Genomic DNA, 55,457 nt, shown 5'->3' with positions numbered 1-55,457 from the left:
TCACGTACTGATACGACAGCCAGTACGTCGAAATGACGGCCATGTTGGTGGCGATGACTTCGATCTCGGCGGGCGTCGCGACCATCTCGGCGTCGGACACGAGCAGCTCGCACATCTCGCGCGCGAAGCGCACCTTGTGGCTGATGATCTGCTTGAAGTGCGTCTCGAGCGTGCGGTTGCGGGCGAGCAGGTCGTTGAGGTCGCGATACAGGAACCGGTAGGTCCACATGAAATCGGCCATGTACTGCAGGTACGACCAGGTTTCGTCGATCGTCGGACGATGATCTTCGGGAAAGCGCAGCCGCCGTTCGATCTGCTGCTCGAACTGCGCGAAGATGCTGTTGATGATGTCGTCCTTGTTGCGGAAATGGTAGTACAGGTTGCCTGGACTGATTTCCATTTCCTCGGCGATCGTCGTGGTCGTGACGTTCGGCTCGCCGATCTCGTTGAAGAGTTTCAACGACAACTCGAGAATCCGTTCGCGGGTGCGGCGGGGAGGTTTCGCTTCCATGTCGTCCGGCCCTGTGTGTGCCGGACTGGCGGGCGCTGCAATCGATGCTGCGGGATTCGTCCGGCGCGGGTTGCTGTTCTATGTCTGGCGGACGATTATAAACCGGGGTTTCGCCACATCGGGCGCATTTCGTGATCGCGGCCCCGTGCGACGGATGGTGCAGCGCCGCACGCGGGCGATGCGCAACGCGCGCGGCGGGCAGCCGGCTAGAAGCCGAGCCAGTGCGCGACGACCGGGCCGAGCACGAAGCCCCAGGTCGTCACGCACGCGAACAGCGCGACCGTCACGGCCGCGCTGCCGAGGTCCTTCGCGCGCTTGGAGAGTTCGTGGCGTTCGAGCGAGATGCGGTCGATCGCGGCCTCGACGCTCGAGTTCAGCAGTTCGACGATCAGCACCAGCAGCACCGAGGCGATCAGCAGCGCGCGCGATGCGGCCGGCACCGGCGCGAACGCGCCGATCGGGAGCATCAGCGCGGCGAGCGTGAGCTCCTGGCGAAACGCGCTCTCCTCGCGGATCGCGACACGAAAGCCGTTCAGCGAATGCTTGAGTGCGTACCATGCGCGCGTGATGCCGCGGTGGCGCTTGTACGGATTCGGCGGCAGCGGCGTCAGTTGATCGTCGGGGCCGAGCGGCTCGGACGCGTGCGCGTCCGTGTCGCCATGCGGCTCCTCCTCGTCGAACGGGCGGTGCCGTTGCTGCGTTGCGGCGGGGGGCGGGGTCTTGTCGTTCAGGTCTCGTTTCAAACGGCGGCACCTTCGGCTGGCGAGTACGCGGTTTTCGGCAGCGGCTTCAGATGCGATGCGAACTGCTCGGACGCCGCGCGCCACGAGAAGCGTTCCGCCCATGCGCGCGCGGTCGTGCGTTCGATCTTCAGCGCTTCGAGGCAGGCTTCCTGCAGGTCCTCGTGCATCGCGCCGGCGTCGCCGCCGCTGAGCACGTCGATCGGGCCCGTGACGGGATACGCGGCAACCGGCGTGCCGCACGCGAGCGCCTCGAGCAGCACGAGGCCGAACGTGTCGGTGCGACTCGGGAACACGAACACGTCGGCCGCAGCATACACCTTCGCGAGTTCGGCCTGTGACAGCACGCCGAGATAGTTCGCCTCCGGATAGCGCGACTTCAGTTCCGCGAGCGCGGGGCCTTCGCCCGCGACCCACTTCGAGCCGGGCAGGTCGAGACGCAGGAACGCCTCGACGTTCTTTTCGATCGCGACACGACCCACGTACAGGAAGATCGGCCGCGCGGTGTTGAGCACCTTCGACTCCATCGGGCGGAAGATGTCGAGATCGACGCCGCGGGTCCACAGCACGACGTTCGTGAAGCCGAACTTCTCGAGGTCTTCCTTGACGACCGGCGTCGGCGCCATCACCGCGAGCGACGGGCCGTGGAACCAGTGCAGGAAGCGGTAGGTCGCGGCCAGCGGAATGCCGAAGCGCGCCTGCACGTATTCCGGAAAGCGCGTGTGATACGCGGTCGTGTACGGCAGTTTGCGCGAGCGCGCATAGCGTCGCGCGGCGAGGCCGAGCGGGCCTTCGGTCGCGATGTGCAGCGCGTCGGGCGCGAACGCGTCGATCCGTGCGCGCAGCTTGCGGTACGGCAGGATCGACAGGCGGATCTCGGGGTAGGTCGGGCAGGGTACCGTGCGGAATTCCAGCGGCGTCAGCAGTTCGACGCGGTGGCCGAGCGCAGTGAGTTCGCGCGAGGTGCTCTTCAGCGTGCGCACGACGCCGTTGACCTGCGGTTCCCACGCGTCGGTGACGATCATGATCTTCATCGCGGCATTGTCCTGTAAGTAGGGTTGTGTCAGGCAGTGGCCTTGGCCTTGCGCGACGTGGTCTCCGACGGTGCGGTGCGCATCACCGTCCAGTAGACGATCTTCAGTTCGCCTTCCATCGTTTCGACGAGCGCGGACAGGCTTTCGACCCAGTCGCCGTCGTTGCAGTACAGCACGCCGTCGATATCGCGGATCTCCGCCTTGTGGATGTGACCGCACACGACGCCGTCGCAGCCGCGGCGGCGCGCCTCGTCGGTCATCACGGTCTCGAATTGCGAGATGAAGTTGACCGCGTTCTTGACCTGGTGCTTCAGGTACTGCGACAGCGACCAGTACTGGAATCCGAGCCGGCTGCGGATCCGGTTGAACCAGCGGTTCAGCACGAGGATCAGCGTGTAGAGCGTGTCGCCGAGATACGCGAGCCATTTCGCGTGCTGGATCACGCCGTCGAACAGGTCGCCGTGCACGATCCACAAACGTTTGCCCGCGAGCGTCGTGTGGAACGCCTCGCCGCGCACCTGGATATCGCCGAACGCGAGGTCGCAGAACTGCCGCGCGCCTTCGTCGTGGTTGCCGGGGATGTAGACGACCTGCGTGCCCTTGCGCGCCTTGCGCAGGATCTTCTGCACGACGTCGTTGTGCGCCTGCGGCCAGTACCAGCCTTTCTTCAACTGCCAGCCGTCGATGATGTCGCCGACGAGGTACAGGTATTCCGAGTCGTTGTGACGCAGGAAGTCGAGCAGGTACGGCGCCTGGCATCCGCTCGAGCCGAGGTGGATGTCGGACAGCCAGATGGTGCGGTAGCGATGCGCGGACGGGTCGGGGTCGTCGTGCCGCGTGGCGTGTACGGCAGGTGGTTCTTGCGACGCCAGGCCATCGGTTGCGCCTGAGCCGGACAGGAAAGCGGTGGCGGCGCGAGCGCCGAGCGGGTGACGGAACAGGGAGGTCGCGGACGGTTTCTGGCCCATGCATGACTCGCGCCGGTTGACATTACCGGCATTCCGCCATGCGGGCGTGACTGTGCCATGACAGTCACGAGACGTTCTTATTACGACCTATGCAGGGTGTTTAGCAGTGAATGAAAGGCATTGTGTAATCTGCCGCACCGAACGGTCGGCGGTTGTCCGGCAGGCGCGTCGGGCGACGCGGGAAAGGCTTGGGCGAACTGATTTCGTCTGGCGAATGCGGCGCGTCAGCGCGGCATGGCGACGACGCGCGTGCGCGCGATCCGGTCGTGCGGAAACTGGCGGCCGGCATGCAGCCGGGCGGCGCCGGCCCACGCGACGATCCACGCGGCGGTGAGCGCCAGCGTGACCGGCACCGACAGGCCGAGGAGCGGATGCAGCGCGAGCGGCGGCAGGAACCACAGCCAGCCGAGCGCATAGCGCACGAGCGCATGGCCGGCGCTCAGCGGCCGGCCGCTCGACGATTCGAGCCGCAGCCGCCAGGTCTTCATCGGCAGCGTCTGGCCGCCGTGGGTCCAGAACCAGACGAAATACGCGCCGACGACGAGCGCGATCCACGCGGCGAGCAGGTTGTGATGGACGAGGCCGTTGCGCTGCTGCGTCGCGAGACTGAACGCGAGCCCCGCGAAGAACACGACGCCGAACAGCAGCACGCCTTCGTAGAGCAGCGCGGCGAGGCGCCGCCGCACCGACGGCGCGGCGGCCGGAGTCTCGGGTGCGCGGGCGTTCGCCACGGCCGCTCAGGAGCCCCTGAACAGCGAAGGCGCGTCGGCGGGCGACACCGGTGCCACCGCAGCGGGCACCGACGCGGCGCCGGCCGTCGACGACGCGGGCACCGGCGGCACGGAGGCGCTGGCCGAGGCGGGCGCCGGTGCGGGGGCTGCACCGCTTGCCGGGTGCTCGTGCGAATTGACGAGGCGGCGAACGTCACGGTCGGCGACGGTCGGCGGCGCACTGACGACGCTCGGCCGGCGGCGGCGCTCGGCAGCCGCGAGACGTTCCTTCTGTTCCTCGGGGAGTTGCTGGTAGGCCTTCCACGCGCGCTCGCGCGCCTGCGCGGAAAGCTCCTTCGCGCTCTGGTAGTTCTCGCGCGCGACGCGGCGCTGCTCGGGCGTCATTCGCGCCCATTCGGACATCCGGTCCTGCAGGCGTTTTTGGTCATCCGGCGTCAATTTCGCGAAACGCGACGCGATCTTCAGCCATTTTCGCTTGCGGGCGTCGCTGAAGCCGTCCCACTGGTCGGCGAACGGCGCGAGTGCCGCGTGCTGCGCCGGCGTGAGGCGCGCCCACGACAGCGGACCGGTGGCGGCCGGCAGCGGCAGTGGCAGCGGCGGGAGGTCGGCGGTCAGCCCGGTCGCGGCCGATGCGGGCGCGGCAGGGCTGGCAGCCGCGACGGTAGTCGTCGCGGGGGGCGGGTGGAATCGCGAATACGTGGCGACGTAGGAAACGGCGATCGCGATCACGCATCCGAAAAATACGGCCAGGCCGCGCTTCTGACTCACCCGTGCGATCCCCTCGTTATTGTCTGTTAGCGAGCGTGCGAAAGATACGCGTTGAACCCGTGATCGAGATACGCGTTGAGCGGCAGGTCGTCGCTGAGCATCGCCGCGTCGATGTCGGCGAGTTCGGCGGTGCGCTGCATGTCTTCCCAGTAGGCGATGCCGATGAGCCCCGCGAGCAGCAGTGCGAGCGGCCACGCGCGCAGCAGGCGGCGCGCGAACGACGCGTACGGGCGGCCGGCCTGCGGGCGGCTCGTGGGCGCCGGGCCGTAGGCGCCGGCCGCGCCGGCGAAGGCCGGCACGAACACCGGTGCGGTCGCGGGCTCGGGCTTCTTGCGCGCGAGCGCAGCCCGGCGGGCGACGGCCAGCCGATCGGTGGTCGCGGCAGGCAGTGCGGCCGCGCGCTCGTCCAGCGCGCGGCGCACCTTCAGCGCGAATTCGTGTTCTCGGTTTGCGGGAGCGGAGCTCATAGCGTGATTCCTTTGGCCTTGAGCGCTTGCGCCAGGGTGTGGGTGGCTCGTGAGCAGTGCGTCTTGACGCTGCCTTCGGAGCACCCCATTGCGGCGGCAGTCTCGGCGACATCCATATCTTCCCAATAACGCATCAGGAACGCTTCCCGTTGACGCGCCGGAAGTTTCTGGATTTCTTCGTCGATCAGGGCCAGAACCTGCTCTCTTTCGAGGCGGTGCTCGCTGCTCTCGACGCCCGCGTTGTCGTTCGCGGATTCGAGCGTTTCGAGGGGGTCGAAGTCTTCGTCGTCGGTGTTGTTCAGCGACGAGAAGAGCGTGACCCAGGTGTTGCGGACCTTCTGCCGGCGGAACCAGTCGTGGATCGCGTTCTGCAGGATCCGCTGAAAAAGCAGCGGCAGTTCGGCCGCCGGCCGGTCGCCGTATTTTTCGGCCAGCTTGATCATCGCGTCTTGCACGATGTCGAGCGACGCATCGTCGTCACGCACCGCGTACGCAGCCTGCTTGAACGCGCGCCTTTCGACGCCCGCCAGAAAGTCGGCGAGTTCCTTGTCTGATGCCATTCCGTGAAGGTATGCGCTGCGGGCCGCTGCGTGGTGTAAAAGGTCGAAAAATTTCGTAAAACCCGCGGATGCTAACAAATTTTCGCTCTGGTTGGCACCGGGTTGGGCGCCGCGCGTTGCGCGCGAGCCGCGGCGGTGGGGTGCCGGGCGGCGCGCATGATGCGGTGCGGGATATTTTGCTTGACGACCTAATCACGACCCGCTATCGTCAGCGATTCGCAACATGAAGTGATGGTCTCATTTGAGGCTGGCCCAAGAAGCCCGCCCTTCAAACTGGACGCGCCGCTTGAACCCGAGCCACAAGCCCGGCAGAGAGCACCCGATCAATTTTTTGCCGAAAATTCGAAAGGTCAAAATGAACATGCCCAGCGCGGAATTCTCCACGTCGGAACCCCTTTCCCCTCCCGATAGCGACTCCATCGGCGCCACCGTGCTCATGAAGGCACTGGCCGACGAGAACGTCGAATTCATCTGGGGCTACCCCGGCGGCTCGGTTCTCTATATCTACGACGAGCTTTACAAGCAGGACAAGATTCAGCACGTGCTGGTGCGCCATGAACAGGCGGCCGTGCACGCAGCCGATGCGTATGCGCGTTCCACCGGCAATGTCGGCGTCTGCCTCGTGACGTCGGGCCCGGGCGTCACCAACGCGGTGACCGGCATCGCGACGGCTTACATGGATTCGATCCCGATGGTCGTGATCAGCGGCCAGGTGCCGACTGCCGCGATCGGCCAGGACGCATTCCAGGAGTGCGACACGGTCGGCATCACGCGCCCGTGCGTGAAGCACAACTTCCTCGTGAAGGACGTGCGCGACCTCGCGGAAACCGTCAAGAAGGCGTTCTATATCGCCCGCACCGGCCGTCCGGGCCCGGTGCTGATCGACATTCCGAAGGACATCTCGAAGACGCCGTGCCAGTACGAGCCGGTCAAGAGCGTGTCGCTGCGTTCGTACAACCCCGTTACGAAAGGCCATTCGGGCCAGATCCGCAAGGCCGTGTCGCTGCTGCTGACGGCGAAGCGTCCCTATATCTACACGGGCGGCGGCATCATCCTCGCCGACGCGTCGCGCGAACTGAACCAGTTCGCGGACCTGCTCGGCTACCCGGTCACGAACACGCTGATGGGCCTCGGCGGTTATCGCGCGTCGGACAAGAAATTCCTCGGCATGCTCGGCATGCACGGCACCTACGAAGCGAACATGGCGATGCAGCACTGCGATGTGCTGATCGCGATCGGTGCCCGCTTCGACGACCGCGTGATCGGCGACCCGGCGCACTTCGCGTCGCGTCCGCGCAAGATCATCCACATCGACATCGACCCGTCGTCGATCTCGAAGCGCGTGAAGGTCGACATCCCGATCGTCGGCGACGTGAAGGAAGTGCTGAAGGAGTTGATCGAGCAACTGCAGACGGCCGAGCATGGCCCCGACACCGAGGCGCTCGCGCAATGGTGGAAGGACATCGAGGGCTGGCGCGCGAAGGACTGCCTGAAGTTCGACCGCGAAAGCGAGATCATCAAGCCGCAGTATGTGGTCGAGAAGGCGTGGGAGCTGACGGACGGCAATGCGTTCGTGTGCTCGGACGTCGGCCAGCACCAGATGTGGGCCGCGCAGTTCTACCGCTTCAACAAGCCGCGTCGCTGGATCAACTCCGGCGGCCTCGGCACGATGGGCTTCGGCCTGCCGGCGGCGATGGGCGTCAAGATGGCGCACCCGGACGACGACGTGCTGTGCATCACGGGCGAAGGCTCGATCCAGATGTGCATCCAGGAATTGTCGACCTGCCTGCAGTACGACACGCCCGTGAAGATCATTTCGCTGAACAACCGCTACCTCGGCATGGTTCGCCAGTGGCAGCAGATCGAATACAGCAAGCGCTATTCGCATTCGTACATGGATGCGCTGCCCGATTTCGTGAAGCTCGCCGAAGCGTACGGCCATGTCGGCATGCGGATCGAAAAGACCTCGGATGTGGAGCCGGCGCTGAAGGAAGCGCTGCGCCTGAAGGATCGCACCGTGTTTCTCGACTTCCAGACCGATCCGACCGAAAACGTCTGGCCGATGGTACAGGCCGGCAAGGGCATCACCGAGATGCTGCTCGGATCGGAAGATCTGTAACGGCGCGACGCGCGCTTGAGCCCGATGCGGCCGCCTTCACGAAGGGCGGTGCGGCACGCGGCGGCGCGCGGCGCGAGTGAATCGACACGGACACATTCTGGAAGAAGCGAACATGAGACACATCATTTCCGTCCTGCTGGAGAACGAACCGGGCGCGCTGTCGCGCGTGGTCGGTCTGTTTTCCGCACGCGGCTACAACATCGAAACCTTGACGGTGGCGCCGACCGAAGACCAATCGCTGTCGCGGCTCACCATCGTTTCCATTGGCTCCGACGACGTGATCGAACAGATCACGAAGCATCTGAACCGCCTGATCGAGGTGGTGAAAGTGGTGGACCTGACCGACGGTGCACACATCGAACGCGAGCTGATGCTGATCAAGGTACGTGCAGTGGGCAAGGAGCGCGAAGAAATGAAGCGGATGTCGGACATTTTCCGCGGCCGCATCATCGACGTGACCGAAAAGACCTACACGATCGAATTGACGGGCGCGAGCGACAAGCTCGACGCATTCATCCAGGGGCTGGACGCGAGCGCGATCCTCGAGACCGTGCGTACCGGCAGCTCCGGCATCGGACGCGGCGAGCGCATCCTGAAGGTTTGATGCCGAAAATGCCGAAGAGGCACGCCGGGTGCGCCGTCATGTCCCGGCTCGCAGTACTCCATCCGAACGAATTGTTGAATTTTTGAATTAGCGAAGGAACCATCATGAACGTTTTCTACGACAAAGACGCCGACCTCTCCCTCATCAAGGGCAAGCAAGTCACGATCATCGGCTACGGCTCGCAAGGCCATGCACACGCGCTGAACCTGAAGGAAAGCGGCGTGAACGTGACGGTCGGCCTGCGCAAGGGCGGCGCGTCGTGGAGCAAGGCCGAAAACGCCGGCCTGTCGGTCAAGGAAGTCGCGGAAGCGGTGAAGGGCGCGGACGTCGTCATGATGCTGCTGCCGGACGAGCAGATCGCCGACGTGTACGCGAAGGAAGTGCACGCGAACATCAAGCAGGGCGCGGCGCTCGCGTTCGCGCACGGTTTCAACGTCCACTACGGCCAGGTGATCCCGCGCGCCGACCTCGACGTGATCATGATCGCGCCGAAGGCACCGGGCCACACCGTGCGCGGCACGTACTCGCAAGGTGGCGGCGTGCCGCACCTGATCGCGGTTGCGCAGAACAAGTCGGGCGCGGCACGCGACATCGCGCTGTCGTACGCGGCGGCGAACGGCGGCGGCCGTGCAGGCATCATCGAGACGAACTTCCGTGAAGAAACCGAAACCGACCTGTTCGGCGAGCAGGCCGTGCTGTGCGGCGGTACCGTCGAGCTGATCAAGGCAGGTTTCGAGACGCTGGTCGAAGCAGGCTACGCGCCGGAAATGGCGTACTTCGAGTGCCTGCACGAACTGAAGCTGATCGTCGACCTGATCTACGAAGGCGGCATCGCGAACATGAACTACTCGATCTCGAACAACGCCGAGTACGGCGAGTACGTGACGGGCCCGCGCGTCGTCACGGAAGAGACGAAGAAGGCGATGAAGCAGTGCCTGACCGACATCCAGACGGGCGAGTACGCGAAGAGCTTCATTCTCGAGAACAAGGCAGGCGCTCCGACGCTGCAATCGCGCCGCCGCCTGACGGCCGAGCACCAGATCGAGCAGGTCGGCGCGAAGCTGCGCGCGATGATGCCGTGGATCGCGAAGAACAAGCTCGTCGACCAGACGAAGAACTAAGCACCGCGTGCTGTTCCGGCCCTTCGAGTGGAGGGTCGGCATCAAAAAGCCGTCCGAAGGCAGCAGTGCCCCGGGCGGCTTTTGTTATGCTACGGGCTTTGCAATTCACCGAACACAGAACGAATCCATGAACTATCCTCATCCGATCATCGCGCGCGAAGGCTGGCCGTTCATCGCGATTGCTGCCGTCATCGCGCTGTTGATCCACGCCGTCGGGGGCTTCGGCTTCGCGTGGCCGTTCTGGCTGCTGCTCGCCTTTGTCGTCCAGTTCTTCCGCGATCCGCAGCGCCCGATCCCGGCGCAGCCGAACGCGGTGCTGTGCCCGGCGGACGGCCGCATCGTCGCGGTCGAGACCTCGCAGGATCCGTACGCGAACCGCGAAGCGCTGAAGATCAGCGTGTTCATGAATGTATTCAACGTCCATTCGCAGCGTTCGCCGGTCGATGGCGCGATCACGAAGGTCGAGTACTTCCCGGGTGCGTTCCTGAACGCGGCGATCGACAAGGCGTCGACCGAGAACGAGCGCAACGCGGTCGTGATCCAGACGGCGAGCGGCAAGACCGTCACCGCCGTGCAGATCGCGGGTCTCGTCGCCCGCCGGATTCTCTGCTACGTGCGCGCCGGCGAGCCGCTGTCGCGCGGCCAGCGCTACGGTTTCATCCGCTTCGGTTCGCGCGTCGACGTGTACCTGCCGATCGGCAGCCGCGCGAAGGTGTCGATCGGCGAGAAGGTCTACGCGTCGTCGACGATCCTCGCCGAGCTCGAACAGTAAGCGGCGGGGCGCACGATGGCCGCATTCAAACCGCGCCGGCCGCGCAACGGCACCAGCCAGACGCCACGCCCGTTCCGCCGCAACAAGGGGATGGCGCCCGATCCGGTGCCCATCGAGAGCCGCCGCGCTTCGCGCCAGCGGTTCCTGAAGACGCGCGGCATCTACCTGCTGCCGAACGCGTTCACGACCGCCGCGCTGTTCTGCGGCTTCTTCGCGGTTGTGCAGGCGATGAACGTGCGTTTCGAGATCGCCGCGATCGCGATTTTCGTCGCGATGGTGCTCGACGGGATGGACGGGCGCGTCGCGCGCATGACGCATACGCAGAGCGCGTTCGGCGAGCAGTTCGACAGCCTGTCGGACATGGTGTCGTTCGGCGTCGCGCCCGCGCTCGTGATGTACGAGTGGGTGCTGAAGGATCTCGGCCGCTGGGGCTGGCTCGCCGCGTTCGTCTACTGCTCGGGCGCCGCGCTGCGCCTCGCCCGCTTCAATACGAACATCGGCGTCGTCGACAAGCGCTTCTTCCAGGGGCTGCCGAGTCCGGCCGCCGCCGCGCTGATCGCGGGCTTCGTATGGCTCGCGACCGACAACCGCGTGCCGATGAAGCTCGGCTGGCTGCCGTGGGTCGCGTTCGTGCTGACGATCTATGCGGGCGTGACGATGGTGTCGAACGCGCCGTTCTACAGCGGCAAGGCGCTCGACGTGCGGCACCGCGTGCCGTTCGCGGCGATCCTGCTCGTCGTCGTCGCGTTCGTGCTCGTGTCGTCCGACCCGCCGCTGATGCTGTTCTGCCTGTTCGTGCTGTACGGGTTGTCCGGCTACGTGTTCTGGGCCTACATGGCGATCCGCGGGCGTGCGAATCCGGCGCGCTCGTCGCAGCGCGATCACTGACGCACGATTTGTCCGGAAACGGCGACCGCGAGGCCGCCGTTTTCATTTGCCCCTTTTTCAAGCCGGGCCGCCGGACCCCGGGGTGCCGTCCGATTGCGCGCCCAGCGGAATGTCGCTATAGTCTTCGGCATGACTGCATTTTCCCGCCTCTCCCTCCTTCTAGCCGGTGCGCCGCTACGCGCGCTAGCTTTGGCGCGCCTGCCGCGCTGACCGTTCCCGCCCTCCGTCAAGCCTCGTCTGTTGTTGAGCGTCGCCAGCGGTGGCGCGATCTCATTACGTTTGACTTCCGTATAAAAAGCCCTGGAGCCCCCCATGACAGACAAGCTGATCATTTTCGATACGACGTTGCGTGACGGCGAGCAATCGCCCGGCGCGTCGATGACGAAGGAAGAGAAAATCCGCATCGCGAAGAACCTCGAGCGGATGAAGGTCGACGTGATCGAGGCCGGCTTCGCGGCCAGCTCGAACGGCGATTTCGACGCGATCCACACGATCGCCGGTCTCGTGAAGGACAGCACGATCTGCTCGCTGGCGCGGGCCAACGACAAGGACATCCAGCGCGCGGCCGACGCACTGAAGCCGGCCAATAGCTTCCGGATCCACACGTTCATCGCGACGTCGCCGCTGCACATGGAGAAGAAGCTGCGGATGACGCCCGACCAGGTGTTCGAGCAGGCACGCCTCGCGGTGCGTTTCGCACGCAAGTTCACCGACAACATCGAATTCTCGCCGGAAGACGGCAGCCGCTCCGACCTGGATTTCCTGTGCCGCGTGCTGGAAGCCGTGATCGCCGAAGGCGCGACGACGATCAACATCGCCGATACGGTCGGCTACGGCGTGCCGGAGCTCTACGGCAACCTCGTGAAGACGCTGCGCGAGCGCATTCCGAACTCGGACAAGGCGATCTTCTCGGTGCACTGTCATAACGACCTCGGGATGGCCGTCGCGAACTCGCTCGCCGGCGTGAAGATCGGCGGCGCGCGTCAGGTCGAGTGCACGATCAACGGTCTCGGCGAGCGCGCGGGCAACACGTCGCTCGAAGAGATCGTGATGGCCGTGAAGACGCGCAGGGATTACTTCGGCCTCGATGTCGGCATCGACACCACGCAGATCGTGCCGACGTCGAAGCTCGTGTCGCAGATCACCGGTTTCGTCGTGCAGCCGAACAAGGCGGTGGTCGGCGCGAACGCATTCGCGCACGCGTCGGGCATCCACCAGGACGGCGTGCTGAAGGCACGCGACACTTACGAGATCATGCGCGCGGAAGACGTGGGCTGGTCCGCGAACAAGATCGTGCTCGGCAAGCTGTCGGGCCGCAACGCGTTCAAGCAGCGCCTGCAGGAGCTCGGCGTGTCGCTCGACAGCGAAGCGGAACTGAACGCCGCGTTCATGCGCTTCAAGGATCTGGCCGACCGCAAGGCCGAGATCTTCGACGAGGACATCATCGCGATCGTGTCCGAGGAATCGGCATTCGCGCACGAGCAGGAACACTACAAGTTCGTGTCGCTGTCGCAGCGTTCGGAAACGGGCGAGCAGCCGCAGGCGAAGATCGTGTTCGCGGTCGAAGGCAAGGAGGTGACCGGCGAGGCGCGCGGCAACGGTCCGGTCGATGCGACGTTCAACGCGATCGAGGGCGAAGTCGGCAGCGGTTCCGAACTGCTGCTGTACTCGGTGAATGCAATCACGACCGGCACGCAGGCGCAGGGCGAAGTGACCGTCCGGCTGTCGAAGAGCGGGCGGATCGTCAACGGCGTCGGCACCGATCCGGACATCGTTGCCGCGTCCGCCAAGGCGTACATCTCCGCGCTGAACAAGCTGCATTCGAAGGACGACAAGCTCAACCCGCAGCGCTCGTAAGCGCCGCGCGCTGCGCATCACCGAAACGCCCCGTGCGGCCTTGCGTCGCCGGGGCGTTTTTTCATCTGCCGCTCATTCGGCGGCCGGTGCGCGGAACAGCCAGCGGCGCGCGGCCGGGCGGGGCGCCGGGCTGCGTCGGCGGAACTCGACCGCGATCCCGCGCCGCGGCGCATCGGCGACGAACGCGTCGAGCAGTTCGAGCACGTCGTGATCGATGTAGTCGGCGCGCGTCGCGTCGATGATGACCGCTGCCCGGTCCGGAATGTGCCGCAGGTGGTGTTTGACCTGGACCTTGCCGAGAAACGACACGTCCTTGCGGAACGACAGCAGGAAGTGATCGTCGTGTTGCGCGAGCGTGACGGGGCTCTTCAGGTTCGCGGCGGCGACCGCCAGCACGCTGCATGCGAGGCCGAGCGCGATGCCGAACAGCAGGTCGACCGCGAGCACGCCGGCGATCGTCGCGGCGAACGGCACGAACGCGGCCGGCCCCTGCTTCATCACCGAGCGGAACAGCGCCGGTTTCGCGAGCTTGAAGCCCGTGTGGATCAGGATCGCGGCGAGGCTCGCGAGCGGGATCAGGTTGATCAGGCCGGTGAGTGCGAACACGCTCGCGAGCAGCAGCATCCCGTGGACGATTGCCGACATCCGGCTTTGCGCGCCTGCATTGACGTTGACCGAGCTGCGCACGATCACCGAGGTGATCGGCAGGCCGCCGAACGCGCCCGCGACGAGATTGCCGACGCCCTGGGCCTTCAGTTCGCGGTCGGGCTGGGTCGGCCGGCGCTTCGGGTCGATCTGCTCGACCGCTTCGAGGCTCAGCAGCGTCTCGAGGCTCGCGACGACCGCGAGCGTGATCGCGACGCGCCACACGTCAGGATTGACGAGCTGCGCGAAGTTCGGGCCAAGCTCCGCGTGCTTGAGCGATGCCGCGAAAGCCGCGAACGATCCGAGCTCGGGCAGCGTCACGCGATGGGCGGCGCCCGGCGCGACCGACGGCGCGACGAGGCCCAGCACGAGCGTCGCGCCGATGCCCAGCACGACGACCGCGAGCGGTGCGGGCACCGAACGCACCAGCGCGAAGCGGCGCAGCGCGGGCGTGTCCCACGCGACCAGCAGTGCGAGCGATGCGAGCGCGATGGCCGTGGCGGCCCACGCGACCGGCAGGCCAGGCCAGTTCGCAAACGATTGCGCGCCCGAGCCGCCGATGCCGAACGCGAACGGAATCTGCTTCACGATCAGCAGCAGGCCGATTGCGGCGAGCATACCCTTGATGACGGGCGACGGCACGTAGGCGGCGAAGCGGCCGGCGCGCAGCATGCCGAATCCGAACTGCAGCACGCCGGACAGCAGCACCGCGAGCAGGAATGCGGAGAAGCTGCCGAGTTGCGCGATCCCTTCGACGACGATCACGACGAGGCCGGCGGCCGGCCCGCTGACGGACAACGACGAGCCGCTCAGCAGCGCGACGACGATGCCGCCGACGATGCCGGATACGAGCCCGGCGAACGGCTCGACGCCGGATGCATTGGCGATGCCGAGACAGAGCGGCAGTGCGACGAGGAAAACGACGATGCCGGCGACGACGTCGCGCGGCAGGGTGGACAGGCGCTCGTTCAGTTTCATGATTGGGGCGATTTCGTTGGCATAGGGGACGGGGGAATCAGCCGAGCGCGGCGGCCGTAGCGGCCTGCGCGGGCTCGACATTGGCAGGCGGCGTCGCGTAGCCGGAATCGAGTTCCTGCAGGCGGCCGTCGGCGAGCGAAAAGATCCAGCCGTGCACGAGCGGCGGCCGTTCCCGGCCGCGCACGATCGGCGACGCGCGCAGCAGCCGTACCTGTTCGAGCACGTTCAGCTCGGCGAGGCGGTCGGCGGCGGCCGTGTCGTCGAGCCCGTCGAGCGTGTCGCGATGGCGCCGCGCGAGCGCGCAGAGCGGTGCGATGCGGCGCGCGACGTGCGGCAGCTCGGACGGCGGCGGCAGCAGAGACGCGCGCACGCCGCCGCACCCGTAGTGCCCGCACACGATCACATGGTCGACCTGCAGCACGCGCACCGCGTACTCGAGCACGCTGGCGGAATTGTCGTCGTCGGGATGGAACAGGTTTGCGATGTTGCGATGGACGAACAGCTCGCCGGGCGCGCTATGCGTGATGGTTTCGGCGGGCACGCGGCTGTCCGAGCATCCGATCCACAGCACGCGCGGATTCTGGCCGCGCGCGAGCGCGTCGAAAAAGCCGGGCGTGTGTTCGCGCGTCTCGCGGGCCCAGGCAATGTTGGCAACCAGCATGCTCTTGGGGCGGTTCATGAGGACTCCTTTATGACAAAGGCAAATAAATATCGGCCGAAATGGCGCAATAGGATTCTTTCTGAATTGAAAGGTTGAATTTCGACTGATATTAGGGGTATGCCCTAGCACTTCGGGTGTGTTGAAACAAATTGTTTCAAATTGGATTGGTGTAGTGCATTGCGTGCACCAACCCAACGCATGACATGCATTGCGCATGCCTGTTTCCGCGCAGAGGCCCTCATGACGGGGATTTCAGCTTATTGGCATCGGAATGTCATCGATCGGAAAAGATTTCCGTCGTATTTCCTGAATTAATTGGATGGCGGAAAAAAGGAATGGCCGTTCACGCAATAATTCGTGAATGGCCATTGTGAAAATTGCGCGTAAATGCGTAATCGGTCAGAACAGGTTGCGGCGATCGGGATCGTGCAGCGGGTCCGGCGTTTTCTGCGTGATGCGCAGGATGCCCTGCGGATCGAAGTAGAAGCTGTACATCATGTACCAGACGTTGTCCTCGAGATACCGGTACGTCCACACCTCGCGCTTCATCAGCGGGAAGTAGGACGTCTCGACGGGGCGCCCGAAATTGACGAGGACATCGGTCTTCGTCCACTTGCCGATCTCCGCACGATAGAACTCGCTCGGCTGCAGCACCTGGCGCACGTTGACGATCTTGTGGGACGCGTCGACGTCGGCCGCGATCGTGACCTCGCCCATCGGCTGTGTCGGCCACATCAGGCGCTTGCCGCCGCCGGGCAGGTCGTAGATCTCGCGCGGCGGACCCATGCGCGCGACGATCGCCGACTCGTCCTGGCCCGCCTGGTATTGCTGCCACGGTTGCGCACAACCGGCCAGCAGCGCGGCGGCACAGGCGAGCAGCACCGGCAGGCGCGCGGGAATGCGTATGCGCATGGGGATTCTCCAGAATACGGAAACAGGTTCCGTTTTATCACGGACGGCGCGCCACGGCACATCGCGTCGAAAAAATCGGTACGGATCGCGGGCGCTGCCGCGCTTGCGGCCGGCGGGGGCGCCGGCCTATGATCCGCGCTTCTCGGGCAGATCGAAGGGCAGGTAGCCGATGCAGGGGTGGAAGCGGTGCGCGCTCGCGTTGAGCGCGGGGTGGATGCTGGTGTCGTCCGCGTTTGCCGGCGGCGAGCCGGTGCGGATCGTGCTGATCGAAGGGATGTCGGGCCCGTTCGCGAACGCCGGCGCGGCGGTCGAGCGCAACCTGCGCTTCGGCGTCGAGCAGGTCAACGCGTCGGGCGGCGTGAAGCTGCGCGACGGCGCGCATCCGCTCGAACTCGTCGTGCTCGACAGCAAGGGCAGCCCGGAGGAGGCGCTCGTGCAGTTGCGCGCGGCCGCGGACCGGCATATCGGTTTCGTCGCGCAGGGCAACAGTTCGGCCGTCGCGGCCGTACTCGTCGCGGCGCTCGACAAGCTGAACGCACGCGACCCGGACAACCGGATGCTGTTCCTCAACTATTCGGCCGACGATCCGGCGCTGACCGGCGCGCGCTGCAGTTTCTGGCATTTCCGCTTCGACGCGCACGCGGGGATGCGGATGGCCGCGCTCGCGGACGTGATGGCGCGCGACCGCGCGCTGCGCAAGGTCTATCTGCTGAACCAGGACTACAGTTTCGGCCGCGACGTCAGCACGCTCGCGCGGCAGACGCTGGCCGCGCGGCGCCCGGACGTGACGATCGCCGGCGACGAATTCCACCCGATCGGCCGGATCAAGGATTTCTCGCCGTATATCGCGAAGATCCGCGCGAGCGGCGCGGACGCCGTCGTGACCGGCAACTGGGGCAACGACCTCACGCTGCTCGTGAAGGCGGCGCGCGAGCAGGGGCTGAATGCGAAGTTCTACACGTTCTACGGCAACAGCCTCGGCGCGCCGGCCGCGCTCGGCGATGCGGGCGTCGGGCGGGTCGTCGCCGTGGCGGACTGGCACCCGAACGCGGGCGTCGCGAAATCCGACGCGTTCTACCGCGCGTTCCGGACCCGTTTCCCGGCCGCGCAGGACGACTATCCGGTACGGCGAATGAGCGTGATGGTCGAAATGCTGGCCGCCGCGATGAACCGCGCGGGGTCGGCCGATCCTGTCGCGGTCGCGCGTGCGTTCGAGGGCTTGTCGTTCGACGACGGCTTCCACGCGTCGCGGATGCGCGCGCAGGATCACCAGTTGATCCAGCCCCTTTACGTGATGGAGATGGACAAGGCCGGCACGCCGGGCGTGCGCTTCGACAACGAGGGTTCCGGCTACGGTTTCCGGACGGTGCTGGCGGTACCGGCGCAGCGCACGGAAATGCCGTCTGCCTGTTCGATGACGCGCCCGTGACAGGGGCGGTGGGAACGGTGTGGAGTTGTGTTACAATGCCCGCCGGTTGTAAGTCACGGCACGGCCATTCTTCCGTGTCCGCCTGTTCAGTTAGAAAGGAAATCACATGTCTGTTGCAGATATCAAGAAGTCGGAAGTCGTTGCTCAGTTCGCCCGCGGTACCAACGACACGGGGTCGCCCGAAGTCCAGGTCGCACTGCTGACCGCACGTATCGTCGAACTGACGGGTCACTTCAAGACCCACGCGAAGGATCACCACAGCCGCCGCGGCCTGCTGCGCATGGTTAGCCGCCGCCGCAAGCTGCTCGACTACCTCAAGGGCAAGGATGCCGACCGTTACCGCGCACTGATCGAGAAGCTGGGTCTGCGCAAGTAATCGAGGCGATTGCCGCCAGCAAGATGCCTGTGTCAGTCCGCTGATACAGGCATTTTGTTTTTGCGCGGTGCGTAGCGTCACACGCACCGCAGGCTGTCAGGCACGTTGGTGCCGGGCTGCCGGAACGGCTGATACCGGGGTCGGGATTTGTGTCATTCCAGCGCGTCGCTGCCTGAGCGCCGCGCTGGAATGGCATAAAAAACACACCTTGCTCCGGGTGATTCGGTCGGGACGCCGCCGCGCGGGATGGCCCGTACGGCGAATGAAATGCATGAATTCAAAGGAGCAACCATGTCCATGTTCAACAAGGTCGTGAAGGAATTCCAGTGGGGCCAGCACAAGGTGCGCCTCGAAACCGGTGAAGTCGCTCGCCAGGCAAGCGGCGCCGTGATCGTCGACGTCGAAGACACCGTCGTGCTGGCAACTGTCGTCGGCGCGAAGTCGGCGAAGCCGGGTCAGGATTTCTTCCCGCTGACCGTCGACTACCTCGAAAAGACCTACTCCGCCGGCAAGATCCCGGGCGGCTTCTTCCGCCGGGAAGGCCGTCCGTCGGAGCACGAGACGCTGACGTCGCGCCTGATCGATCGTCCGCTGCGCCCGCTGTTCCCGGAAGGCTTCTACAACGAAGTCCAGGTCGTGATCCACGTGCTGTCCGTGAACCCGGAAATCCCGGCGGACATCCCCGCGCTGATCGGCGCATCGGCTGCGCTCGCCGTATCGGGCCTGCCGTTCAACGGCCCTGTCGGTGCCGCGCGCGTCGCGTACATCGACAACGCCTACGTGCTGAACCCGACACGCGACCAGATCAAGGCGTCGAGCCTCGACCTCGTCGTCGCGGGTACGGAACGCGCGGTGCTGATGGTCGAATCGGAAGCCGACCAACTGTCGGAAGACGTGATGCTGGGCGCCGTGGTGTTCGGCCACGAGCAGATGCAAGTGGCGATCGACGCGATCCACGAACTGGTGCGCGAAGGCGGCAAGCCCGAGTGGGACTGGCAGCCGGCGCCGAAGAACGAGGCGCTGATCGCGCGCGTGACCGAGTTGGCGCAGAACGACCTGCTCGCCGCTTACCAGCTCCGCGACAAGCAGGCTCGCTCGACGAAGCTGAAGGAAGTCTATTCGGCGACTTCGGCGAAGCTCGAGGAAGACGCGCTGGCGGCCGGCACGGTTGCAGCCGACAAGGCCACCGTCGGCAACGTCCTGTTCGACATCGAGGCAAGGATCGTCCGTTCGCAGATCCTGAACGGCGAGCCGCGCATCGACGGCCGCGACACGCGCACCGTGCGCCCGATCGAGATCCGCACCGGCGTGCTGCCGCGCACCCACGGCTCGGCGCTGTTCACGCGCGGCGAGACGCAGGCGCTGGTCGTCGCGACGCTCGGCACGAAGGGTGACGAGCAGATCATCGACGCGCTCGAAGGCGAGTACCGCGAGCGCTTCATGCTCCACTACAACATGCCTCCGTTCGCGACCGGCGAAACGGGTCGCGTCGGCTCGCCGAAGCGCCGTGAAATCGGTCACGGCCGCCTCGCGAAGCGTGCGCTGGTCAAGTGCCTGCCGAGCGCCGACGAATTCGGCTACTCGATCCGCGTCGTGTCGGAAATCACCGAGTCGAACGGTTCGTCGTCGATGGCATCGGTGTGCGGCGGCTGCCTCGCGCTGATGGACGCCGGCGTGCCGATGAAGGCGCACGTCGCGGGCATCGCGATGGGCCTGATCCTCGAAGGCAACAAGTTCGCGGTGCTGACCGACATCCTCGGCGACGAAGATCACCTCGGCGACATGGACTTCAAGGTGGCCGGCACGGAGCAAGGCGTTACGGCGCTGCAGATGGACATCAAGATCCAGGGCATCACGAAGGAAATCATGCAGGTCGCGCTCGCGCAGGCGAAGGAAGGCCGCATGCACATCCTCGGCAAGATGACGTCGGCGGTTTCGGGCGCGAACACGCAACTGTCGGAATTCGCACCGCGCATGATCACGATCAAGATCAACCCGGAAAAGATCCGCGACGTGATCGGCAAGGGCGGTTCGGTGATCCGCGCGCTGACGGAAGAAACGGGCACGACCATCGACATCTCGGACGACGGCGTCGTGACGATCGCGAGCACGAACAGCGACGGCATGGCCGAAGCGAAGAAGCGCATCGAGAACATCACGGCGGAGATCGAAGTCGGCCAGGTGTACGAAGGCACGGTGCTGAAGCTGCTCGATTTCGGCGCGATCGTGAACCTGCTGCCGGGCAAGGACGGCCTGCTGCACATCTCGGAAATCGTCAACGAGCGTGTGAAGGACATCAACGACTACCTGAAGGAAGGCCAGCAGGTCAAGGTCAAGGTGATCCAGACGGACGAGAAGGGTCGCGTGCGTCTGTCGGCAAAGGCGCTGCTGAATGAAGCAGCGGCTGCGTCGCAGTCGGACGCGCCGCCGCAGCAGTAAGCGGGCAGGCGGACCAACGGCCGGCTGTGCGAAAGCGCGCCGGCCGTTTTTTCTGTAGCATCGTTGTGCGGCGCAACAGCGCCGGCGAGGCGCCCGTGCCGCGCGCACGGCGAGCCATCCGATTCCGATCCTGGAGCCACCGTCACCATGAAAGCCATCGAAATCACCGAATTCGGCGCCCCCGACGTGCTGAAGCTTGCGGAGCGTCCGCGCCCCGAACCGAAGCGCGGCGAGGTGCTGATCAAGGTGGCGGCTTCCGGCGTGAACCGGCCCGACGTATTCCAGCGCAAGGGCGCCTATGCGCCGCCGCCGGGCGCGTCGGATCTGCCGGGCCTCGAGGTCGCGGGCGAGATCGTCGGCGGCGACCTGTCCGATGCCGCGCTGAACCCGTTCGGCCTGAAGCTTGGTGATCGCGTGTGTGCGCTGCTCGCGGGCGGCGGTTATGCCGAGTATGCGGTTGCACCGCTGCCGCAATGCCTGCCGGTGCCCGACGGGCTCACCGATATCGAGGCCGCGTCGCTGCCCGAAACGTTCTTCACCGTATGGAGCAACGTGTTCGACCGTGCGCAGCTCGGCGCGGGCGAGGGGGGCGAGCAGGAAACGCTGCTCGTGCAGGGCGGCTCGAGCGGCATCGGCGTGACGGCGATCCAGATCGCGCATGCGCTCGGTTTTCGCGTGTTCGCGACGGCCGGCACTGCCGACAAGTGCCGTGCGTGCGAGGCGCTCGGCGCGGAGCGCGCAATCAACTACAAGACCGAAGACTTCGTCGAGGTCGTGAAGTCGCTGACGCATGATCGCGGCGTCGACGTGATCCTCGACATGGTGGCGGGCTCGTACGTGCCGCGCGAGCTGTCCGCGCTCGCGGACGGCGGCCGTCTCGTGCTGATCGCGCTGCTCGGCGGCGCGAAGGCCGACGTCAACCTGAGCGAGATCCTGCGGCGCCGGCTGACGGTCACGGGTTCCACGCTGCGGCCGCGCCCGGTCGAGTTCAAGGCGCGCATCGCCGCGCAACTGAAGGCGCGCGTGTGGCCGCTGATCGCAGACGGCCGCATCAAGCCGGTGATCTATCGTGTGCTGCCGGCCGCGGACGCCGCGCAGGCGCACGCGCTGATGGAAAGCAGCGAGCACACCGGCAAGATCGTGCTCGATTGGGGTACGAACGCCTGACGGCCCGTGCGGGCGGGCTTGACATGCGCGGTTTGACCGGTTCAAGCCGTGCGCAGTAAAATCGCGGGTTTGCTTCGCCAGATCAAACCTGACGGCCGGTTTCCGGTGCGTCAATGACACAGTAGTGACGAGACAGACACGATGTCGAAACAGAGAACTAAGCGGGTGATCGGCAACTGGAAGATGCACGGCCGGTTGGCCAGCAACCAGGCGTTGCTGAACGAAGTGGTGCAGAGCGCGGGCGCGGTGGCGGCCGAAACGTCGGTCGGCGTGTGCGTGCCGTTCCCCTATCTCGCGCAGGTTCAGGCGCAGCTCGACGGCGGCCGTGTCGCCTGGGGTGCACAGGACGTGTCCGCGCACGAGCAGGGTGCGTTCACCGGCGAAGTGGCGGCCGCGATGGTTGCGGAATTCGGCGCACGCTATGCGATCGTCGGCCACTCGGAGCGTCGCGCGTATCACGGCGAGCGCAACGAGACGGTCGCGGCGAAGGCGCAGCGCGCGCTCGCGGCCGGTCTCACGCCGGTCGTGTGCGTCGGCGAGACGCTCGACGAGCGCGAGTCGGGCGCGACCGAGCAGGTCGTCGGTGCGCAGCTCGACGCGGTGCTGGCCGTGCTGACGGCCGACGAGGCTGCGCGCATCGTCGTCGCGTACGAGCCGGTCTGGGCGATCGGCACGGGCAAGAGCGCGACGTCGGCGCAGGCACAGGACGTGCACGCGTTCCTGCGTGCGCGTCTCGCGGCAAAGGGTGCGGCGGACGTATCCGTGCTGTACGGCGGCAGCGTGAAGCCGGACAACGCGGAAGAGCTGTTCGCGCAGCCGGACATCGACGGCGGCCTGATCGGCGGCGCGTCGCTGAAGGCGGAAGATTTCCTGGCGATCTGCCGGGCCGCGCGTTGAGCGGTCCGCGATCGAATTGAACCATGACGGCGGCCGGTCGATCCGGTCGCCCGATCCAATCGGGTGGGTGTGATGCTGTTATTCAAGACGCTGATTATTGTGGTGCAGGTGCTGTCTGCACTCGGTGTGATTGGTCTCGTGCTGCTGCAGCACGGCAAGGGTGCCGACATGGGCGCTGCATTCGGCAGCGGCGCGTCGGGCAGCCTGTTCGGTGCGACGGGCTCGGCGAACTTCCTGTCGCGCACGACGGGCATTCTCGCGACGATCTTTTTTATCGCGACGCTCGCGCTGACGTACCTCGGCTCGTACAAGTCGACGCCGTCGGCAGGCGTGCTCGGCGCGGCTGCGACCGCGCCGGCATCGGCGCCTGCGGCGTCGGCGCCGGCCGTTGCGGCATCCGCTGCCGCGGGTTCGGCTGCAAGCGCGCCGGGCCAGGACGTCCCGAAATAAAGAGTTAAATTTTTTGCGTTTGTGCGTTGAACAATTCTAGAAGTCAGGTTAGAATTTAAGTCTTGAAGCGATTCGCGGGAAACAAGCAGCACAACCCGAGTTGCATGCAGTGCCGACGTGGTGAAATTGGTAGACACGCTATCTTGAGGGGGTAGTGGCGAAAGCTGTGCGAGTTCGAGTCTCGCCGTCGGCACCAAAGTTACTCAATGCCAGCCGCTTCCAGTGGCTGGCATTTTTCATTTCTGGGGTGTGCTTGCGGTTGTCTTGCGATCGCCTGCACTCCGAAATGATTCCTTCCGCCGGAAGTGGTATTCTCCGGACGCTCAGAACCAACCGATAGAGGATTGCCTTGAACCTCGCAGCCTATTACCCCGTCTTGTTGTTCCTCCTCGTGGGCACTGGTTTAGGTATAGCGCTGGTCAGCATCGGCAAGCTCCTGGGTCCCAACAAGCCGGACGTCGAGAAGAACGCACCATACGAGTGCGGCTTCGAAGCCTTTGAAGACGCCCGGATGAAATTCGACGTCCGGTATTACCTCGTCGCCATCCTGTTCATCATCTTCGATCTCGAAACCGCATTCCTGTTTCCGTGGGGCGTCGCGCTCCGGGACATCGGCTGGCCGGGTTTCATCGCAATGATGATTTTTCTGCTCGAATTCCTGCTGGGCTTTGCCTATATCTGGAAGAAAGGCGGGCTCGACTGGGAGTGATGGGTTAATCGCCGGTTTGCATGGGCGGCCACGCTCGGTCGCTCGTCTGGAGTGGAAAGCAAATGAGTATCGAAGGGGTCTTGAAGGAAGGGTTTGTCACCACGACGGCTGACAAGCTGATCAACTGGACGCGTACCGGCTCGCTGTGGCCGATGACGTTCGGGCTCGCGTGTTGCGCCGTCGAGATGATGCATGCGGGCGCAGCCCGTTACGATCTGGACCGGTTCGGCGTCGTGTTTCGTCCGAGCCCGCGTCAGTCGGACGTGATGATCGTTGCCGGCACGCTCTGCAACAAGATGGCGCCCGCGCTGCGCCGCGTGTACGACCAGATGGCCGAGCCGCGCTGGGTGATCTCGATGGGGTCGTGCGCGAACGGCGGTGGTTACTACCACTACTCGTACTCGGTGGTCCGCGGCTGCGACCGGATCGTGCCGGTCGACGTCTACGTGCCGGGCTGCCCGCCCACGGCCGAGGCGCTGGTCTACGGCGTGATCCAGCTTCAGGCGAAGATCCGCCGCACCAATACCATCGCCCGTCAATAAAGCCCCGAGCGTCCCCTCAATATGGCAAGCAAAATCGAGACCCTCAAGGCAAACCTCGCAGCCGCGCTCGGCGCGCGCGTGGTGAGCCTCACCGAAGCGATCGGTGAACTGACGCTCGTCGTGAAGGCGAGCGATTACCTCGAAGTCGCAAAAACGCTGCGCGACGATCCGAAGCTCCGTTTCGAGCAACTGATCGATCTCTGCGGCGTCGACTACCAGACCTTCGGCGACGGCGCCTACGACGGCCCGCGCTTCGCGGCCGTGTCGCACCTGCTGTCGGTCACGAACAACTGGCGCCTGCGCCTGCGCGCGTTCGCGCCGGACGACGACCTGCCGATCGTGGCATCGCTGGTCGACATCTGGACCTCCGCGAACTGGTACGAGCGTGAAGCGTTCGACCTGTATGGCATCGTGTTCGAAGGCCACCCCGACCTGCGCCGCATCCTCACCGACTACGGCTTCATCGGCCACCCGTTCCGCAAGGACTTCCCGGTGTCGGGTTATGTCGAAATGCGTTACGACCCGGAAGAGAAGCGGGTCGTGTACCAGCCGGTGACGATCGAGCCGCGCGAAATCACGCCGCGCGTGATCCGCGAGGATCGCTATGGCGGTCTGAAACATTAAGGGGGCGTCATGGCAGAAATCAAGAACTACACGCTCAACTTCGGCCCGCAGCACCCGGCAGCGCACGGCGTGCTGCGCCTCGTGCTCGAGCTCGACGGCGAAGTCATCCAGCGTGCCGATCCGCACATCGGCCTGCTGCACCGCGCGACCGAAAAGCTCGCGGAATCCAAGACCTTCATCCAGTCCGTGCCGTACATGGATCGTCTCGACTACGTGTCGATGATGGTCAACGAGCACGGCTACGTGCTCGCGATCGAAAAGCTGCTCGGCATCGACGTGCCGGAGCGCGCGCAGTACATCCGCGTGCTGTTCGACGAGATCACGCGCGTGCTGAACCACCTGATGTGGATCGGCGCGCACGCACTCGACGTCGGCGCGATGGCCGTGTTCCTGTATGCATTCCGCGAACGCGAAGACCTGATGGACGTGTACGAAGCGGTGTCCGGCGCGCGGATGCACGCGGCGTATTATCGTCCGGGCGGCGTCTACCGCGACCTGCCTGACGCAATGCCGCAATACAAGGCGTCGAAGATTCGCAACGAGAAGGCGCTCGCGAAGATGAACGAAGCGCGCAGCGGCTCGGTGCTCGACTTCATCGACGACTTCTTCACGCGCTTCCCGAAGTGCGTCGACGAATACGAAACGCTGCTCACCGACAACCGGATCTGGAAGCAGCGTCTGGTCGGGATCGGCGTGGTCAGCCCCGAACGTGCGCTGCAGATGGGCATGACGGGCCCGATGCTGCGCGGCTCGGGCATCGCGTGGGACCTGCGCAAGAAGCAGCCGTACGAAGTGTACGATCGCATGGATTTCGACGTGCCGGTCGGCGTGAACGGCGATTGCTACGACCGCTATCTGGTGCGCGTCGAAGAAATGCGCCAGTCGATCCGCATCGCGAAACAGTGTATTGAGTGGCTCCGCAAGAATCCGGGCCCGGTGATGACGGACAATCACAAGGTTGCACCGCCGTCGCGCGTCGGCATGAAGACCAACATGGAAGACTTGATTCACCACTTCAAGCTCTTCACCGAAGGTTTCCATGTGCCGGAAGGCGAAGCGTACGCGGCGGTCGAGCATCCGAAGGGCGAGTTCGGCATCTACCTCGTGTCGGACGGTGCCAACAAGCCGTATCGCCTCAAGATTCGCGCACCGGGTTTCGCGCACCTGGCGTCGCTCGACGAAATGGCGCGCGGTCACATGATCGCCGACGCCGTCACGATCATCGGTACGCAGGACATCGTGTTCGGCGAGATCGATCGCTAATGGTTGCGCCGCCCGTTTGCTCCGGGCGGCGAGCGGTAAGTCACACGCGATGCGCGCTGAACCGGCGCGACTTCGCAAGCTGTCAACAGAGTGAGCGCCAGGTCTGCCGTCCATGCACCCCAAGTGTGCGGCAGGTTCTTCGTTCGGTAGGAATTGAAAGAGTCGTGTCTGAAAATGATCTCAGCTGAAGGCCTGAAGGAAATCGATCGAGCGTTGACGAAGTATCCCGCCGATCAGAAACAGTCCGCCGTGATGTCGGCGTTGGCCGTTGCTCAGGAAGAGCACGGCTGGCTGTCGCCCGAACTGATGCAGTTCGTTGCGGACTATCTCGGCATGCCGGCCGTCGCCGTGCAGGAAGTCGCGACGTTCTACACGATGTACGAGCTCAACCCGGTCGGCAAGCACAAGATCACGCTCTGCACGAACCTGCCGTGTCAGCTTGGCCCGCACGGCGGCGCGGAAGCGACTGCCGACTACCTGAAACAGAAGCTGGGCATCGGCTTCGGCGAAACCACGCCCGACGGCAAGTTCACGCTGAAGGAAGGCGAATGCATGGGCTCGTGCGGCGATGCGCCGGTGCTGCTGGTGAACAATCACAGAATGTGCAGCTTCATGAGCCGCGAGAAGATCGACCAGCTGCTTGAGGAGCTCTCGAAATGACGTCCCTCCACGACCGTCACATCAAACCGCTGATCCTCGCCGGTCTGAACGGCGAGAACTGGCATCTCGAAGACTACGTCGCGCGCGGCGGCTACAAGCAGCTGCGCCGCATTCTCGAAGAAAAGATTCCGCCCGAGCAGGTGATCGCCGACGTCAAGGCGTCGGGCCTGCGCGGCCGTGGCGGTGCGGGCTTCCCGACCGGCCTGAAGTGGAGCTTCATGCCGCGCCAGTTCCCGGGGCAGAAATACCTCGTCTGCAACTCGGACGAAGGCGAGCCGGGCACGTTCAAGGATCGCGACATCCTGCGCTGGAACCCGCACGCGTTGATCGAAGGCATGGCCATCGGCGCATACGCGATGGGCATCACCGTCGGCTACAACTACATCCACGGCGAAATCTTCGAAGTGTATCGACGCTTCGAGGCCGCGCTCGATGAAGCGCGCGCCGCAGGCTTCCTCGGCGACCACATCATGGGCTCCGAATTCTCGTTCCAGCTGCACGCGCACCACGGTTACGGCGCGTACATCTGCGGCGAGGAAACGGCGCTGCTCGAGTCGCTCGAAGGCAAGAAGGGCCAGCCGCGCTTCAAGCCGCCGTTCCCGGCGAGCTTCGGCGTGTACGGCAAGCCGACCACGATCAACAACACCGAGACGTTCGCCGCGGTGCCGTTCCTGCTGTCCATCGGGCCGCAGAATTATCTCGAGATCGGCAAGCCGAACAACGGCGGCACGAAGATTTTCTCGGTGTCGGGCGACGTCGAGCGTCCGGGCAACTACGAAGTGCCGCTCGGCACGCCGTTCGCGACGCTGATGGAGCTCGCCGGCGGAATGCGCGGCGGCAAGAAGATCAAGGCCGTGATTCCGGGCGGTTCGTCGGCGCCGGTGATCCCGGGCGACATCATGATGCAGACCGATCTCGACTACGATTCGATCGCGAAGGCGGGCTCGATGCTCGGCTCCGGCGCGGTGATCGTGATGGACGAGACGCGTTGCATGGTGCGCTCGCTGCTGCGCCTGTCGTACTTCTACTACGAGGAATCGTGCGGCCAGTGCACGCCGTGCCGCGAAGGCACCGGCTGGCTGTATCGCGTCGTGAACCGTATCGAGCACGGCGAAGGCCGCCAGGAAGATCTGGACCTGCTGAACTCGGTTGCCGAGAACATCATGGGCCGCACGATCTGTGCGCTCGGCGATGCGGCGGCGATGCCGGTACGCGGGATGCTCAAGCACTACTGGGACGAATTCGCGTACCACGTCGAGCACAAGCACTGCATGGTCGGCGGCCACGCGCACGCGGCTGCGGCCTGAAGCGAACCGGTTGCGGAATTTGAGCGCACGGTCGGGCGAAGGCGCGAACGGGCGGAAATAGGTTAAGGACCATTCACCATCATGGTTGAACTTGAAATAGACGGCAAGAAGGTCGAGGTGCCCGAAGGCAGCATGGTGATCCAGGCTGCGCACAAGGCGGATACGTACATTCCTCACTTCTGCTATCACAAGAAACTGTCGGTAGCGGCCAACTGCCGGATGTGTCTCGTCGAAGTCGAGAAGATGCCGAAGGCCGTGCCTGCCTGCGCGACTCCCGTATCGGCCGGCATGATCGTCCACACGCAGTCCGACAAGGCCGTGAAGGCGCAGCAGTCGGTGATGGAATTCCTCCTCATCAATCACCCGCTCGATTGCCCGATCTGCGATCAGGGCGGCGAATGCCAGCTGCAGGATCTGGCGGTCGGCTACGGCAAGTCGTCGTCGCGCTACTCGGAAGAAAAGCGCGTGGTGTTCCACAAGAACGTGGGCCCGCTGATCTCGATGGAAGAAATGTCGCGCTGCATTCACTGCACGCGCTGCGTCCGCTTCGGCCAGGAAATCGCCGGCGTGATGGAGTTCGGCATGCTGGGCCGCGGCGAGCATTCGGAAATCACGACGTTCGTCGGCAAGACGGTCGACTCCGAGATGTCGGGCAACATGATCGACCTGTGCCCGGTCGGCGCGCTGACCAGCAAGCCGTTCCGCTACAGCGCCCGGACGTGGGAACTGTCGCGCCGCAAGTCGGTGAGCCCGCACGATTCCGTCGGCGCGAACCTCGTCGTGCAGGTGAAGAACAACCGCGTGATGCGCGTGCTGCCGTTCGAGAACGAAGCGATCAACGAATGCTGGATCTCGGACAAGGACCGCTTCTCGTACGAAGGCCTCAACAGCGAAGAGCGCCTGACGAAGCCGATGCTGAAGCAGGGTGGCCAGTGGATCGAAACGGACTGGCAGACCGCGCTCGAATATGTCGCGAAGGGCCTGAAGGGCATCGCCGCGGATCACGGCGCGAACGCGCTGGCGATGCTCGCGAGCGCGCACAGCACCGCCGAAGAGCTGTTCCTCGTGAAGCAGCTCGCACACGAACTGAAGACGCCGAACGTCGATTTCCGTCTGCGTCAGCAGGATTTCTCGGCGCCGGTCCAGGGCGCGCCGTGGCTCGGCATGCCGATCGCCGACCTGTCGAACGTGGACGCCGCGTTCGTCGTCGGTTCGTTCCTGCGCCGCGACCACCCGCTGTTCGCCGCCCGCCTGCGCCAGGCCGCGAAGAACGGCGCGAAGCTGCACTTCCTGCACGCAACGGGTGACGACGCACTGATCCCGACCGCGCAGCGCATCGTTGCCGCGCCGTCGGCATGGCTCGACGAGCTGGCCGGCATCGCCGCGGCCGTCGCGCAACTGCGCGGCGTCGCGCTGCCCGACACGCTCGCCGGCGTCACCGCATCGCCGGCCGCCCAGGCGGTCGCGCAGTCGCTCGCGAACGGCGAGCGCCGCGCGGTGCTGCTCGGCAACGTCGCGGTCCGCCATCCGGAATTCGCGAAGCTGCACGCGGTCGCCCAGTGGATCGCCGACAATACCGGCGCCACGTTCGGCTTCCTGACGGAAGCGGCGAACACGGTCGGCGCGCACGTCGTCGGCGCGCTGCCGGGCGAAGGCGGCCTGAATGCACGCGAAGCGTTCGCGCAGCCGCGCAAGGGCTACGTGCTGCTGAACGTCGAACCGGAATTCGACACCGCCGACCCGGCGCAGGCGCTTGCCGCGCTGAACCAGGCGGAGATGGTCGTCGTGATGTCGCCGTTCAAGCACGGCCTCGACTACGCCGACGTGCTGCTGCCGGTTGCGCCGTTCACGGAAACGGCAGGCACGTTCGTCAACGCGGAAGGCACCGTGCAGAGCTTCAACGGCGTCGTGCGCCCGCTCGGCGATACGCGTCCGGCCTGGAAGGTGCTGCGCGTGCTCGGCAGCCTGCTCGGCCTGCCGAACTTCGAATACGAGACGGCGGAAGAAGTGCGTCTCGCGGCGCTCGGCGATGAAGGCGTCGCGGGCCGTCTGTCGAACCAGACGTCGGTCGCGCCGGCACGCGTCGCGGCGAATGCCGCGAACGGCGGCTTCGAGCGCCTGGCCGATGTGCCGATCTATCACGCCGACGCGCTCGTGCGCCGCGCAGGTGCACTGCACCTGACGGCCGCCGCGAAGGCGGCGAATGCCGCAGCCCTGCCGGCCGCGCTGTTCGACAAGCTGGGCTTGAAGGAAGGCGACGCCGTGCGCGTGCGCCAGGGCGAGCGTGCGGTGCAGTTGCCGGCCGTGCGCGACGCGAATCTTGCGGAGACGGTCGTTCGCGTGTCGGCGGCGACGCCTGCCGGCGCAGCGCTCGGCAGCCTGTCCGGTGAACTGGTGGTGGAGAAGGCGTAAATGAGCTTGTTCGATACGATCAACGCGGGCGGAGCCCAGCTTCTCGGCTTCGCGTGGCCGACGGTGTGGGCAATCGTGCGCATCCTCGTCGTCTCCGTCGTCATCCTGCTGTGCGTCGCGTACCTGATTCTGTGGGAACGCAAGCTGATCGGCTGGATGCACGTGCGTCTCGGCCCGAACCGCGTCGGCCCCGGCGGCCTGCTGCAGCCGATCGCCGACGTGCTGAAGCTGCTGCTGAAGGAAGTCATTCAGCCGAGCGCCGCCAGCCGCTGGCTGTACCTGATCGCGCCGGTCATGACCGTCGTGCCGGCATTCGCCGTGTGGGCCGTGATCCCGTTCCAGGCTCAGGCCGTGCTCGCGAACATCAACGCGGGCCTGCTGTACGCGATGGCGATCTCGTCGATCGGCGTGTACGCGGTGATTCTCGCGGGCTGGGCGTCGAACTCCAAGTACGCATTCCTCGGCGCGATGCGCGCCGCGGCGCAGATGGTCTCGTACGAAATCTCGATGGGCTTCGCGCTGGTGCTCGTGCTGATGACGGCCGGCAGCCTGAACATGTCGGAAATCGTCGGTTCGCAACAGCACGGCTTCTTCGCGGGCCACGGCGTGAACTTCCTGTCGTGGAACTGGCTGCCGCTCCTGCCGGCGTTCGTCGTCTACTTCATCTCGGGCATCGCCGAAACGAACCGTCACCCGTTCGACGTGGTGGAAGGTGAATCGGAAATCGTTGCCGGTCACATGATCGATTACTCGGGCATGGCGTTCGCGCTGTTCTTCCTCGCCGAGTACATCAACATGATCGTGATCTCGGCGCTGGCTGCGACGCTGTTCCTCGGCGGCTGGGATGCACCGTTCGAGTTCCTGTCGTTCATTCCTGGCATCTTCTGGCTGGTGCTGAAGGTCTTCGCACTGCTGTCGGTGTTCATCTGGGTTCGCGCGACGTTCCCGCGCTACCGTTACGACCAGATCATGCGTCTGGGCTGGAAGGTGTTCCTGCCCGTCACGGTGATCTGGGTGGTCGTGGTCGGCTTCTGGATGATGTCGCCGCTCAACATCTGGGTGAAGTAATCGGACGAAATCATGACGGCAATCCAACACTTCTTTAAGACCTTCTTCCTGACTGAGCTGCTGAAGGGGCTCGCGCTGACTGGTCGTTACACGTTCAAGCGCAAGTTCACCGTGCAGTTCCCGGAAGAGAAGACCCCGATCTCGCCGCGTTTTCGCGGGCTGCATGCACTGCGCCGCTACGAGAACGGCGAAGAGCGCTGCATCGCGTGCAAGCTGTGCGAGGCCGTGTGCCCCGCCTTGGCGATCACGATCGAATCGGAAACGCGCGCGGACAACACGCGCCGCACGACGCGCTACGACATCGACCTGACGAAGTGCATCTTCTGCGGTTTCTGCGAAGAGAGCTGCCCGGTCGATTCGATCGTCGAGACGCAGATTCTCGAGTACCACGGCGAGAAGCGCGGCGACCTGTATTTCACGAAGGAAATGCTGCTCGCGGTGGGCGATCGCTACGAGAGGGACATCGCTGAGGCGAAGGCCGCCGACGCGCCGTATCGTTGATTGTGTTTGCAGTGCCGGCCCGCAGCACGGGCCGAGCCGCCGCGACGGGTGCGGGCGTCCCGCAAGCCGCGCCTGACTATGGCCTAACGATGAACCGGTAATCATGGAATTCACGACCGTACTGTTCTACATCTTCGCGCTGCTCCTGGTGGTATCAGGGCTGAAGGTGATCACTTCGCGCAACCCGGTGGCGTCTGCGCTTTTCCTTGTGCTGGCGTTCTTCAACGCCGCCGCGATCTGGATGCTGCTGGAAGCGGAGTTCCTCGCGATCCTGCTGGTGCTGGTCTACGTGGGCGCCGTGATGGTGCTGTTCCTGTTCGTCGTGATGATGCTGGACATCAACATCGACTACCTGCGCCGCGACTTCAAGCGCTTCGTACCGATGGCGACCGTGGTCGGCGCGATCATCGTGATCGAGACCGCGCTGATCCTGTGGCGCGGCTACGGCGACACGCATACGGTACACGCGATGGCGACGGGCGAGATGGCCAACTGGTCGAACACGCGACTGATCGGCAAGGTGATCTACACCGACTACATCTTCGCGTTTGAAATCGCCGGCCTCGTGCTGCTGGTCGCGATCATTGCCGCGATCGGGCTGACCGAGCGCAAGGGCAAGGACAGCAAGCGCCAGCGCGTGTCGGATCAGGTCAAGGTGCGTCGCAACGACCGCGTGCGCCTCGTGAAGATGGAAGCGGACAAGCCGGAGCCGGAAACGGCGCAAAGCGAAGCCGGTACGAGCACCAACGGCTAAGCGGAGGAAAGAAAACCATGTTGACTCTTGCTCACTACCTCGTGCTCGGCGCGATCCTGTTTGCGATCGCGATCGTCGGGATCTTCCTGAACCGCCGCAACATCATCATCATCCTGATGGCGATCGAACTGATGCTGCTGGCGGTGAATACCAACTTCGTCGCGTTCTCGCACTACCTCGGCGATGTGCACGGCCAGATCTTCGTGTTCTTCGTGCTGACGGTCGCCGCAGCGGAAGCCGCGATCGGCCTCGCGATTCTGGTGACCCTGTTCCGTAAGCTCGACACGATCAATGTCGAGGATCTCGATCAGCTCAAAGGTTAATTTCAGGCAACGCTGTTATGTCAACGACACTCAATGAAAACCTGCTGCTGGCGATTCCGCTCGCTCCGCTGGCCGGCTCGCTGATTGCGGGGCTGTTCGGGAACGCAGTCGGGCGCAAGGGCGCACACCGGATCACGATCCTCGGCGTGATGATCGCGTTCCTCCTGTCGGCGAAAGTCTTCGTCGACGTGATGGGCGGCGCGAGCTTCAACGCGACCATCTACGAATGGATGCGGGTCGGCTCGCTGAAGCTCGAAGTCGGCTTCCTGGTCGATTCGATGACCGCGATGATGATGGTCGTCGTGACCTTCGTGTCGCTGATGGTGCACATCTACACGATCGGCTACATGTCGGAAGAAGACGGCTACCAGCGCTTCTTCTCGTACATCTCGCTGTTCACGTTCTCGATGCTGATGCTCGTGATGAGCAACAACTTCCTGCAGCTGTTCTTCGGCTGGGAAGCGGTGGGTCTGGTGTCGTACCTGCTGATCGGCTTCTACTTCACGCGTGAGAGCGCGATCTACGCGAACATGAAGGCGTTCCTCGTGAACCGCGTGGGCGACTTCGGCTTCCTGCTCGGTATCGGCCTGTTGCTCGCATTCGCCGGCTCGATGAACTACGGCGAAGTGTTCGCGAAGCGCGCGGAGCTCGCGAGCCTGCACTTCCCGGGCACCGACTGGGGTCTGCTGACCGTCGCCTGTATCTGCCTGTTCATCGGCGCGATGGGTAAATCGGCGCAGTTCCCGCTGCACGTGTGGCTGCCGGACTCGATGGAAGGCCCGACCCCGATCTCGGCGCTGATTCACGCGGCGACGATGGTGACGGCCGGCATCTTCATGGTGTCGCGCATGTCGCCGCTGTTCGAGCTGTCGGACACCGCGCTGTCGTTCGTTACGGTGATCGGCGCGATCACCGCGCTGTTCATGGGCTTCCTCGGCATCATCCAGAACGACATCAAGCGCGTGGTCGCGTATTCGACGCTGTCGCAGCTCGGCTACATGACGGTCGCGCTCGGCGTGTCCGCGTACCCGGTCGCGCTGTTCCACCTGATGACGCACGCGTTCTTCAAGGCGCTGCTGTTCCTCGGCGCGGGCTCGGTGATCATCGGCATGCATCACGACCAGGACATCCGCAACATGGGCGGCCTGCGCAAGTACATGCCGATCACGTGGATCACGTCGCTGATCGGCTCGCTCGCACTGATCGGCACGCCGTTCTTCTCGGGCTTCTACTCGAAGGATTCGATCATCGAGGCCGTGAAGGAATCGCATCTCGCGGGTTCGGGCTTCGCGTACTTCGCGGTGGTCGCAAGCGTGTTCGTGACGGCGCTGTACTCGTTCCGCATGTACTTCCTCGTGTTCCACGGCGAAGAGCGCTTCCGCAACCCGAAGCATCCTGAATCGCCGATGGGCATGGCGGCCGCGCACGGTCACGACGACCACGCGCACGAACCGCACGAGACCCCGTGGGTCGTGTGGCTGCCGCTCGTGCTGCTGGCGATTCCGTCGGTGATCGTCGGTGCGATCGCGATCGGCCCGATGCTGTACGGCAGCTTCTTCGAACATGGCGTGGCATTCGACAAGGTGATCTTCATCGGCGAAAACCACCCGGGCCTCGAAGAGCTGGGCAAGGAATTCCACGGCTGGGCCGCGATGGGCCTGCACTCGCTGACGACGCTGCCGTTGTGGCTCGCGATCGCCGGCGTCGTGGTCGCATGGTTCCTGTACCTGAAGCGTCCTGAGCTGCCTGCCGTGATCCGCCGCGCGTTCGGCCCGATCTACACGCTGCTCGACAACAAGTACTACATGGACAAGATCAACGAGGTGGTGTTTGCCAAGGGCTCGGTCGCGATCGGCCGCGGCCTGTGGAAAGAGGGCGATGTCGTGGTGATCGACGGCCTCGTCAACGGCAGCGCCCGGTTCATCGGCTGGTTCGCCGGCGTGATCCGCTTCCTCCAATCCGGTTACATCTATCACTACGCGTTCGCCATGATCATCGGCATGCTGGGGCTCTTGACCCTGTTTGTAACGCTCGGCGGCAAATAAGGCGAGGGGACAAGAACAATGCACGCTTTTCCGATTCTCAGTACCGCGATCTGGCTGCCGATCGTTTTCGGCCTCCTCGTGCTCGCGGTGGGTAACGACAAAAATCCGGGGACGGCCCGCTGGGTCGCGCTGATCGGCTCGCTGCTCGGCCTCGCGGTCACGATTCCGCTGATCACGGGCTTCGACTCGAGCACGGCTGCGCTGCAGTTCGTCGAGAAGTCGACCTGGATCGAACGCTTCAACATTGCGTATCACCTCGGCGTCGACGGCATCTCGATGTGGTTCGTCGTGCTGACCGCGCTGATCACGGTGATCGTCGTGATCGCCGCGTGGGAAGTGATCACCGAGAACGTCGCGCAGTACCTCGCGGCCTTCCTGATCCTGTCCGGGATCATGATCGGCGTGTTCTCGGCGGCCGATGGCCTGCTGTTCTACGTGTTCTTCGAGGCGACCCTGATCCCGATGTACATCATCATCGGCGTGTGGGGCGGCCCGAACCGCGTGTATGCGGCGTTCAAGTTCTTCCTGTACACGCTTGCCGGCTCGCTGCTGATGCTGGTCGCGCTGATCTACCTGTACACGGAAACGCACTCGTTCGACCTCGCGACGTGGCAGAACGCGAAGATCGCGATGACGCCACAGATACTGCTGTTCATCGCATTCTTCCTTGCGTTCGCGGTGAAGGTGCCGATGTGGCCGGTGCACACCTGGCTGCCGGACGCGCACGTGGAAGCGCCGACGGGCGGTTCGGTCGTGCTGGCCGCGATCATGCTGAAGCTCGGCGCGTACGGTTTCCTGCGCTTCTCGCTGCCGATCACGCCCGACGCGAGCCACTTCCTGGCACCTGTCGTGATCACGCTGTCGCTGATCGCAGTGATTTACATCGGCCTCGTCGCGATGGTGCAGGCCGACATGAAGAAGCTGGTCGCGTATTCGTCGATCGCGCACATGGGCTTCGTCACGCTCGGCTTCTTCATCTTCAACCAGCTCGGCGTCGAAGGCGCGATCGTCCAGATGATCTCGCACGGCTTCGTGTCGGGTGCGATGTTCCTCTGCATCGGCGTGCTGTACGACCGTGTGCACTCGCGCCAGATCGCCGACTACGGCGGCGTCGTCAACGTGATGCCGAAGTTCGCGGCGTTCGCGATGCTGTTCTCGATGGCCAACTGCGGCCTGCCGGGTACGTCGGGTTTCGTCGGCGAGTTCATGGTGATTCTCGCGGCCGTCCAGTACAACTTCTGGATCGCGTTCGGCGCGGCATTCACGCTGATCCTCGGTGCCGCATACACGCTGTGGATGTACAAGCGCGTGTACTTCGGCGCGGTGGCGAACGATCACGTCGCCAAGCTGAAGGACATCGGCCGTCGCGAATTCCTGATGCTGGCCGTGCTGGCCGCGTTCACGATGCTGATGGGCCTGTATCCGAAGCCCTTTACCGACGTGATGCACGTTTCCGTCGAAAACCTCCTCTCCCACGTCGCGCAGTCCAAGCTGCCGCTGGCCCAGTAATCGCGAGCGGAGGAAATCAAGATCATGCAAAACGCTCCTATGAATGTCCTGTTGCCTGACGCGCTGGTGATGGCCGCCATCGTCGTCGCATGGCTGAACGACACCTTTACCGGTGCTTCCGGCCGCCGGCTAACCTATCTGATCGCGGTCGTATCGTCGGTCGTTGCCGGCGTGTGGTTTGCGGTGCAGGCGCTCGACCCGCAGCAGTACTACTTCTTCTCGAAGATGGTCGTCGTCGACTCGTTCGCGAGCATGATGAAGGCCGTCGTGTCGTTCGGTTTCGCGGTCTCGCTCGTCTATTCGCGCAAGTACCTCGAAGATCGCGACATGTTCCGCGGCGACGTGTTCCTGCTCGGCATGTTCTCGCTGCTCGGCCAGCTGGTCATGGTGTCGGGCAACAACTTCCTGACGCTGTACCTCGGTCTCGAACTGATGTCGCTGTCGCTGTACGCGGTCATCGCGCTGCGCCGCGATGCCCCGCAGTCGAGCGAAGCCGCGATGAAGTACTACGTGCTGGGCGCGCTTGCGTCGGGCTTCGTGCTGTACGGCATCTCGATGCTCTACGGTGCGACCGGCTCGCTCGAGCTGGGCGAGGTGTACAAGGCGGTCGGCGGCAACACCGACGCAGCCGTGCTGATGTTCGGCGTGGTCTTCATCGTCGCCGGTATCGCGTTCAAGCTCGGCGCCGTGCCGTTCCACATGTGGGTGCCGGACGTCTACCAGGGCGCACCGACCGCGATGACGCTGTTCGTCGGCGGCGGCCCGAAGGTTGCCGCGTTCGCGTGGGGCCTGCGGTTCCTGGTGATGGGCCTGCTGCCGCTCGCGCAGAACTGGCAGACCGCGCTTGTGATCCTCGCCGCGCTGTCGCTGATCGTCGGCAACATCACGGGTATCGTCCAGCGCAACATCAAGCGGATGCTGGCCTACTCGGCGATCTCGAACATGGGCTTCGTGCTGCTCGGCCTGCTCGCGGGCATCGTGAAGGGTGACGCGGCGGCACCGGCGAACGCATACAGCTCGGCGATGTTCTACGCGATCGTCTACCTGATTACGACGCTCGGCTCGTTCGGCGTGGTGATGCTGCTCGCGCGCCGCGATTTCGAAGCGGAAACGATCGACGACTTCAAGGGCCTCAACAAGCGCAGCCCGGTGTTCGCGTTCGTGATGATGGTCATGATGTTCTCGCTGGCAGGCATCCCGCCGACCGTCGGTTTCTACGCGAAGCTCGCCGTGCTCGAGGCAACCGTCAACGCGGGCCTTACGTGGCTGGCCGTGCTGGCCGTGATCACGTCGCTGTTCGGCGCGTTCTACTACCTGCGCATCGTGAAGCTGATGTACTTCGATGCGCCGCAGGATTCGACGCCGATCTCGGGCGATATCTGCAAGCGCACGATCCTCGTGCTGAACGGCCTCGCGGTCGTCGTGCTCGGCCTGATCCCGAGCCCGCTGCTGACGGCCTGCCTGCAGGCGATTCGTCACACGCTGCCGCTGTAATGTCGGCAGCCGGCTGGTTTATCGTGCTGTTGGCGCTCGTGTGCGCCAACCTGCCGTTCCTGAACCAACGCCTCTTCGCCGTCGTGCCGTTCGGCGCGGCGAAGAAGAGTGCGTGGGTGCGGATCGGCGAGCTGATCGTGCTGTACTTCGTGGTCGGCGCGCTCGGCTTCTGGCTCGAGTCGCGCGCCGGCAACCGCTTCGAACAGGGCTGGCAGTTTTACGCGATCACGTTCAGTCTCTTCATCGTGTTCGCGTTTCCCGGCTTCACGTTCCAGTATCTCGTCAAACGACGCTGACGGCTCCGGCCGTCCGTCGCGCTCAATCTTGGAGCCGCCGATGGCCGAACTACCCAATCACGACGCCGCACTGACCGAAACCTGCCTCGAAAGCGAGGCGATCTTCGACGGCTCGTTCCTCAAGCTCAAGCGCGATACCGTCCGTTTGCCGGACGGCAAGAAGGCCACGCGCGAATACGTCCAGCACCCGGGCGCGGTAATGGTGATCCCGCTGTTCGACGACGGCCGCGTGCTGATGGAAAGCCAGTATCGCTACCCGATCGGCAAGGTGATGGCCGAATTCCCGGCCGGCAAGCTCGATCCGGACGAAGGCGCGCTTGCGTGCGCGGTGCGCGAACTGCGCGAGGAAACGGGGTATACGGCGCGCGAATACGTGTTTCTGGCCCGCATTCACCCGATCATCTCCTATTCGACCGAATTCATCGACCTGTATCTCGCGCGCGGGCTGACGGCCGGCGAGCGCAAGCTCGACGAAGGCGAATTCCTCGAAACCTTCACCGCCACGCAAGCCGACCTGCAGGAATGGGTGCGCACCGGGCAGATCACTGACGTGAAGACGATCATCGGCACGATGTGGCTCGACAAGGTGCTGTCCGGCACCTGGCCGCTCGGGCCGGTCCTGACGCCCTGAACGCGGCGTCGGCGGCGAGTGGGGCGCCGCGTTACAATCCGATTACGCGGCGTTTTCGCGTCGCGCGATCGGGATTTAGCACGATCGTTCACAAAACCGCTTTTTGCGCTACACTTGTCACACGCCCTGATTCAGCATGAAGGTCCTCGATTTACAGTGCCCGCACGGTCATCGGTTCGAAGGCTGGTTCGCTTCCGCCGATGAATTCGAAGCGCAGTTGTCCCGCAAGCTGGTCGAATGTCCGGTGTGCGGGACGACCGAGGTCAACCGTCTGCCGTCGGCGCCGCGCCTGAATCTGTCGGGCGCGACGCAGGCCCAGCCGGCCGATCCGCGTGCGCTGCAGGCGCAGGTGATGCGCGCGTTGCGCGAGGTGCTGGAGAAGACCGAGAACGTGGGCGAACGCTTCGCCGAGGAAGCGCGGCGCATCCATTACAACGAGGCGCCGGCACGCAGCATCCGTGGCGTCACGACGCCGGAAGATGCGCAATCCCTGGCCGAAGAAGGCATCGACGTGATGCCGCTACCGATTCCTGCCGCGCTGAAAGAACCGCTGCAATGACGTACGCAGTGGGTCCTTGCCGGGCCGGACGGGCGCGGCGAGCCTTGCATGGAGCCTGAGTAAGCGCTAAAGCACTAACTCTGGTCGACCGCGAAGCATGGGACCAGAGTAAGCGCTAAAGCGCTAACTCTGGTCGACAGGAGACACTGCGCATGGATCTGGATTATTCCCCCGCCGACGACGCGTTCCGCGTCGACGTCTGCGCCTGGCTCGAGGCCAATCTGCCTCACGCACTGCGCGCCAAAGTACTCGATCACAAACGACTCGACCGCGAGGATTTCGCGAGCTGGCACCGGATTCTCGGCCAGCGCGGCTGGTCCGCGCCTGCGTGGCCGGCCGAATACGGCGGCCCGGGCTGGAACGCGACGCAACGGCACATCTGGGACGAGGAATGCGCGCGGATCGGCGCGCCGATCGTGCTGCCGTTCGGCGTGTCGATGGTTGCGCCGGTGCTGATGAAATACGGCAGCGAAGCGCAGAAACGCCATTATCTGCCGCGCATTCTCGACGGCTCCGACTGGTGGTGCCAGGGCTACTCGGAGCCGGGTTCCGGGTCCGACCTCGCGTCGTTGCGCACGCGCGCCGAGCGTCAGGGCGACCACTACGTCGTCAACGGCCAGAAGACCTGGACGACGCTCGGCCAGTACGCGGACATGATGTTCTGCCTCGTGCGCACCGATCCGACCGCGAAGAAACAGGAGGGCATCTCGTTCCTGCTGATCGACATGAAGACGCCCGGCATTACGGTGCGTCCGATCATCACGCTCGACGAAGACCACGAGGTCAACGAGGTGTTCTTCGAGGACGTGAAGGTGCCGGTCGAGAATCTCGTCGGCGACGAAAACAGCGGCTGGACCTACGCAAAATACCTGCTTGGCCATGAGCGCACCGGCATCGCGCGTGTCGGCGCGTCGAAGCGCGAACTCGCGTTCCTGAAGCGCGTGGCGTCGAACCAGCGCAAGAACGGCAAGCCGTTGCTTGCCGACCCCGTGTTCGCCGCGAAGGTCGCGGCGCTCGAAGTCGAGCTGATGGCGCTCGAGGTGACGGTGCTGCGCGTCGTCAGCCGCGAGACGAGCGGCAAGGGGCCGGGCCCCGAGGCGTCGATGCTGAAGATCAAGGGTACCGAAGTGCAGCAGGCGCTCACCGAGCTGATGTTCGACGCGATCGGCCCGCTCGCCGCACCGTTCGACGTGCCGTTCCTCAATGGCGAACGCGAGCACAGCATCGCGGGCGACGACGATGCGGCGCCGCTCGCCGCGTACTACTTCAATTACCGGAAGACGTCGATCTACGGCGGTTCGAACGAGATCCAGAAAAACATCATCGCGCAGATGATTCTGGGTCTGTGAACAGGGACGGGAGCGGAGACAACCATGGATTTCAGCTTTACCGATGAGCAGCAGCAGTTCGCCGACGCGCTGCACCGTTATCTCGGCGAGCAATACGGCTTCGATGCGCGCCAGGCGATCGTGCGCAGCGACACGGGCGTGTCGGACACGCAATGGAGCGCGTTCGCCGAACTGGGGCTGACCGCGCTGCCCGTGCCGGACGCGCAGGGCGGATTCGGCGGCAGCCCGGTCGACATGCTGGTTGCGATGCAGGAGCTCGGCCGCGCGCTCGTGATCGAGCCGTACTGGGCAACGGCGGTCGGCGTCGAGGCATTGCGCATCGCCGGCTCCGGCGCAGGCGACGATGCCGCACTGCTGGAGGCGGTTGCGCAGGGGCAGAAGAGGCTGGCGGTCGCATTCCACGAACCGCATGCGCGCTATGACCTGTTCGAGCTCGACACGCACGCACGCGAGCAGGGCGGCACGCATCGGCTGACCGGCACCAAGTCGGTCGTTCAGCATGGTGCGCAGGCGCACGCGTGGATCGTGCCTGCGCGCGTCGACGACGGCGGCATCGGCCTCTTTGTCGTCGAACGCGATGCGGCGAACGCGACGGTGGTCGACTACCGGACCATCGACGGCCAGCGTGCGGCAACGATCGAGTTCAACGAAACGCCGGCCCGACTGCTGACGGGCGGCGCACGCGACGCGGCGGCGCTCGAGCAGATTGCCGATTACGCGACGTTCCTGCTGTGCGCGGAGGCGGTCGGCGCGCTTGACGAACTGAATCGCGCGACGGTCGAATACACGAAAACGCGCGAGCAGTTCGGCGTGCCGATTGCGCGTTTCCAGGCACTGCAGCACCGGATGGTCGAGATGCTGATCCATGCCGAGCAGGCGCGTTCGCTGACCTACCTGGCAGCGGTGCGCTATGCGGGCGGCGATGCCGATGCGCGACGCAAGGCCGTGTCGGCCGCGAAGGCGCGCGTCGGCGCGGCCGCGCGCTTCGTCGGCCAGCAGGCCGTCCAGTTGCACGGCGGGATGGGCGTGACCAACGAGGTTGCCGCCGCACATCTGTTCAAGCGGCTGTCGATCATCGAGACGACGCTCGGCGACACCGATCATCATCTTGCCCGCATCGCGGCGCTGCCCGATTTCGTGCAGGCCGACGCGGCATGACGGCGACGCGCGAGCGCGTCAGACAAGGGGACACACAGTGGGTATCAGTTACGAAGATCTGGTGGTCGGCAGCACCATCGAAGTGGGCAGCTACACGTTCGAGCCCGACGACATCAAGGTGTTCGCGCAGCGCTACGACCCGCAGCCGTTCCACCTCGACGAGGAGGCCGCGAAGGCGTCGCCGTTCGGCGGACTGGTCGCGAGCGGCTGGCACACGTGCTCGGTGTTCATGAGCCTGCTCATCAAGAAGCTCGGGCCGGACTCGACCAGCATGGGCTCGCCCGGCATCGACTCGATCCGCTGGCTGAAGCCGGTGCGCGCCGGCGACACGATCACGATGCACCAGAAGATCCACGGCAAGCGCGTCTCGGAGAGCAAGCCCGATCGCGGCATCGTGTCGACGGAGTGGATCGGCATCAACGGTAGCGGCGAGACGGTGATCACCGTGCATAGCAAGGTGATTTTCGGATTGCGCGATCCGCGAGGCACGAACGCATGACCGACGTGACATTGCCGTTGATCGCGTCGGCGCAGGCGTTGCAGGCACGTGTCGGCGCAGAGCCGCTCGCGAGCGGCTGGATCGCGATCGACCAGCATCGCGTCGACGGCTTCGCCGACGCGACCGGCGATCATCAATGGATTCACGTCGATCCCGAACGCGCGCGGCGCGAGTCGCCGTTCGGCGGGCCGATCGCGCACGGGTTCCTGACGCTGTCGCTGATTCCCGCGTTGATGACCGATGCGATGCGCTTCGAGCAGAAGATGGGCGTGAACTACGGACTGAACCGCGTGCGGTTCCTGAAGCCGGTGCCGGTCGGTGTGCGCGTGCGCGCGCTGTTCGCGGTGAAGGAAACCGCCGAGGTCGCGCGGGGCGGCGTGCAGGTGACATGGTCGGTGTCGATCCAGGCCGAGCGTCCCGACGCCCCGTTGCTTGTTTGCGCGGCGGAATTCATCACGCTGCATTACTTCTGACGGGCGGGGCGGCATGCACGGATGCCGCTCCGCCCGTCATGCACGGGTCAATGCTTCGCGTATTGCGTCGCGCCGAACAGCACCTCGCGTGCCTTGTCGTCCTGCAGCGCCTTGCGCATCGACGCGAGTACTTCGACGCCGCGCTGCACGGCCGGTCGCGCGGCGATTGCCTCGTGCCAGCGCTTCACGTTCGGCAACTCGTCGAGCACGATGCCCTGGTTCTGCCATGAGCGCGTCCATGGGAACGTCGCAATGTCCGCGATCGTGTACGCGTCGCCCGCGAGATATTCGGATTCGCCGAGGCGCTTTTCCATCACGTTGTACAGGCGCTTCGCTTCGTTCGTATAGCGGTTGACCGCGTATTCGATCTTTTCCGGCGCGTACAGCCGGAAATGGTGCGCCTGCCCCAGCATCGGGCCGATACCGCCCATCTGGAACATCAGCCACTCGAGCGTCGCATAGCGGGTGGCCGGATCGGTCGGCAGGAACTTGCCGGTCTTCTCCGCGAGGTAGATCAGGATCGCACCCGATTCGAACAGAGAGATCGGCTTGCCGCCGGGGCCGTCAGGATCGACGATCGCCGGAATCTTGTTGTTCGGGCTGATCTTCAGGAACTCGGGCTTGAACTGGTCGCCTGCGCCGATATCGACCGGAAGTGCACGGTAGGCGAGGCCCGTTTCCTCGAGCATGATGTGTACCTTGTGGCCGTTCGGGGTCGCCCAGCTGTAGACGTCGATCATCGTCAACTCCTTGGTTGCATGCGCGAAAACGGCGCCGGCAGCGCGCCGCGACAGGCGGTCATTAGAGCATGGTTCGGCACGGACTGCTGGCGACGGAAACATGCCTGCCGATGCGTACGTGCAGGCGAACGGGAGATGATTGCCGACGTGCCGACAGTTCCCGGTCGAGCACGGCGGGCGCGCACGGTTCGTGCGGATGGAAGATCCGGTTGTCGAGCCGGTAGTCGCCGTGCACGATCGTCGTCGGCCGACGCGGATCAGCGCTTGTAGCGGGGCTGGCGTTTCTCGAGAAAGGCGGTGATGCCTTCGAGCCCGTCCGCGTGATGCAGCGAGGCGACGAAATGATCGCGCTCGGTACCGAGATGCGGTTCTAGCGGCTGAGTCGTCGCAACGTCGAGGAGCGACTTGATGCGCGTGAGTGCGTTCGGCGAGATGCCGGCGAGTGCGTCGGCCCATGCAAGCGCGTCGTTCAGCGCTGCGCCGGGAACGGCGAGCCGGTTGACCACGCCGAGCGCATGCAGGCGTTCGGCCGCGACCGGCTTGCCTTCGAACAGGATCTCGGCCGCGATCGCACGCGGCAGCGCGCGCGCGAGGAACCACGAGCCGCCGCCGTCGGGCGTCAGGCCCACGCGCGCGTACGACATCACGAACTTCGCATCGTGCGCGGCGACGATCAGGTCGCACGCTAGCGCGAGCGAGAAGCCCGCGCCGGCCGCCGCGCCTTCGACCGCCGCGATCACCGGCTTCGTCGACGCTCGAATCGCCGTCACCCATGCGCCGAGCTGATCGATGCTGTCGGCCTGGCAGGACGGATCCTTCGAGCGGTTGTCGAGCAGCCGGTTCAGGTTGCCGCCTGCGCAGAAGAAGCGGTCGGCACCCGTCAGCACGACCGCGCGAATCCCGGGATCGCGTTCGGCAGTGGCGAGCGCTTCGACGCCGGCCGCGTACATGTCGGGATGCAGCGCGTTGCGCGCACCGGGATTGGATAGCGTGAGGACGAGCGTCGAATCGCTCTCGGGCGGACGCGAGGCCAGCAGTTCAGCACTCATGCGAGTGTGTCTCCATCGGATGGCGAGGCTGCGGCGCCGCGCGCGTTGCGCGGACTGGCGGCGCTGCCGCCGCAGCGGATGTAATGTTGTCGTGACGGACAGTGAAACTGTTTTAGACTAGCACGAACGTGCTTTTCAGCGCGATGAATCCCGATGCGGCCGGCATCGTTGCGGCCGCACTCCCGCAAGGAAGGAGACTCCGATGCTACAGCTGTGCGGTATTCCGTTGTCCAACTATTACAACAAGGTGAAGTTCGTCCTGCTCGAGCACGACATTCCGTTCGAGGAGTCGGTGTGCGGTTTGCCGATCAGCGATCCGGCCCAGCTCGCCGATTCGCCGCTCGGCAAGATCCCGTTCCTGAAGACCGAAGAGGGCGCGCTGTTCGAGTCGCAGGTGATCATCGAGTACCTGGCGGCGCGCTATCCCGAGAAAGCCATTTTCCCGGCGGGGCCGTTTGCGGCTGCGAAGGTGCGCGAGCTGGTCGAGACGCTCGAGCTGTATCTCGAATGGATGGCGCGCGAGGTCTATACGGAAGCGTTTTTCGGCGGCAAGGTCAGCGACGGGATGAAGGCGCACGTCGAGAAGCGCCTGCCGCGGGCGATCGATGCGTTCAAGCAGATGACGCAGTTTTCCCCGTATGTGCTCGGCGAGTCGTTCAGTCTCGCGGACATCGCGGCATCGATCCATCTGCCGGTCATCGGGATGGCGACGAAGGCCGTGTTCGGACACGACTTCCTGCTCGATGCGGGCATCGACTGGAAGGCTCACGCGAAGAAGGTCGGTGAGCGTGCCGCCGCGCAGCGCGTGGCAGCCGATCGCAAGGCGTATGTCGAGGCGACGAGCGGCGCGCGTTCGTAAGCGCGATTCTCCGGCTTCTCCGGCGGGGCGGCGCGTGGCCGCCCGCGTGGACTTACAGTCGGACGAGCCGTTCGAGTGCGGATGCGAGCGTGCTTTCCTGCTTCGCGAAGCAGAAACGCACGACACCCGATTCGTGCGGCTCGTGATAGAACGCCGACACCGGAATGGCGGCCACGCCGATCTCCGACGTGAGCCACTTCGAGAATTCCGCTTCGGGCAGGTCGCTGATCGCCGAGTAATCGACGCACTGGAAGTACGTGCCCGTGCATGGCAGTAGCTTGAAGCGCGTGCGCTCGAGGCCTGCGCGGAAGAAGTCGCGCTTCTTCTGGTAGAAGCCGGCGAGTGTCAGGTACGGTGCCGGGTCGCGCAGGTAATCGGCGAGCCCGATCTGCATCGGCGTATTCACCGTGAATACGTTGAACTGGTGGACCTTGCGGAATTCCGCGGTCAGCGCGGCAGGCGCCGCGACATAGCCGACCTTCCAGCCCGTCACGTGATAGGTCTTGCCGAAGCTCGACACGATGAAGCTGCGTGCGGCGAGTTCCGGATAGCGCGCGACGCTCTCGTGGCGCGCGCCGTCGTAGACCATGTGCTCGTAGACCTCGTCCGACAGGATCAGTACGTTGGTGCCGCGTACGATCTCCTCGAGCTTGCGCATGTCCGCCTCGCGCCACACGGTACCCGTCGGGTTATGCGGCGTGTTGATCAGGATCATGCGCGTTTTCGGCGTGATCGCGGCCGCGAGACGGTCGAACGGGATCGCGTAGTCGGGCGCCTCCAGCGTGACGAATACCGGCTTGCCTCCTGCGAGTTCGATCGACGGCAGGTAGCTGTCATAGGTCGGTTCGACGACGATCACTTCGTCGCCCGGATGCACCGCGCACAGGATTGCCGTCAGCAGTGCCTGCGTCGCGCCGGCCGTCACCGTGATCTCGGTGGCCGGATCGTAGCGCCGGCCGTAGACGTGCGCGATCTTGTCGGCGATCGCGTCGCGCAGCGGTGCGACGCCGGCCATCGGCGGATACTGGTTGTGCCCGTTGCGCATCGCGGTCGCGACCGCATCGACGATGCGCGGATCGCAATCGAAATCCGGGAAGCCCTGGCCGAGGTTCACGGCGCCTTTTTCGGCGGCAAGCGCGCTCATGACCGTGAAGATCGTCGTGCCGACGTTCGGCAGGCGCGAGGGGAAAACGGGAGTCGTTGGCATGTCTGAAGGAGCGTTCATCGATACGGTCGAAATCGGGTGCCGCCGCGTGCGTCAGGCCGGCGTGGTCGGTGCGGCGTCGAGCGCGCAGGCTTCGGCAAACGGCGCGGGTTGCGCGATCCGGAAACCGAAGTCGCGTGCAGTGCGCTTCGCGAGCTTCAGCAGCGCACGGTCTTTCGACACGAGCCACTCGGCCCGCGCGGCGCGGGCGAGTTCGAGAAACTTCTGGTCGTCGCGGTCCTTGCACTTCGGCAGCGGCGGCGCGTCGGCGTCGACGGGCGGCGGCTCGACGAGGCTCGCGAGGCGGGCGACGGTCGCGAGCGCGGCGGCCTTGTCGATCGCACGCGCCTGGAACTGCGGATAATCGAGCACGTACTCGAGTTCGGTCAGGCAGCGGCCGTCGATCACGGCGGCAAGCGCGCCGCGTTCCAGCGCGGCCCGGATCGGGCGCGTAGCGGGGTCGTCGAATACGAGGATGTCGATCCAGACGTTCGAGTCGAGCACGACGCGGTGCGCGACGTGCGGGGCGAGGGAGCTGGTCATTCGTTACAATCGGTGGTTTTCGTCTGACCGCAAGGCACGGCGTGCCAGCGAGCCTCTATGATAATCGTTCTCTCTCCCGCCAAATCCCTCGACTACGATACGCCCGCGCACGTCCAGTCTTACACGAAGCCTGCATTCGTCGACGACGCGTCCGAGTTGATCGACGGCCTGCGCAAGCTTTCGCCGCAGGACATCGCAACGCTGATGGATATCTCCGATCCGCTCGCGCGCCTGAACTTCCAGCGCTACGCGGACTGGTCGCCGACCTTTACGCCGGCCAATGCGAAGCAGGCCGTGCTGGCGTTCAACGGCGACGTCTACGAAGGATTCGATGCGAAATCGCTGTCGTCCGCCGATCTCGACTATGCGCAGCAACACGTGCGCGTCCTGTCGGGCCTGTACGGGCTGCTGCGCCCGCTCGACCTGCTGCAGCCGTACCGGCTCGAAATGGGTACGCGCTTCGCGAACGCGCGCGGCAAGGATCTGTACGCGTTCTGGGGCGACCGCATCACGCGGGCGCTGAACGAGCAGCTCGAGACGCGCAGCGGCTCGGCGCGCGTGCTGGTCAACTGCGCGTCGACCGAATACTTCAAGTCGGTCAAGCCGAAACTGCTGGCCGCGCCTGTCATCACGCCGGTGTTCGAGGACTGGAAGGGCGGCCGCTACAAGATCATCAGCTTCCATGCGAAGCGCGCGCGCGGCCTGATGGCGCGTTTTATCGTCGAGAACCGTATTACCGAGCCGAAGTCGCTGAAGGAGTTCGCGACGGAAGGCTATGCGTTCGACGCGGCTGCGTCGAACGATTCGACTTACGTATATCGCCGGCGAGTCGGCGAGTGACCATGCCGGCCGTTCACGAGATGGCCGGCGCATGCATGAGGCCGGGCAAGCGGTACACCGCCTGTTCCGGTCGACAGCTTTGCATGGGACCGGAGCAAGTGCTGAAGCACTAACTCAGGTCGACACTGGAGAAACAGATGACCCTTTCGATCACCAGCAATTTCGACGCAGGCGCAATCGACGTCGTGTCGTGCGACAGCCCCGCTGCGATTCGGCTGCGCGTGCGCGGCGACAGCCGCTCGGAATTCGCGCAATGGTTTTACTACCGCTTGACGGGCGCGCGCGGCGAACGGTGCGTGATGACGTTCGAGAATGCCGCCGAATGCGCGTATCCGTCCGGCTGGCGCAACTACTGCGCGGTGGCGAGCTACGACCGGGTCGACTGGTTCCGCGTGCCGACGACGTTTGACGGCAAGACGATGACCATCGACCATACGCCGGAGTTCGACAGCATCTACTACGCGTATTTCGAACCGTACTCGGAAGAGCGTCACGCGGCATTTCTCGGCGCCGTCCAGCAGTTGCCGCAGGCGAGCGTCGTCGAGCTCGGCCGCACGGTCGAAGGCCGCCCGATGTCGCTGCTGACGCTCGGCACGCCGGAAACCGACGGCGCGCCAAAGAAGAAGGTGTGGATCATCGCGCGTCAGCATCCGGGCGAGACGATGGCCGAGTGGTTTGTCGAAGGCCTCGTCAAGCGGCTGGCCGGATGGGGCAATTGGGCCGGCGATCCGGTCGCGCGCAAGCTCTACGATCGCGCGACGTTCTACATCGTCCCGAACATGAATCCGGACGGCAGCGTGCATGGCAACCTGCGCACCAATGCGACAGGTGCGAACCTGAACCGCGAATGGATGATGCCCGATGCCGAGCGCAGCCCCGAGGTGCTGGCCGTGCGCGACGCGATCCACGCGATCGGCTGCGACATGTTCTTCGACATTCACGGCGACGAGGATCTGCCGTACGTGTTCGTTGCCGGTTCGGAGATGCTGCCGAGCTTTACCGAGCAGCAGGGCAAGGAGCAGACCGCGTTCATCGACGCGTTCAAGGTCGCGAGCCCTGACTTCCAGACCGAGTATGGGTATGCGGCGAGCAAGTACAAGGAGGACGCGCTCAAGCTCGCGTCGAAGTACATCGGCCATCAGTTCGGCTGCCTGTCGCTGACGCTCGAGATGCCGTTCAAGGACAACGCGAACCTGCCCGACGAGCGTGTCGGCTGGAACGGTGAGCGCAGCGCGGCGCTTGGCGCCGCGATGCTGGCCGCGATCCTGGTACACGTCGACACGTTCGGGTAAGCGTATCGTCGTCGCATCAAAAAAGCCGGGGCATCCTGAGATGCCCCGGCTTTTTTGCTTCTGTCGTTGCCGCTCCGTCGTATCAGGACTTCTTCGCGGTTTTCTTCTTCACGGCTTTCTTTTGGCCGCCTGATTTCTTCGTTGCGACGGCCTTCTTGCCGGTGCGGCCCGATGCCTTCGCCTTTGCATTACCCCGGTGCGATTTGCCCTTGAACTTCTTCGTCGAGGACGTGGAGCGCTCGACGCGCGGCTTCAGCGGCGGAACGGGGTCGTTCCAGCTGAACGCGAGCATTTGCTGGCCGACGTAGCCGCAACGGAATTTCAGCGGCGTCGGGTCGCTGCCGTCGCTGTGGACGCCGAGTCCGTCGACCGTGACCATGTTGTCGACCTTCACGCGCTGCTTGCCCTGGTCGAACGAGTCGTTCCACGGCGTGATCGTCGCGTTGCCGCTGTCGAATGCGTTCGGCGCGAAGTCGACGCGGTCGAAGGCCGACGACGTGCTGGCGATGAAGCTGCCGTGCGCCGCACAATCGGCCGCGAGCGGATCGGCATGCATTTCGTTGACGAATTTGTTGATCAGTTCGGAGCGCTGATCGAGCAGGTCGGCGAATACCGGTGTCGGAAGCGCAAGCGACAGGCCCGCGACACAGGCTGCCAGCTTGCCGAGCGCCCGGAGAATCCGGAGCGAGGCAGGTGAGCTGTCCATCTGGTTATTGGTGAGGAGCGAAGGAGACATCGGGCACGTATAGATGCCCGATGGAGAACAGGAGTTCAATCTTAGCGTAAAAAAGTTGTGCGGCAGTAGATGGCCTATTCTCCCGCGCTGCGGAAAATGTCGCCGGCACGTGCTGACGGTGCCCCGATCCGAAGGAGTTTCAGGCGCGCGGGCCGCCGAGGCGATAGCGCCGGACGTCGAAGGTCGTGACCCACGCAGGGCGATAGACGGCGATGAGCGCAGTCGCCATGCCGGTGAACCACGCTTCGCCGAGCGCGAGCAGTGCAGTGTTCAACAGATAACCGGCAGGAATCACGACAGGCACGCCGTCCGCGAGGGCGAGCTGGACGCCCGCTGCTGCGGCGGCGACCGCGATGATCGCGATGGCCGGCGACAGGAATCCCTGGCCGGTGATGAACGACGCGAGGTTGTGCGGCAGCCATGCGAGCGCGGCGCGCTGCAGCAACGCCGACACGGTGACAGGCAGCGCGCCGTAGATCAGATAGGTCAGGCCAATGCCCTGCCACGGCGCGTCGAAGATGATCGCAGCCACCGCCGTGACGGCGCCCATTGCAATCAGCGCGAGCGTCCAGTCGAACAGCGTGACGAGTAGCGTTGCGCCCAGCAGATGCATGACGATGCCATCATCGAGCCACGCATTCAGAGAGTAATAAGACCCAAATTAACGGCCATAATGGCCGCTACGCGGCGGGAGGTCACACCGAACTTCCGCCGAATATTTCCCATATGGAAGTTCACATTGGCTTCCGAGCAGTTGCAGATAACCGATATCTCCCAACTGGTCTTGCCGATGGCGCACCACTGCAACACTTCCTTCTCCCGGCTGGTCAGAACCACCGGTTTGCTGACCGGATGTTCGAAGGCCAGTCCGGCACCGCTCTGCAGTGCGTAGTCCTTGAGCATCCACAGGGTCGGCAGGACCGACTCTATGAAACGGTTGGCCTCGGCCCGGTTTTCCGCTTCCACGCTGAGGCTCAGCGCGCCGAGTTCGCCGCGAGCACCATGCAGCGGCATGGTCAGCCCATACACCAGGCCGGCGGCCGAGGCTTCCTCGAAGAACTCGTGCTGCTTTCGCGTCTGGTAGATGGACGGTTCCCAGAAAATCGGCAGTACGCTCTGGGTACAGTGACTGACCGTCGGGTCGACCCGCGCGTAGCCAGCCCGGTCGTAATGCTCGCGCCAGGCGGCCGGGTAGTTGCCGACGATGAAGGCGTTCTCGTAGTCCTGGCTGTCCTTAGGCAACAGGCCGAACAGGATCTTCGAGAATCCAAGGTCGCTCGCCATCTTCTGCAGGATGGCGCTCCACTCCAATTTTCCACTTGAGCGTTCCAGCTCAAGAAAACCGTCAACCAAGGCCATTCGAGGCCCAGAGGACCGCGATTGCGGTGACGAGCGCAAGCCACACGTGCTGGAGCGTGGCGTCCTGAAGGCGCACGAAGGGGCGATTCCAGATCGCGAGCGCGAGCAGGGCCACGGCGGCGATCCAGCCACCGATGCCAACCCAGAGCGGAAGCGGTGTGAAAAGAAAACCCATGCGTTCATATTACTCGTTGAGCATCAAAGGTGGGAATCCGCACATGTCGACCGTCGCAATATCGAGACTGTCTGCTAGCGCTCGCGCCGGAACCGTGCCCGCGGCTCGGCGGCGAGCGGCAGGTCCTGCGTGCCGGCATGCGCGGCTGGCAACGGGTACCGATGATCGTTCCGTGGCGTGCGTAGTGGAACGGTGCCGCGTTCGCCGATGGCCGGCTTGCGGGTGCGGTTGCGATTCGCCAGCAGCACTTCGAGGTGCGGTGACAGCCAGCCGTTGTAGATCGCGACCGCGGCGGCGCGGTTGACGGCGCCAAGTTGCTGGAAGATGCTGGCAAGGTGGATTTTCACGGTGCCTTCGCTGATACCGAGCGTGCGGGCAATCATCTTGTTCGTGCTGCCCATGTGGACGAAGCGCATGATCTGCGCTTGCCTGGGCGACAACAGGCCGCTCGGCGCGCGGCGGGGCAGCGATCCGGCGAGCGTCTGGAAATGGGCCTCGTGGCGCGCTCCGGCGGCGGAGGGCAGCAGGCGGAGGGCGATCGGCGGGATGTAGTGCCCGCCCAGCAGCACCATCTCGAGCGCACGCACGATCAGGTGCGGCCGCGTGGAATGCGGGATCACGCCTGCTACGCCATAGTTGAAGAAGCGCTGGATGGCCTCCGGCGAGGCTTCGTCGATCATTACGGCCGCGGGCGTCGGCGAGCAGGCGCTGCAGAGTGCCTGCAGTTCGCTTAGCCGGCCGACGTCCAGCCAGTCGATCGCGACGAGGTCGAAACGCTGGGTGCGCAGCAGCCGGCGCGCCTGGAAGCTGTCGGGTGCATCGTTGATGCTGGCGTGGCGGTCGATCTGTCGCAACAGGGCCTTCAGTCCGTCACGCCGTTCGGCGTCTGAGTAAAGCACCAGGAACCGCATATTCAACCTCCGTAAGGGTGGGTCATTGATCTGCTGTCGGGCATGCGTTGGCCCCGATAATGACAAAGACCTTACACGATGTCTGCTTGGCTGAAAGGCTTAGGAAAAGTCTGAAATTTTGAGCGACGGAATATAGGACAAGAAAAAAGCCGCTCCGGCGGGAACCGGGAGCGGCTTCGGGAGGGCAGGCCGTTCGGGCCTGCTGCGAGAGATTAGTGGAAGTGCGGCTGGGCGGGCGAGGCGTCTTCCGGCATTTCCGCATGGACGATTTCGCCGAGCGGATCTGCGTAAAGCGGCACGCCGCAGTCGTCGCAGTATTCGGGTTCGAAGCGGCCCGCGTGCCGTCGGACGTCGGTTACACCGCATTCACACCGCCATCGACAGCGGTACACCCTGCAGCCATTCCGGGTGGTAGCGCAACAGCATCTCCAGGCCGCGCTCCTGGTAGGCCGGGAAGCTGATCGCGACCAGCGTCTCGCCCTTGACCTTCTGCGGCGGGCCGAGGCGCTGGAGGATCACGCCGTTGCGAACGAAATAGCGCTCCATGGCCGTGGTGGTCACCGCCACCACCGAACTGGCCCCCAGGTACCAGCCGCATTGCAGGCTGGACCAGAATATCTTCATCGCCAGCTGCGGATCGTCCGCCGCGCTGGCGGCGTAGCGCGAAAGCTCCCAGACCGACGGATCGCTCGGCGGGGTTTCGCTGCACAGGTAGGCGAAGACGTCCTTGAGCAGGTAGGCGTCGGTCGTCGGCAGCAGGCGGGCGCAACCGCAGATGCCCTGGCGGCCCATGGCGACGATGTAGCGGGTTTGCGGATGGTCGAACTGGTCGAATTCCTGGTCGCGGACCCTGGAGGTGGAGACCACGTCCCAGCCCAGCTTCTCGATGAAGACTTGATGCCGGTAGCGTCCCAGCTCGGCGATCATGGCGGCGGAAAGCCCTTCCAGCGATTCAGAGAGCAATTCGATCATTCCTTCAACAGGCTCACGATTTCCTCGAGCGGCCCTTCGATCGGCGCCTCGCCTTCGAGCGTCGCGCTGTCGATCGACACGTCGCCGTTTTCACGGCCGTAGAGCGGCCACACGACGCCGTAGATTACGTCGTTGCTCGCACGCCGAGTGAAGCCGACACGATATTCGTCGATACGGCGTTCGCCAAAGCCGGCGACCACTGCGCGCAGCTCCTGCGGCGCCGTACCAAGTGTGTCGAAAAGATAACGAATGGCGGTTCGCACCGTGTGTGGACGAATGCGTTCGTCCGCGTCGCGGCAGGCCGAGTAGTACGCGTCCGGAAGTAGGCACTCGAATTCGCATCCGGGCAGTGCGATCGACAGATTCGGGCCGCCTTGGGCCGTCCATTGTTCGAGGCACTGACCGCGCTCGATCCGGCTACCGCCTTCTTCTTCCTGCCAGCGGAACAGCGGCGCCCCGGCGGGCGCGGCGACGACGGCGAGCAGGAAGCGCGGGTCGGCCAGGATCGGCGAGGTCTCGGGCAGGTCGCCGAAGCTGAGCTTGGGTGTGTGCTGGCCGATCGCCGCATGCGCGAGCTGCTGGGCAAGACGGTAGGTCTCGACGTGATGCCGCGGCAACTGGTCGATGCTGTAGAGGAACGGGGCAAGCCCGACGAGCGTGCCGTTCGCAAGGACATGAGCCTGCAGGTGCGTTCGCAGCGCGTCGGCCACGTCGCCCTTGAGCGGGCCCGACGGAATCATGTAGCGCGTCCATGCGAGAACCGGGACGGCGACCAGCAGCGCATCGTACGGCTGGCCGTCGTGCTCGATCACCATCGACTCGCTGTGGGTCTCGGCCATGTCGGCGAGCGCGCCGTAGGCGTCGGGATGATTCTGCTGCAGATGGTCGAGGGCTGCGTCGAGCGTGGTCTGGTTGCCGTTGCGGACTATCTTGGCGAGCAGCGCGTCGAGCTTCGCTTCCCAGAAGCGATCCTCGATGCGGCTGCCCGAGGCGAAGAGCGCAAGCGACAGACCGACCAGTTTGTCGGCATCGGGGGGGAGGCGTTTGGCGATTCGCTGGCGCATATTAAAGACGTATATAGAAAGAGGCGAAGAACCTCACATTCTAGTCCGTTCTTTGCACCATAAGCGGTCTTGTGCCCTGACATGGCCGGACGGCCGAATTGCGGCTTTTGTAAAAAAGTTGCATCGAACCCCTTGCGCGATCGACGCGAGGTGCATAGAATCACGCCTCTTTCGCGCTAACGGCAACGCGGCGCGGGAGAGGGGAAGCGAAGTCGGTGGTGTGCAGCAGGTTGGGCGCACGGCTGGCGCAGGAAGATGGACCCCGCAGTCGCAACGAAGCAGTTAAAAAGTTGTTGACGATCTGCGAAACACGGTTCATAATCTCGCTTCTCTGCTGCTGAAAACGCAGCGCTGCTGAGAAACACGAAGTTTCTCGCAGAAATGCTCTTTAAAAATTAACAGCCGATAAGTGTGGGCGCTTGATGGAAGCGAGCTGATCTTCG

General features: G+C 64.6%; 56 protein-coding genes, 1 tRNA gene and 3 pseudogenes (1 of these 60 running past the window's edge). 37 read left to right on the top strand and 23 right to left on the bottom strand.

The window, feature by feature from the left end:
• The 8 genes from ACNQQL_RS21170 to ACNQQL_RS21135 all read right to left on the bottom strand — a co-directional run.
• Window positions 1-511: the 5' portion of a TetR/AcrR family transcriptional regulator gene (locus ACNQQL_RS21170; protein ID WP_072440730.1), read on the bottom strand. Its footprint begins 248 nt before the window's first position; 511 of the gene's 759 nt are visible here — the first part of the coding sequence; its start codon is at window positions 509-511; the stop codon falls past the left edge of the window.
• A gap of 206 nt (window positions 512-717) precedes the next feature.
• A complete protein-coding gene (locus ACNQQL_RS21165; protein WP_034184867.1) occupies window positions 718-1,254 on the bottom strand; it encodes a diacylglycerol kinase in 537 nt (178 codons plus the stop codon).
• On the bottom strand, window positions 1,251-2,285 hold the full coding sequence (locus ACNQQL_RS21160) for a glycosyltransferase family 4 protein (RefSeq protein WP_072440726.1): 1,035 nt from the start codon (window positions 2,283-2,285) through the stop codon (window positions 1,251-1,253). The genes ACNQQL_RS21165 and ACNQQL_RS21160 overlap by 4 nt, the downstream gene beginning before the upstream one ends.
• Before the next feature lie 29 nt (window positions 2,286-2,314).
• A complete protein-coding gene (locus ACNQQL_RS21155; RefSeq protein WP_072440724.1) occupies window positions 2,315-3,253 on the bottom strand; it encodes a UDP-2,3-diacylglucosamine diphosphatase in 939 nt (312 codons plus the stop codon).
• 224 nt (window positions 3,254-3,477) lie between these two features.
• Window positions 3,478-3,984 (bottom strand): RDD family protein, encoded by a 507-nt coding sequence (locus tag ACNQQL_RS21150; RefSeq protein WP_204423945.1) that lies wholly within the window; start codon window positions 3,982-3,984, stop codon window positions 3,478-3,480.
• Window positions 3,985-3,990: 6 nt separating this feature from the next.
• Window positions 3,991-4,752 (bottom strand): DUF3106 domain-containing protein, encoded by a 762-nt coding sequence (locus tag ACNQQL_RS21145; RefSeq protein WP_347065439.1) that lies wholly within the window; start codon window positions 4,750-4,752, stop codon window positions 3,991-3,993.
• A 26-nt stretch (window positions 4,753-4,778) separates the two neighbouring features.
• Window positions 4,779-5,219 carry a DUF3619 family protein gene (locus ACNQQL_RS21140; protein ID WP_072440718.1) on the bottom strand — a complete coding sequence of 147 codons (441 nt, stop codon included), beginning with the start codon at window positions 5,217-5,219 and terminating at the stop codon, window positions 4,779-4,781.
• The gene (locus tag ACNQQL_RS21135) at window positions 5,216-5,779 is read right to left on the bottom strand and encodes an RNA polymerase sigma factor (protein ID WP_175962883.1); all 564 of its coding nucleotides are present in this window, start codon (window positions 5,777-5,779) and stop codon (window positions 5,216-5,218) included. The genes ACNQQL_RS21140 and ACNQQL_RS21135 overlap by 4 nt, the downstream gene beginning before the upstream one ends.
• 355 nt (window positions 5,780-6,134) lie before the next feature.
• On the opposite strand from ACNQQL_RS21135, the gene ACNQQL_RS21130 reads away from it, so the two are divergent.
• The 6 genes from ACNQQL_RS21130 (at window position 6,135) to ACNQQL_RS21105 (ending at window position 13,140) form a co-directional block, all read left to right on the top strand.
• A complete protein-coding gene (locus ACNQQL_RS21130; protein ID WP_072440714.1) occupies window positions 6,135-7,898 on the top strand; it encodes an acetolactate synthase 3 catalytic subunit in 1,764 nt (587 codons plus the stop codon).
• Window positions 7,899-8,010: 112 nt separating this feature from the next.
• Window positions 8,011-8,502, top strand: a complete 492-nt coding sequence (gene ilvN / locus ACNQQL_RS21125) for an acetolactate synthase small subunit (RefSeq protein ID WP_006750445.1) — start codon at window positions 8,011-8,013, stop codon at window positions 8,500-8,502.
• A 104-nt stretch (window positions 8,503-8,606) separates the two neighbouring features.
• A complete protein-coding gene (gene ilvC / locus ACNQQL_RS21120; RefSeq protein ID WP_047898620.1) occupies window positions 8,607-9,623 on the top strand; it encodes a ketol-acid reductoisomerase in 1,017 nt (338 codons plus the stop codon).
• Window positions 9,624-9,750: 127 nt separating this feature from the next.
• Window positions 9,751-10,395, top strand: coding sequence for a phosphatidylserine decarboxylase (locus tag ACNQQL_RS21115; protein WP_034184876.1), 645 nt, complete (start codon window positions 9,751-9,753; stop codon window positions 10,393-10,395).
• A 15-nt stretch (window positions 10,396-10,410) separates the two neighbouring features.
• The gene (gene pssA, locus ACNQQL_RS21110; RefSeq protein WP_072440710.1) at window positions 10,411-11,283 is read left to right on the top strand and encodes a CDP-diacylglycerol--serine O-phosphatidyltransferase; all 873 of its coding nucleotides are present in this window, start codon (window positions 10,411-10,413) and stop codon (window positions 11,281-11,283) included.
• Window positions 11,284-11,595: 312 nt separating this feature from the next.
• The gene (locus tag ACNQQL_RS21105) at window positions 11,596-13,140 is read left to right on the top strand and encodes a 2-isopropylmalate synthase (RefSeq protein WP_347065434.1); all 1,545 of its coding nucleotides are present in this window, start codon (window positions 11,596-11,598) and stop codon (window positions 13,138-13,140) included.
• A gap of 72 nt (window positions 13,141-13,212) precedes the next feature.
• On the opposite strand, the gene ACNQQL_RS21100 is transcribed toward ACNQQL_RS21105, so the two are convergent.
• The 3 genes from ACNQQL_RS21100 to ACNQQL_RS21090 all read right to left on the bottom strand — a co-directional run bounded on the left by ACNQQL_RS21100 (window position 13,213) and on the right by ACNQQL_RS21090 (window position 16,336).
• Window positions 13,213-14,763, bottom strand: coding sequence for a SulP family inorganic anion transporter (locus tag ACNQQL_RS21100; RefSeq protein WP_347065433.1), 1,551 nt, complete (start codon window positions 14,761-14,763; stop codon window positions 13,213-13,215).
• A 37-nt stretch (window positions 14,764-14,800) separates the two neighbouring features.
• Entirely contained in the window at window positions 14,801-15,442 is a 642-nt protein-coding gene (locus ACNQQL_RS21095; RefSeq protein WP_347065431.1) for a carbonic anhydrase, read from the bottom strand.
• 381 nt (window positions 15,443-15,823) lie between these two features.
• Window positions 15,824-16,336 carry a hypothetical protein gene (locus ACNQQL_RS21090; protein WP_175962887.1) on the bottom strand — a complete coding sequence of 171 codons (513 nt, stop codon included), beginning with the start codon at window positions 16,334-16,336 and terminating at the stop codon, window positions 15,824-15,826.
• Between the two features lie 169 nt (window positions 16,337-16,505).
• Here ACNQQL_RS21090 and ACNQQL_RS21085 point away from each other — a divergent pair, with 169 nt between their 5' ends.
• The 28 genes from ACNQQL_RS21085 to ACNQQL_RS20950 all read left to right on the top strand — a co-directional run bounded on the left by ACNQQL_RS21085 (window position 16,506) and on the right by ACNQQL_RS20950 (window position 43,270).
• Window positions 16,506-17,765 carry a branched-chain amino acid ABC transporter substrate-binding protein gene (locus ACNQQL_RS21085; protein WP_347065429.1) on the top strand — a complete coding sequence of 420 codons (1,260 nt, stop codon included), beginning with the start codon at window positions 16,506-16,508 and terminating at the stop codon, window positions 17,763-17,765.
• Between the two features lie 106 nt (window positions 17,766-17,871).
• On the top strand, window positions 17,872-18,141 hold the full coding sequence (gene rpsO / locus ACNQQL_RS21080) for a 30S ribosomal protein S15 (protein ID WP_006398792.1): 270 nt from the start codon (window positions 17,872-17,874) through the stop codon (window positions 18,139-18,141).
• Between the two features lie 291 nt (window positions 18,142-18,432).
• Complete coding sequence (gene pnp, locus ACNQQL_RS21075; protein WP_347065427.1) at window positions 18,433-20,580, top strand: polyribonucleotide nucleotidyltransferase; 2,148 nt, start codon at window positions 18,433-18,435, stop codon at window positions 20,578-20,580.
• Between the two features lie 147 nt (window positions 20,581-20,727).
• Window positions 20,728-21,747: an NAD(P)H-quinone oxidoreductase gene (locus ACNQQL_RS21070; protein ID WP_347065425.1), complete on the top strand. Its 1,020-nt coding sequence runs from the start codon at window positions 20,728-20,730 to the stop codon at window positions 21,745-21,747.
• A gap of 141 nt (window positions 21,748-21,888) precedes the next feature.
• A complete protein-coding gene (gene tpiA / locus ACNQQL_RS21065; RefSeq protein ID WP_347065423.1) occupies window positions 21,889-22,644 on the top strand; it encodes a triose-phosphate isomerase in 756 nt (251 codons plus the stop codon).
• A gap of 72 nt (window positions 22,645-22,716) precedes the next feature.
• Window positions 22,717-23,094 carry a preprotein translocase subunit SecG gene (gene secG, locus ACNQQL_RS21060; RefSeq protein WP_034184886.1) on the top strand — a complete coding sequence of 126 codons (378 nt, stop codon included), beginning with the start codon at window positions 22,717-22,719 and terminating at the stop codon, window positions 23,092-23,094.
• A gap of 111 nt (window positions 23,095-23,205) precedes the next feature.
• A tRNA-Leu gene (locus ACNQQL_RS21055) sits at window positions 23,206-23,290 on the top strand.
• Between the two features lie 153 nt (window positions 23,291-23,443).
• On the top strand, window positions 23,444-23,803 hold the full coding sequence (locus tag ACNQQL_RS21050; protein ID WP_006398798.1) for an NADH-quinone oxidoreductase subunit A: 360 nt from the start codon (window positions 23,444-23,446) through the stop codon (window positions 23,801-23,803).
• A gap of 62 nt (window positions 23,804-23,865) precedes the next feature.
• A complete protein-coding gene (locus ACNQQL_RS21045) occupies window positions 23,866-24,345 on the top strand; it encodes a NuoB/complex I 20 kDa subunit family protein (protein WP_006398799.1) in 480 nt (159 codons plus the stop codon).
• Window positions 24,346-24,366: 21 nt separating this feature from the next.
• Complete coding sequence (locus ACNQQL_RS21040) at window positions 24,367-24,969, top strand: NADH-quinone oxidoreductase subunit C (RefSeq protein ID WP_347065420.1); 603 nt, start codon at window positions 24,367-24,369, stop codon at window positions 24,967-24,969.
• A 9-nt stretch (window positions 24,970-24,978) separates the two neighbouring features.
• Window positions 24,979-26,232: an NADH-quinone oxidoreductase subunit D gene (locus ACNQQL_RS21035; RefSeq protein ID WP_111016514.1), complete on the top strand. Its 1,254-nt coding sequence runs from the start codon at window positions 24,979-24,981 to the stop codon at window positions 26,230-26,232.
• A 174-nt stretch (window positions 26,233-26,406) separates the two neighbouring features.
• Window positions 26,407-26,892 carry an NADH-quinone oxidoreductase subunit NuoE gene (gene nuoE, locus ACNQQL_RS21030; RefSeq protein ID WP_006756903.1) on the top strand — a complete coding sequence of 162 codons (486 nt, stop codon included), beginning with the start codon at window positions 26,407-26,409 and terminating at the stop codon, window positions 26,890-26,892.
• Window positions 26,889-28,199: an NADH-quinone oxidoreductase subunit NuoF gene (nuoF, locus tag ACNQQL_RS21025; RefSeq protein ID WP_034184889.1), complete on the top strand. Its 1,311-nt coding sequence runs from the start codon at window positions 26,889-26,891 to the stop codon at window positions 28,197-28,199. The genes nuoE and nuoF overlap by 4 nt, the downstream gene beginning before the upstream one ends.
• Window positions 28,200-28,280: 81 nt before the next feature.
• Window positions 28,281-30,611 carry an NADH-quinone oxidoreductase subunit NuoG gene (nuoG, locus tag ACNQQL_RS21020; protein WP_034184890.1) on the top strand — a complete coding sequence of 777 codons (2,331 nt, stop codon included), beginning with the start codon at window positions 28,281-28,283 and terminating at the stop codon, window positions 30,609-30,611.
• Window positions 30,612-31,679 (top strand): NADH-quinone oxidoreductase subunit NuoH, encoded by a 1,068-nt coding sequence (nuoH, locus tag ACNQQL_RS21015; RefSeq protein WP_072440695.1) that lies wholly within the window; start codon window positions 30,612-30,614, stop codon window positions 31,677-31,679.
• 12 nt (window positions 31,680-31,691) lie between these two features.
• Window positions 31,692-32,180: an NADH-quinone oxidoreductase subunit NuoI gene (gene nuoI / locus ACNQQL_RS21010; RefSeq protein ID WP_347065415.1), complete on the top strand. Its 489-nt coding sequence runs from the start codon at window positions 31,692-31,694 to the stop codon at window positions 32,178-32,180.
• A 103-nt stretch (window positions 32,181-32,283) separates the two neighbouring features.
• Window positions 32,284-32,934, top strand: a complete 651-nt coding sequence (locus ACNQQL_RS21005; protein WP_034184892.1) for an NADH-quinone oxidoreductase subunit J — start codon at window positions 32,284-32,286, stop codon at window positions 32,932-32,934.
• Window positions 32,935-32,951: 17 nt separating this feature from the next.
• Window positions 32,952-33,257: an NADH-quinone oxidoreductase subunit NuoK gene (gene nuoK, locus ACNQQL_RS21000; protein WP_004185739.1), complete on the top strand. Its 306-nt coding sequence runs from the start codon at window positions 32,952-32,954 to the stop codon at window positions 33,255-33,257.
• A 17-nt stretch (window positions 33,258-33,274) separates the two neighbouring features.
• Window positions 33,275-35,302, top strand: a complete 2,028-nt coding sequence (gene nuoL / locus ACNQQL_RS20995; protein ID WP_347065371.1) for an NADH-quinone oxidoreductase subunit L — start codon at window positions 33,275-33,277, stop codon at window positions 35,300-35,302.
• A gap of 18 nt (window positions 35,303-35,320) precedes the next feature.
• Window positions 35,321-36,811, top strand: a complete 1,491-nt coding sequence (locus ACNQQL_RS20990; protein ID WP_347065369.1) for an NADH-quinone oxidoreductase subunit M — start codon at window positions 35,321-35,323, stop codon at window positions 36,809-36,811.
• A gap of 39 nt (window positions 36,812-36,850) precedes the next feature.
• On the top strand, window positions 36,851-38,305 hold the full coding sequence (gene nuoN, locus ACNQQL_RS20985) for an NADH-quinone oxidoreductase subunit NuoN (protein ID WP_072440687.1): 1,455 nt from the start codon (window positions 36,851-36,853) through the stop codon (window positions 38,303-38,305).
• Entirely contained in the window at window positions 38,305-38,601 is a 297-nt protein-coding gene (locus ACNQQL_RS20980; protein WP_034184896.1) for a DUF2818 family protein, read from the top strand. The genes nuoN and ACNQQL_RS20980 overlap by 1 nt, the downstream gene beginning before the upstream one ends.
• A 40-nt stretch (window positions 38,602-38,641) precedes the next feature.
• Window positions 38,642-39,232, top strand: a complete 591-nt coding sequence (locus ACNQQL_RS20975; RefSeq protein ID WP_175749713.1) for an NUDIX domain-containing protein — start codon at window positions 38,642-38,644, stop codon at window positions 39,230-39,232.
• A gap of 136 nt (window positions 39,233-39,368) precedes the next feature.
• Complete coding sequence (locus tag ACNQQL_RS20970; protein ID WP_043188814.1) at window positions 39,369-39,791, top strand: DUF1178 family protein; 423 nt, start codon at window positions 39,369-39,371, stop codon at window positions 39,789-39,791.
• A 152-nt stretch (window positions 39,792-39,943) separates the two neighbouring features.
• On the top strand, window positions 39,944-41,140 hold the full coding sequence (locus ACNQQL_RS20965) for an acyl-CoA dehydrogenase family protein (RefSeq protein WP_347065365.1): 1,197 nt from the start codon (window positions 39,944-39,946) through the stop codon (window positions 41,138-41,140).
• 24 nt (window positions 41,141-41,164) lie between these two features.
• Window positions 41,165-42,298, top strand: a complete 1,134-nt coding sequence (locus tag ACNQQL_RS20960) for an acyl-CoA dehydrogenase family protein (protein ID WP_204423922.1) — start codon at window positions 41,165-41,167, stop codon at window positions 42,296-42,298.
• A gap of 37 nt (window positions 42,299-42,335) precedes the next feature.
• Window positions 42,336-42,797, top strand: a complete 462-nt coding sequence (locus tag ACNQQL_RS20955; RefSeq protein ID WP_347065363.1) for a MaoC family dehydratase — start codon at window positions 42,336-42,338, stop codon at window positions 42,795-42,797.
• On the top strand, window positions 42,794-43,270 hold the full coding sequence (locus ACNQQL_RS20950) for a MaoC family dehydratase (RefSeq protein ID WP_347065361.1): 477 nt from the start codon (window positions 42,794-42,796) through the stop codon (window positions 43,268-43,270). Before ACNQQL_RS20955 ends, ACNQQL_RS20950 begins: the two co-directional genes overlap by 4 nt.
• A gap of 47 nt (window positions 43,271-43,317) precedes the next feature.
• Here ACNQQL_RS20950 and ACNQQL_RS20945 read toward each other — a convergent pair whose 3' ends face one another.
• Window positions 43,318-44,010: a glutathione binding-like protein gene (locus ACNQQL_RS20945; RefSeq protein ID WP_347065359.1), complete on the bottom strand. Its 693-nt coding sequence runs from the start codon at window positions 44,008-44,010 to the stop codon at window positions 43,318-43,320.
• A 257-nt stretch (window positions 44,011-44,267) separates the two neighbouring features.
• Window positions 44,268-45,059, bottom strand: a complete 792-nt coding sequence (locus ACNQQL_RS20940) for an oxepin-CoA hydrolase, alternative type (RefSeq protein WP_204423917.1) — start codon at window positions 45,057-45,059, stop codon at window positions 44,268-44,270.
• A 202-nt stretch (window positions 45,060-45,261) separates the two neighbouring features.
• Between ACNQQL_RS20940 and ACNQQL_RS20935 the strand changes: the two genes are divergently transcribed.
• Complete coding sequence (locus tag ACNQQL_RS20935) at window positions 45,262-45,918, top strand: glutathione S-transferase (RefSeq protein WP_347065357.1); 657 nt, start codon at window positions 45,262-45,264, stop codon at window positions 45,916-45,918.
• A gap of 52 nt (window positions 45,919-45,970) precedes the next feature.
• On the opposite strand, the gene ACNQQL_RS20930 is transcribed toward ACNQQL_RS20935, so the two are convergent.
• Window positions 45,971-47,143 (bottom strand): pyridoxal phosphate-dependent aminotransferase, encoded by a 1,173-nt coding sequence (locus tag ACNQQL_RS20930; protein WP_347065354.1) that lies wholly within the window; start codon window positions 47,141-47,143, stop codon window positions 45,971-45,973.
• Between the two features lie 33 nt (window positions 47,144-47,176).
• Window positions 47,177-47,665 carry a putative toxin-antitoxin system toxin component, PIN family gene (locus tag ACNQQL_RS20925; protein ID WP_347065352.1) on the bottom strand — a complete coding sequence of 163 codons (489 nt, stop codon included), beginning with the start codon at window positions 47,663-47,665 and terminating at the stop codon, window positions 47,177-47,179.
• Between the two features lie 57 nt (window positions 47,666-47,722).
• On the opposite strand from ACNQQL_RS20925, the gene yaaA reads away from it, so the two are divergent.
• Together yaaA and ACNQQL_RS20915 are read left to right on the top strand one after the other, a co-directional pair.
• Window positions 47,723-48,505 carry a peroxide stress protein YaaA gene (yaaA, locus tag ACNQQL_RS20920; protein ID WP_347065349.1) on the top strand — a complete coding sequence of 261 codons (783 nt, stop codon included), beginning with the start codon at window positions 47,723-47,725 and terminating at the stop codon, window positions 48,503-48,505.
• A gap of 137 nt (window positions 48,506-48,642) precedes the next feature.
• Window positions 48,643-49,797, top strand: coding sequence for a M14 family metallopeptidase (locus tag ACNQQL_RS20915; protein WP_347065348.1), 1,155 nt, complete (start codon window positions 48,643-48,645; stop codon window positions 49,795-49,797).
• A gap of 82 nt (window positions 49,798-49,879) precedes the next feature.
• Here the strand turns inward: ACNQQL_RS20915 and ACNQQL_RS20910 are convergent, their stop codons facing one another.
• The 8 genes and pseudogenes from ACNQQL_RS20910 to ACNQQL_RS20875 form a co-directional block, all read right to left on the bottom strand.
• Window positions 49,880-50,533, bottom strand: a complete 654-nt coding sequence (locus ACNQQL_RS20910) for a BspC domain-containing protein (RefSeq protein ID WP_175962907.1) — start codon at window positions 50,531-50,533, stop codon at window positions 49,880-49,882.
• 139 nt (window positions 50,534-50,672) lie between these two features.
• Window positions 50,673-51,182 (bottom strand): annotated as a pseudogene (locus ACNQQL_RS20905) (energy-coupling factor ABC transporter permease); the annotation flags it as partial.
• Window positions 51,173-51,892 (bottom strand): transcriptional regulator LasR, encoded by a 720-nt coding sequence (gene lasR, locus ACNQQL_RS20900; protein ID WP_347032980.1) that lies wholly within the window; start codon window positions 51,890-51,892, stop codon window positions 51,173-51,175. The gene lasR and the pseudogene ACNQQL_RS20905, both read right to left, overlap by 10 nt.
• Entirely contained in the window at window positions 51,879-52,067 is a 189-nt protein-coding gene (locus ACNQQL_RS20895; RefSeq protein WP_347065499.1) for a hypothetical protein, read from the bottom strand. Before ACNQQL_RS20895 ends, lasR begins: the two co-directional genes overlap by 14 nt.
• Before the next feature lie 74 nt (window positions 52,068-52,141).
• Window positions 52,142-52,978, bottom strand: coding sequence for a response regulator transcription factor (locus ACNQQL_RS20890; protein ID WP_072440674.1), 837 nt, complete (start codon window positions 52,976-52,978; stop codon window positions 52,142-52,144).
• A 212-nt stretch (window positions 52,979-53,190) separates the two neighbouring features.
• Window positions 53,191-53,346: pseudogene (locus ACNQQL_RS20885) on the bottom strand (DUF2863 family protein); the annotation flags it as partial.
• Window positions 53,345-53,950, bottom strand: coding sequence for an acyl-homoserine-lactone synthase (gene rhlI / locus ACNQQL_RS20880; protein ID WP_003138177.1), 606 nt, complete (start codon window positions 53,948-53,950; stop codon window positions 53,345-53,347). The pseudogene ACNQQL_RS20885 and the gene rhlI, both read right to left, overlap by 2 nt.
• A pseudogene (locus tag ACNQQL_RS20875) lies at window positions 53,950-55,014 on the bottom strand (DUF2863 family protein); the annotation flags it as partial. The pseudogene ACNQQL_RS20875 and the gene rhlI, both read right to left, overlap by 1 nt.
• Window positions 55,015-55,457 lie beyond the last annotated feature (443 nt).

Source organism: Burkholderia sp. LFS061 (assembly GCF_047978125.1).
GTDB lineage: Bacteria > Pseudomonadota > Gammaproteobacteria > Burkholderiales > Burkholderiaceae > Burkholderia > Burkholderia pyrrocinia_C.
The sequence above is the reverse complement of the archived record's forward strand: the minus strand, read 5'-3'. Positions and strand labels throughout refer to the sequence as shown.

Bases quoted from the DNA above. Each gene is read 5' to 3' on its own strand.
- ACNQQL_RS21160 (WP_072440726.1), bottom strand. From the start codon at position 2,285: ATGAAGATCATGATCGTCACCGACGCGTGGGAACCGCAGGTCAACGGC.
- ACNQQL_RS21155 (WP_072440724.1), bottom strand. From the start codon at position 3,253: ATGGGCCAGAAACCGTCCGCGACCTCCCTGTTCCGTCACCCGCTCGGC.
- ACNQQL_RS21140 (WP_072440718.1), bottom strand. From the start codon at position 5,219: ATGAGCTCCGCTCCCGCAAACCGAGAACACGAATTCGCGCTGAAGGTG.
- ACNQQL_RS21135 (WP_175962883.1), bottom strand. From the start codon at position 5,779: ATGGCATCAGACAAGGAACTCGCCGACTTTCTGGCGGGCGTCGAAAGG.
- ACNQQL_RS21130 (WP_072440714.1), top strand. From the start codon at position 6,135: ATGAACATGCCCAGCGCGGAATTCTCCACGTCGGAACCCCTTTCCCCT.
- ilvN (WP_006750445.1), top strand. From the start codon at position 8,011: ATGAGACACATCATTTCCGTCCTGCTGGAGAACGAACCGGGCGCGCTG.
- ilvC (WP_047898620.1), top strand. From the start codon at position 8,607: ATGAACGTTTTCTACGACAAAGACGCCGACCTCTCCCTCATCAAGGGC.
- ACNQQL_RS21115 (WP_034184876.1), top strand. From the start codon at position 9,751: ATGAACTATCCTCATCCGATCATCGCGCGCGAAGGCTGGCCGTTCATC.
- pssA (WP_072440710.1), top strand. From the start codon at position 10,411: ATGGCCGCATTCAAACCGCGCCGGCCGCGCAACGGCACCAGCCAGACG.
- ACNQQL_RS21105 (WP_347065434.1), top strand. From the start codon at position 11,596: ATGACAGACAAGCTGATCATTTTCGATACGACGTTGCGTGACGGCGAG.
- ACNQQL_RS21100 (WP_347065433.1), bottom strand. From the start codon at position 14,763: ATGAAACTGAACGAGCGCCTGTCCACCCTGCCGCGCGACGTCGTCGCC.
- ACNQQL_RS21095 (WP_347065431.1), bottom strand. From the start codon at position 15,442: ATGAACCGCCCCAAGAGCATGCTGGTTGCCAACATTGCCTGGGCCCGC.
- ACNQQL_RS21090 (WP_175962887.1), bottom strand. From the start codon at position 16,336: ATGCGCATACGCATTCCCGCGCGCCTGCCGGTGCTGCTCGCCTGTGCC.
- ACNQQL_RS21085 (WP_347065429.1), top strand. From the start codon at position 16,506: ATGCAGGGGTGGAAGCGGTGCGCGCTCGCGTTGAGCGCGGGGTGGATG.
- rpsO (WP_006398792.1), top strand. From the start codon at position 17,872: ATGTCTGTTGCAGATATCAAGAAGTCGGAAGTCGTTGCTCAGTTCGCC.
- pnp (WP_347065427.1), top strand. From the start codon at position 18,433: ATGTCCATGTTCAACAAGGTCGTGAAGGAATTCCAGTGGGGCCAGCAC.
- ACNQQL_RS21070 (WP_347065425.1), top strand. From the start codon at position 20,728: ATGAAAGCCATCGAAATCACCGAATTCGGCGCCCCCGACGTGCTGAAG.
- tpiA (WP_347065423.1), top strand. From the start codon at position 21,889: ATGTCGAAACAGAGAACTAAGCGGGTGATCGGCAACTGGAAGATGCAC.
- secG (WP_034184886.1), top strand. From the start codon at position 22,717: ATGCTGTTATTCAAGACGCTGATTATTGTGGTGCAGGTGCTGTCTGCA.
- ACNQQL_RS21045 (WP_006398799.1), top strand. From the start codon at position 23,866: ATGAGTATCGAAGGGGTCTTGAAGGAAGGGTTTGTCACCACGACGGCT.
- ACNQQL_RS21040 (WP_347065420.1), top strand. From the start codon at position 24,367: ATGGCAAGCAAAATCGAGACCCTCAAGGCAAACCTCGCAGCCGCGCTC.
- ACNQQL_RS21035 (WP_111016514.1), top strand. From the start codon at position 24,979: ATGGCAGAAATCAAGAACTACACGCTCAACTTCGGCCCGCAGCACCCG.
- nuoE (WP_006756903.1), top strand. From the start codon at position 26,407: ATGATCTCAGCTGAAGGCCTGAAGGAAATCGATCGAGCGTTGACGAAG.
- nuoF (WP_034184889.1), top strand. From the start codon at position 26,889: ATGACGTCCCTCCACGACCGTCACATCAAACCGCTGATCCTCGCCGGT.
- nuoG (WP_034184890.1), top strand. From the start codon at position 28,281: ATGGTTGAACTTGAAATAGACGGCAAGAAGGTCGAGGTGCCCGAAGGC.
- nuoH (WP_072440695.1), top strand. From the start codon at position 30,612: ATGAGCTTGTTCGATACGATCAACGCGGGCGGAGCCCAGCTTCTCGGC.
- nuoI (WP_347065415.1), top strand. From the start codon at position 31,692: ATGACGGCAATCCAACACTTCTTTAAGACCTTCTTCCTGACTGAGCTG.
- ACNQQL_RS21005 (WP_034184892.1), top strand. From the start codon at position 32,284: ATGGAATTCACGACCGTACTGTTCTACATCTTCGCGCTGCTCCTGGTG.
- nuoK (WP_004185739.1), top strand. From the start codon at position 32,952: ATGTTGACTCTTGCTCACTACCTCGTGCTCGGCGCGATCCTGTTTGCG.
- nuoL (WP_347065371.1), top strand. From the start codon at position 33,275: ATGTCAACGACACTCAATGAAAACCTGCTGCTGGCGATTCCGCTCGCT.
- ACNQQL_RS20990 (WP_347065369.1), top strand. From the start codon at position 35,321: ATGCACGCTTTTCCGATTCTCAGTACCGCGATCTGGCTGCCGATCGTT.
- nuoN (WP_072440687.1), top strand. From the start codon at position 36,851: ATGAATGTCCTGTTGCCTGACGCGCTGGTGATGGCCGCCATCGTCGTC.
- ACNQQL_RS20980 (WP_034184896.1), top strand. From the start codon at position 38,305: ATGTCGGCAGCCGGCTGGTTTATCGTGCTGTTGGCGCTCGTGTGCGCC.
- ACNQQL_RS20975 (WP_175749713.1), top strand. From the start codon at position 38,642: ATGGCCGAACTACCCAATCACGACGCCGCACTGACCGAAACCTGCCTC.
- ACNQQL_RS20970 (WP_043188814.1), top strand. From the start codon at position 39,369: ATGAAGGTCCTCGATTTACAGTGCCCGCACGGTCATCGGTTCGAAGGC.
- ACNQQL_RS20965 (WP_347065365.1), top strand. From the start codon at position 39,944: ATGGATCTGGATTATTCCCCCGCCGACGACGCGTTCCGCGTCGACGTC.
- ACNQQL_RS20960 (WP_204423922.1), top strand. From the start codon at position 41,165: ATGGATTTCAGCTTTACCGATGAGCAGCAGCAGTTCGCCGACGCGCTG.
- ACNQQL_RS20950 (WP_347065361.1), top strand. From the start codon at position 42,794: ATGACCGACGTGACATTGCCGTTGATCGCGTCGGCGCAGGCGTTGCAG.
- ACNQQL_RS20945 (WP_347065359.1), bottom strand. From the start codon at position 44,010: ATGATCGACGTCTACAGCTGGGCGACCCCGAACGGCCACAAGGTACAC.
- ACNQQL_RS20940 (WP_204423917.1), bottom strand. From the start codon at position 45,059: ATGAGTGCTGAACTGCTGGCCTCGCGTCCGCCCGAGAGCGATTCGACG.
- ACNQQL_RS20935 (WP_347065357.1), top strand. From the start codon at position 45,262: ATGCTACAGCTGTGCGGTATTCCGTTGTCCAACTATTACAACAAGGTG.
- ACNQQL_RS20930 (WP_347065354.1), bottom strand. From the start codon at position 47,143: ATGAACGCTCCTTCAGACATGCCAACGACTCCCGTTTTCCCCTCGCGC.
- ACNQQL_RS20925 (WP_347065352.1), bottom strand. From the start codon at position 47,665: ATGACCAGCTCCCTCGCCCCGCACGTCGCGCACCGCGTCGTGCTCGAC.
- yaaA (WP_347065349.1), top strand. From the start codon at position 47,723: ATGATAATCGTTCTCTCTCCCGCCAAATCCCTCGACTACGATACGCCC.
- ACNQQL_RS20915 (WP_347065348.1), top strand. From the start codon at position 48,643: ATGACCCTTTCGATCACCAGCAATTTCGACGCAGGCGCAATCGACGTC.
- ACNQQL_RS20910 (WP_175962907.1), bottom strand. From the start codon at position 50,533: ATGTCTCCTTCGCTCCTCACCAATAACCAGATGGACAGCTCACCTGCC.
- lasR (WP_347032980.1), bottom strand. From the start codon at position 51,892: ATGGCCTTGGTTGACGGTTTTCTTGAGCTGGAACGCTCAAGTGGAAAA.
- ACNQQL_RS20895 (WP_347065499.1), bottom strand. From the start codon at position 52,067: ATGGGTTTTCTTTTCACACCGCTTCCGCTCTGGGTTGGCATCGGTGGC.
- ACNQQL_RS20890 (WP_072440674.1), bottom strand. From the start codon at position 52,978: ATGCGGTTCCTGGTGCTTTACTCAGACGCCGAACGGCGTGACGGACTG.
- rhlI (WP_003138177.1), bottom strand. From the start codon at position 53,950: ATGATCGAATTGCTCTCTGAATCGCTGGAAGGGCTTTCCGCCGCCATG.